This is a genomic window from Virgibacillus subterraneus (assembly GCF_900110695.1).
GTDB classification, from domain to species: Bacteria; Bacillota; Bacilli; order Bacillales; family Amphibacillaceae; genus Lentibacillus; species Lentibacillus subterraneus.
This window is the reverse complement of record NZ_FOEH01000008.1, coordinates 1-57,671: the sequence shown is the minus strand read 5'-3', so window position 1 is coordinate 57,671 and position 57,671 is coordinate 1. Positions and strand designations below refer to the sequence as shown.

The 57,671-nt window shown below is 36.6% G+C and carries 62 protein-coding genes, 2 pseudogenes and 2 other annotated features (1 of these 66 running past the window's edge); of the genes and pseudogenes, 18 read left to right on the top strand and 46 right to left on the bottom strand.

The annotated features are described in order from the left end of the window. Positions 1-185, bottom strand: the beginning of a protein-coding gene (locus tag BMY13_RS17650; protein WP_092493899.1) for a transporter substrate-binding domain-containing protein. 592 nt of this gene lie to the left of the window's left edge; only the first 185 of its 777 coding nucleotides appear in the window; the start codon lies at positions 183-185; its stop codon lies beyond the left edge, outside the window. A gap of 245 nt (positions 186-430) precedes the next feature. Further along, positions 431-1,507: a bifunctional 3-deoxy-7-phosphoheptulonate synthase/chorismate mutase gene (locus tag BMY13_RS17645; protein ID WP_092506259.1), complete on the bottom strand. Its 1,077-nt coding sequence runs from the start codon at positions 1,505-1,507 to the stop codon at positions 431-433. A gap of 121 nt (positions 1,508-1,628) precedes the next feature. Beyond that, positions 1,629-1,863 (bottom strand) — a binding site (T-box leader). Positions 1,864-1,911: 48 nt separating this feature from the next. Further along, positions 1,912-2,141 (bottom strand) — a binding site (T-box leader). Between the two features lie 328 nt (positions 2,142-2,469). Between BMY13_RS17645 and BMY13_RS17640 the strand changes: the two genes are divergently transcribed. The 4 genes from BMY13_RS17640 (at position 2,470) to BMY13_RS17625 (ending at position 4,407) form a co-directional block, all read left to right on the top strand. After that, a complete protein-coding gene (locus tag BMY13_RS17640) occupies positions 2,470-2,799 on the top strand; it encodes a GNAT family N-acetyltransferase (RefSeq protein ID WP_092506256.1) in 330 nt (109 codons plus the stop codon). 298 nt (positions 2,800-3,097) lie between these two features. After that, complete coding sequence (locus BMY13_RS17635) at positions 3,098-3,331, top strand: SPOR domain-containing protein (protein WP_092506254.1); 234 nt, start codon at positions 3,098-3,100, stop codon at positions 3,329-3,331. Between the two features lie 207 nt (positions 3,332-3,538). Then, complete coding sequence (locus BMY13_RS17630) at positions 3,539-3,919, top strand: cupredoxin domain-containing protein (protein WP_092506252.1); 381 nt, start codon at positions 3,539-3,541, stop codon at positions 3,917-3,919. A gap of 71 nt (positions 3,920-3,990) precedes the next feature. Then, a complete protein-coding gene (locus BMY13_RS17625; protein ID WP_092506250.1) occupies positions 3,991-4,407 on the top strand; it encodes a hypothetical protein in 417 nt (138 codons plus the stop codon). A gap of 83 nt (positions 4,408-4,490) precedes the next feature. Here the strand turns inward: BMY13_RS17625 and BMY13_RS17620 are convergent, their stop codons facing one another. From BMY13_RS17620 to BMY13_RS17545, 17 genes and pseudogenes are all read right to left on the bottom strand, one after another. Continuing rightward, positions 4,491-6,569, bottom strand: coding sequence for a heavy metal translocating P-type ATPase (locus tag BMY13_RS17620; RefSeq protein WP_092506248.1), 2,079 nt, complete (start codon positions 6,567-6,569; stop codon positions 4,491-4,493). Between the two features lie 560 nt (positions 6,570-7,129). Continuing rightward, complete coding sequence (locus BMY13_RS17615; RefSeq protein WP_092506246.1) at positions 7,130-7,375, bottom strand: hypothetical protein; 246 nt, start codon at positions 7,373-7,375, stop codon at positions 7,130-7,132. Positions 7,376-7,462: 87 nt separating this feature from the next. Next, positions 7,463-8,134 (bottom strand): response regulator transcription factor, encoded by a 672-nt coding sequence (locus BMY13_RS17610; RefSeq protein WP_092506244.1) that lies wholly within the window; start codon positions 8,132-8,134, stop codon positions 7,463-7,465. Then, positions 8,127-9,515 (bottom strand): sensor histidine kinase, encoded by a 1,389-nt coding sequence (locus BMY13_RS17605; RefSeq protein WP_092506242.1) that lies wholly within the window; start codon positions 9,513-9,515, stop codon positions 8,127-8,129. Before BMY13_RS17605 ends, BMY13_RS17610 begins: the two co-directional genes overlap by 8 nt. A 44-nt stretch (positions 9,516-9,559) precedes the next feature. Then, the gene (locus BMY13_RS17600) at positions 9,560-10,465 is read right to left on the bottom strand and encodes a F510_1955 family glycosylhydrolase (RefSeq protein WP_092506240.1); all 906 of its coding nucleotides are present in this window, start codon (positions 10,463-10,465) and stop codon (positions 9,560-9,562) included. 40 nt (positions 10,466-10,505) lie between these two features. Beyond that, a complete protein-coding gene (locus BMY13_RS17595) occupies positions 10,506-11,111 on the bottom strand; it encodes a class I SAM-dependent methyltransferase (protein WP_092506238.1) in 606 nt (201 codons plus the stop codon). 5 nt (positions 11,112-11,116) lie between these two features. Next, complete coding sequence (locus BMY13_RS17590; protein ID WP_092493887.1) at positions 11,117-11,335, bottom strand: SHOCT domain-containing protein; 219 nt, start codon at positions 11,333-11,335, stop codon at positions 11,117-11,119. Between the two features lie 249 nt (positions 11,336-11,584). Further along, complete coding sequence (locus BMY13_RS17585) at positions 11,585-11,857, bottom strand: hypothetical protein (protein ID WP_092506236.1); 273 nt, start codon at positions 11,855-11,857, stop codon at positions 11,585-11,587. 621 nt (positions 11,858-12,478) lie between these two features. Further along, positions 12,479-13,045 (bottom strand): NADPH-dependent FMN reductase, encoded by a 567-nt coding sequence (locus BMY13_RS17580; protein WP_092506234.1) that lies wholly within the window; start codon positions 13,043-13,045, stop codon positions 12,479-12,481. A 12-nt stretch (positions 13,046-13,057) separates the two neighbouring features. After that, on the bottom strand, positions 13,058-14,116 hold the full coding sequence (locus BMY13_RS17575) for an LLM class flavin-dependent oxidoreductase (protein ID WP_092506232.1): 1,059 nt from the start codon (positions 14,114-14,116) through the stop codon (positions 13,058-13,060). Positions 14,117-14,646: 530 nt separating this feature from the next. Further along, positions 14,647-15,108: pseudogene (locus BMY13_RS17570) on the bottom strand (N-acetyltransferase family protein). 85 nt (positions 15,109-15,193) lie between these two features. Continuing rightward, positions 15,194-15,340, bottom strand: a complete 147-nt coding sequence (locus tag BMY13_RS20095) for a hypothetical protein (RefSeq protein ID WP_368073027.1) — start codon at positions 15,338-15,340, stop codon at positions 15,194-15,196. A gap of 37 nt (positions 15,341-15,377) precedes the next feature. Continuing rightward, the gene (locus BMY13_RS17565) at positions 15,378-15,776 is read right to left on the bottom strand and encodes an acyl-CoA thioesterase (RefSeq protein WP_092506230.1); all 399 of its coding nucleotides are present in this window, start codon (positions 15,774-15,776) and stop codon (positions 15,378-15,380) included. An 18-nt stretch (positions 15,777-15,794) separates the two neighbouring features. Beyond that, positions 15,795-16,967 (bottom strand): iron-containing alcohol dehydrogenase, encoded by a 1,173-nt coding sequence (locus BMY13_RS17560; protein ID WP_092506228.1) that lies wholly within the window; start codon positions 16,965-16,967, stop codon positions 15,795-15,797. A gap of 174 nt (positions 16,968-17,141) precedes the next feature. Further along, positions 17,142-17,354 (bottom strand): hypothetical protein, encoded by a 213-nt coding sequence (locus BMY13_RS17555; protein ID WP_245736151.1) that lies wholly within the window; start codon positions 17,352-17,354, stop codon positions 17,142-17,144. A 110-nt stretch (positions 17,355-17,464) separates the two neighbouring features. Beyond that, a complete protein-coding gene (locus tag BMY13_RS17550; RefSeq protein ID WP_245736150.1) occupies positions 17,465-18,100 on the bottom strand; it encodes a hypothetical protein in 636 nt (211 codons plus the stop codon). A gap of 48 nt (positions 18,101-18,148) precedes the next feature. After that, a complete protein-coding gene (locus tag BMY13_RS17545; protein WP_092506226.1) occupies positions 18,149-18,880 on the bottom strand; it encodes a gamma-glutamyl-gamma-aminobutyrate hydrolase family protein in 732 nt (243 codons plus the stop codon). A 410-nt stretch (positions 18,881-19,290) separates the two neighbouring features. On the opposite strand from BMY13_RS17545, the gene helD reads away from it, so the two are divergent. After that, complete coding sequence (gene helD / locus BMY13_RS17540) at positions 19,291-21,576, top strand: RNA polymerase recycling motor HelD (RefSeq protein ID WP_092506224.1); 2,286 nt, start codon at positions 19,291-19,293, stop codon at positions 21,574-21,576. Between the two features lie 295 nt (positions 21,577-21,871). Here helD and BMY13_RS19605 read toward each other — a convergent pair whose 3' ends face one another. Both BMY13_RS19605 and BMY13_RS17535 read right to left on the bottom strand, forming a co-directional pair. Then, complete coding sequence (locus BMY13_RS19605) at positions 21,872-22,030, bottom strand: hypothetical protein (RefSeq protein ID WP_175476864.1); 159 nt, start codon at positions 22,028-22,030, stop codon at positions 21,872-21,874. Positions 22,031-22,317: 287 nt separating this feature from the next. Then, positions 22,318-22,725 (bottom strand): hypothetical protein, encoded by a 408-nt coding sequence (locus BMY13_RS17535; protein WP_092506222.1) that lies wholly within the window; start codon positions 22,723-22,725, stop codon positions 22,318-22,320. 101 nt (positions 22,726-22,826) lie between these two features. Between BMY13_RS17535 and BMY13_RS17530 the strand changes: the two genes are divergently transcribed. Continuing rightward, the gene (locus tag BMY13_RS17530) at positions 22,827-23,702 is read left to right on the top strand and encodes an AAA family ATPase (RefSeq protein ID WP_092493878.1); all 876 of its coding nucleotides are present in this window, start codon (positions 22,827-22,829) and stop codon (positions 23,700-23,702) included. A 44-nt stretch (positions 23,703-23,746) separates the two neighbouring features. Then, a complete protein-coding gene (locus tag BMY13_RS17525) occupies positions 23,747-25,672 on the top strand; it encodes a vWA domain-containing protein (protein ID WP_092506220.1) in 1,926 nt (641 codons plus the stop codon). A gap of 109 nt (positions 25,673-25,781) precedes the next feature. Here BMY13_RS17525 and BMY13_RS17520 read toward each other — a convergent pair whose 3' ends face one another. Continuing rightward, positions 25,782-27,557 (bottom strand): Xaa-Pro dipeptidyl-peptidase, encoded by a 1,776-nt coding sequence (locus tag BMY13_RS17520; protein ID WP_092506218.1) that lies wholly within the window; start codon positions 27,555-27,557, stop codon positions 25,782-25,784. 219 nt (positions 27,558-27,776) lie between these two features. Here BMY13_RS17520 and BMY13_RS19600 point away from each other — a divergent pair, with 219 nt between their 5' ends. From BMY13_RS19600 to BMY13_RS17510, 3 genes are all read left to right on the top strand, one after another. After that, the gene (locus BMY13_RS19600; protein ID WP_175476863.1) at positions 27,777-27,932 is read left to right on the top strand and encodes a hypothetical protein; all 156 of its coding nucleotides are present in this window, start codon (positions 27,777-27,779) and stop codon (positions 27,930-27,932) included. 58 nt (positions 27,933-27,990) lie between these two features. Then, complete coding sequence (locus BMY13_RS17515; RefSeq protein ID WP_092506216.1) at positions 27,991-28,356, top strand: DUF1360 domain-containing protein; 366 nt, start codon at positions 27,991-27,993, stop codon at positions 28,354-28,356. Between the two features lie 176 nt (positions 28,357-28,532). Further along, positions 28,533-29,579, top strand: a complete 1,047-nt coding sequence (locus BMY13_RS17510) for an FUSC family protein (RefSeq protein WP_092493874.1) — start codon at positions 28,533-28,535, stop codon at positions 29,577-29,579. A 51-nt stretch (positions 29,580-29,630) separates the two neighbouring features. On the opposite strand, the gene BMY13_RS19595 is transcribed toward BMY13_RS17510, so the two are convergent. The 8 genes from BMY13_RS19595 to sspO form a co-directional block, all read right to left on the bottom strand. Next, the gene (locus BMY13_RS19595) at positions 29,631-29,774 is read right to left on the bottom strand and encodes a hypothetical protein (RefSeq protein ID WP_175476862.1); all 144 of its coding nucleotides are present in this window, start codon (positions 29,772-29,774) and stop codon (positions 29,631-29,633) included. Between the two features lie 128 nt (positions 29,775-29,902). Continuing rightward, positions 29,903-30,811 carry a homoserine O-acetyltransferase MetA gene (gene metA, locus BMY13_RS17505; RefSeq protein ID WP_092506214.1) on the bottom strand — a complete coding sequence of 303 codons (909 nt, stop codon included), beginning with the start codon at positions 30,809-30,811 and terminating at the stop codon, positions 29,903-29,905. 453 nt (positions 30,812-31,264) lie between these two features. Beyond that, positions 31,265-31,567: a DUF3892 domain-containing protein gene (locus BMY13_RS17500; protein WP_092506212.1), complete on the bottom strand. Its 303-nt coding sequence runs from the start codon at positions 31,565-31,567 to the stop codon at positions 31,265-31,267. A 23-nt stretch (positions 31,568-31,590) separates the two neighbouring features. Beyond that, positions 31,591-32,775 (bottom strand): peptidase, encoded by a 1,185-nt coding sequence (locus BMY13_RS17495; RefSeq protein ID WP_092506210.1) that lies wholly within the window; start codon positions 32,773-32,775, stop codon positions 31,591-31,593. 169 nt (positions 32,776-32,944) lie between these two features. Continuing rightward, positions 32,945-34,135, bottom strand: coding sequence for an HD-GYP domain-containing protein (locus tag BMY13_RS17490; protein ID WP_092506208.1), 1,191 nt, complete (start codon positions 34,133-34,135; stop codon positions 32,945-32,947). A 247-nt stretch (positions 34,136-34,382) separates the two neighbouring features. Next, complete coding sequence (locus BMY13_RS17485; protein ID WP_092506206.1) at positions 34,383-35,597, bottom strand: EAL domain-containing protein; 1,215 nt, start codon at positions 35,595-35,597, stop codon at positions 34,383-34,385. Positions 35,598-35,835: 238 nt separating this feature from the next. Beyond that, positions 35,836-36,495 carry a reverse transcriptase-like protein gene (locus tag BMY13_RS17480; RefSeq protein ID WP_092493868.1) on the bottom strand — a complete coding sequence of 220 codons (660 nt, stop codon included), beginning with the start codon at positions 36,493-36,495 and terminating at the stop codon, positions 35,836-35,838. Between the two features lie 61 nt (positions 36,496-36,556). Then, positions 36,557-36,706, bottom strand: a complete 150-nt coding sequence (gene sspO / locus BMY13_RS17475; protein ID WP_092506204.1) for a small acid-soluble spore protein O — start codon at positions 36,704-36,706, stop codon at positions 36,557-36,559. Between the two features lie 198 nt (positions 36,707-36,904). Here sspO and BMY13_RS17470 point away from each other — a divergent pair, with 198 nt between their 5' ends. Next, positions 36,905-37,744, top strand: a complete 840-nt coding sequence (locus BMY13_RS17470; RefSeq protein ID WP_092506202.1) for a YitT family protein — start codon at positions 36,905-36,907, stop codon at positions 37,742-37,744. A gap of 45 nt (positions 37,745-37,789) precedes the next feature. Here the strand turns inward: BMY13_RS17470 and BMY13_RS17465 are convergent, their stop codons facing one another. Further along, positions 37,790-38,713, bottom strand: coding sequence for an MBL fold metallo-hydrolase (locus BMY13_RS17465; RefSeq protein ID WP_092506200.1), 924 nt, complete (start codon positions 38,711-38,713; stop codon positions 37,790-37,792). Between the two features lie 248 nt (positions 38,714-38,961). Here BMY13_RS17465 and BMY13_RS17460 point away from each other — a divergent pair, with 248 nt between their 5' ends. After that, positions 38,962-39,447: a ferritin-like domain-containing protein gene (locus BMY13_RS17460; RefSeq protein ID WP_092493864.1), complete on the top strand. Its 486-nt coding sequence runs from the start codon at positions 38,962-38,964 to the stop codon at positions 39,445-39,447. Between the two features lie 342 nt (positions 39,448-39,789). On the opposite strand, the gene BMY13_RS17455 is transcribed toward BMY13_RS17460, so the two are convergent. From BMY13_RS17455 to BMY13_RS17420, 8 genes are all read right to left on the bottom strand, one after another. After that, positions 39,790-40,230, bottom strand: a complete 441-nt coding sequence (locus tag BMY13_RS17455) for a GNAT family N-acetyltransferase (RefSeq protein ID WP_092506198.1) — start codon at positions 40,228-40,230, stop codon at positions 39,790-39,792. Between the two features lie 178 nt (positions 40,231-40,408). Then, on the bottom strand, positions 40,409-43,621 hold the full coding sequence (locus BMY13_RS17450; protein WP_092506196.1) for an ABC transporter permease: 3,213 nt from the start codon (positions 43,619-43,621) through the stop codon (positions 40,409-40,411). Next, on the bottom strand, positions 43,614-44,312 hold the full coding sequence (locus BMY13_RS17445; protein WP_092493861.1) for an ABC transporter ATP-binding protein: 699 nt from the start codon (positions 44,310-44,312) through the stop codon (positions 43,614-43,616). Before BMY13_RS17445 ends, BMY13_RS17450 begins: the two co-directional genes overlap by 8 nt. Before the next feature lie 703 nt (positions 44,313-45,015). After that, positions 45,016-45,552 carry a GNAT family N-acetyltransferase gene (locus BMY13_RS17440; protein ID WP_092493860.1) on the bottom strand — a complete coding sequence of 179 codons (537 nt, stop codon included), beginning with the start codon at positions 45,550-45,552 and terminating at the stop codon, positions 45,016-45,018. A 114-nt stretch (positions 45,553-45,666) separates the two neighbouring features. Beyond that, positions 45,667-45,867 carry a PspC domain-containing protein gene (locus BMY13_RS17435; protein WP_425445168.1) on the bottom strand — a complete coding sequence of 67 codons (201 nt, stop codon included), beginning with the start codon at positions 45,865-45,867 and terminating at the stop codon, positions 45,667-45,669. A gap of 51 nt (positions 45,868-45,918) precedes the next feature. Beyond that, complete coding sequence (locus BMY13_RS17430; protein ID WP_092493858.1) at positions 45,919-46,311, bottom strand: hypothetical protein; 393 nt, start codon at positions 46,309-46,311, stop codon at positions 45,919-45,921. An 83-nt stretch (positions 46,312-46,394) separates the two neighbouring features. Then, complete coding sequence (locus BMY13_RS17425; protein WP_092506194.1) at positions 46,395-47,039, bottom strand: hypothetical protein; 645 nt, start codon at positions 47,037-47,039, stop codon at positions 46,395-46,397. Next, positions 47,032-47,568: a sigma-70 family RNA polymerase sigma factor gene (locus tag BMY13_RS17420; protein ID WP_092506192.1), complete on the bottom strand. Its 537-nt coding sequence runs from the start codon at positions 47,566-47,568 to the stop codon at positions 47,032-47,034. Before BMY13_RS17420 ends, BMY13_RS17425 begins: the two co-directional genes overlap by 8 nt. Before the next feature lie 202 nt (positions 47,569-47,770). Between BMY13_RS17420 and BMY13_RS17415 the strand changes: the two genes are divergently transcribed. Beyond that, positions 47,771-48,763, top strand: coding sequence for a DUF3231 family protein (locus BMY13_RS17415; protein WP_175476861.1), 993 nt, complete (start codon positions 47,771-47,773; stop codon positions 48,761-48,763). A gap of 19 nt (positions 48,764-48,782) precedes the next feature. Here the strand turns inward: BMY13_RS17415 and BMY13_RS17410 are convergent. Both BMY13_RS17410 and BMY13_RS17405 read right to left on the bottom strand, forming a co-directional pair. Continuing rightward, positions 48,783-49,266 (bottom strand): annotated as a pseudogene (locus tag BMY13_RS17410) (DinB family protein). Between the two features lie 101 nt (positions 49,267-49,367). Then, the gene (locus BMY13_RS17405; protein ID WP_092493853.1) at positions 49,368-50,333 is read right to left on the bottom strand and encodes a helix-turn-helix transcriptional regulator; all 966 of its coding nucleotides are present in this window, start codon (positions 50,331-50,333) and stop codon (positions 49,368-49,370) included. A gap of 93 nt (positions 50,334-50,426) precedes the next feature. On the opposite strand from BMY13_RS17405, the gene BMY13_RS17400 reads away from it, so the two are divergent. The 5 genes from BMY13_RS17400 to BMY13_RS17380 all read left to right on the top strand — a co-directional run bounded on the left by BMY13_RS17400 (position 50,427) and on the right by BMY13_RS17380 (position 54,406). Continuing rightward, positions 50,427-51,296 (top strand): SDR family oxidoreductase, encoded by an 870-nt coding sequence (locus BMY13_RS17400; RefSeq protein ID WP_092506190.1) that lies wholly within the window; start codon positions 50,427-50,429, stop codon positions 51,294-51,296. A gap of 103 nt (positions 51,297-51,399) precedes the next feature. Continuing rightward, on the top strand, positions 51,400-52,236 hold the full coding sequence (locus BMY13_RS17395) for an aminoglycoside 6-adenylyltransferase (protein ID WP_092506188.1): 837 nt from the start codon (positions 51,400-51,402) through the stop codon (positions 52,234-52,236). 164 nt (positions 52,237-52,400) lie between these two features. Continuing rightward, on the top strand, positions 52,401-52,739 hold the full coding sequence (locus BMY13_RS17390; RefSeq protein WP_245736149.1) for a GNAT family N-acetyltransferase: 339 nt from the start codon (positions 52,401-52,403) through the stop codon (positions 52,737-52,739). A gap of 123 nt (positions 52,740-52,862) precedes the next feature. After that, positions 52,863-53,438: a histidine phosphatase family protein gene (locus BMY13_RS17385; RefSeq protein ID WP_092506184.1), complete on the top strand. Its 576-nt coding sequence runs from the start codon at positions 52,863-52,865 to the stop codon at positions 53,436-53,438. 107 nt (positions 53,439-53,545) lie between these two features. Further along, a complete protein-coding gene (locus BMY13_RS17380) occupies positions 53,546-54,406 on the top strand; it encodes an alpha/beta fold hydrolase (protein WP_092506182.1) in 861 nt (286 codons plus the stop codon). A gap of 262 nt (positions 54,407-54,668) precedes the next feature. Here the strand turns inward: BMY13_RS17380 and BMY13_RS19590 are convergent, their stop codons facing one another. The 5 genes from BMY13_RS19590 to BMY13_RS17360 form a co-directional block, all read right to left on the bottom strand. After that, positions 54,669-54,821: a hypothetical protein gene (locus BMY13_RS19590; RefSeq protein ID WP_175476860.1), complete on the bottom strand. Its 153-nt coding sequence runs from the start codon at positions 54,819-54,821 to the stop codon at positions 54,669-54,671. A gap of 91 nt (positions 54,822-54,912) precedes the next feature. Further along, positions 54,913-55,317, bottom strand: a complete 405-nt coding sequence (locus BMY13_RS17375; protein WP_092506180.1) for a DUF4440 domain-containing protein — start codon at positions 55,315-55,317, stop codon at positions 54,913-54,915. A gap of 198 nt (positions 55,318-55,515) precedes the next feature. Continuing rightward, on the bottom strand, positions 55,516-56,010 hold the full coding sequence (locus BMY13_RS17370; protein ID WP_092506178.1) for a hypothetical protein: 495 nt from the start codon (positions 56,008-56,010) through the stop codon (positions 55,516-55,518). 377 nt (positions 56,011-56,387) lie between these two features. Then, positions 56,388-56,882 (bottom strand): fasciclin domain-containing protein, encoded by a 495-nt coding sequence (locus BMY13_RS17365; RefSeq protein WP_092506176.1) that lies wholly within the window; start codon positions 56,880-56,882, stop codon positions 56,388-56,390. Between the two features lie 503 nt (positions 56,883-57,385). Next, positions 57,386-57,671, bottom strand: a 286-nt coding sequence (locus BMY13_RS17360; protein WP_139184844.1) for a GNAT family N-acetyltransferase, incomplete at its 5' end; no start/stop codon positions are given.

Sequence of the window (57,671 nt, the reverse complement as noted above, 5' to 3'; positions counted from 1 at the left end):
TCAATATCAAAGCCTTCCATTTCACCAGTATCAGGATTCTTATATTCAAAAGGCTGAAAGTTAGAATCCGTAGCGACCGAATAAGTCTTTCCTTCTCCATCGCCACTAGTCTCACTTGAGCCACAAGCAGCAAGTAAGCTGATTGAAATAATTGCAATAAATAATAACGTTAGTTTCTTTTTCACGTTAACTATTCCCCCTTATAAATTATAATTATAGTGTATTTTTATATATTCTCATAGTATTCACACTTTTCAAATTCCTGTTTAAGGCTATATACCTATGAAAATTGGTATATTTCAGACTCTTAGAAATTTAGTTTGTATTTGTGTACAATATCTCTGATATACACGATATAACTATAATACATGCAATAATTGGCAGATTATATTACATGCAATGGAAGAAAACTTAAAATCTATTATAAACCTTACGCTAGTTTCCCTTTAAAGACCTTTAACTCCTCGATAAACGCATTAAATTCAGGAATATTCATCTGTTGGGCAGCATCGGACAATGCAACTGCAGGATCTGGATGAACTTCCGCCATAATAGCATCTGCTCCAATCGCCAAAGCTGCTTTTGCCGCTGGAAATAGTAAATCTTTTCTTCCGGTAGAGTGCGTTACATCAACTACAACTGGTAAATGAGTTTCTTTTTTCAAAATAGGTACAGCAGAAATATCTAATGTATTTCTTGTTGCTTTTTCGTAAGTTCGAATTCCACGTTCACATAAAATGATTTGATCATTTCCTTGTGAAATAATATATTCTGCTGCATTAATAAATTCTTGAATTGTTGCAGATAGACCTCTTTTCAGCAATACAGGTTTCTTGACTCTCCCTACCGTCTTCAGTAATTCAAAATTTTGCATGTTGCGGGCGCCTACCTGAATAACATCAACATAATCCAAGGCTTCTTCAACGTCCTGTGGTGTAAGAATTTCACTAACAACTGACATTCCTACTTCGTCAGCAACTTTTCTTAAAATATGCAAACCTTCTATTCCTAAGCCCTGGAAGTCATATGGAGAAGTACGAGGCTTGAACGCTCCACCTCTCATTAAAGTAAGGCCTTGTTCCTTCATTGCTAGGGCAACTTCTTTCACTTGTTCATAGCTTTCAACAGCGCATGGTCCCATTATAAATCCTTGTTCACCATTACCAATTTTCTCGCCATTTATATCTACAATTGTATCTTCGGGACGTGCTTTTCGTGAGACTAATAATGCCTTCTTATGGTCGTCTTCCTGCAGTTCTAAACTTGCTTTAAAGATCTCCTTAAAAATATGTTGTATAGTTGATCTCTCAAAAGGCCCGTCGTGGTGCTCATCAATTAAATCAAGTGATTGACGTTCACGAACAGGATCAAACCGGACTGTACCTTGCTTTTCCTTTTGCTGACCAATCTCTTGCACAACTTCAGCTCGTTGGTTCAATAATGTTAAAATTTCCAAGTTGATTTCATCAATTTTATTGCGTAGTTCATTTAATTCATTTGTAGACATAAGTTAATTCCTCCTGATTCGTTTTATTTCTTTTCTTATCACATAAACCATCAACCTGCTTCCGCTTCTCCAGAAGCATCACCTCCCTAAAAAATAAAAATCGCCCACTGCCGTCATAAACGACAGGGACGATTTAACACGCGGTACCACCCATATTGTGAACAAACAAAATAGTTCACCACTTTAAGATTGTTAACGATCAATTTACCGTCTTTCCCTTCATAAAGAGAATCTCCTTACTACGAGAAAGAAGCTCAAGGATTGTAATTCATGCTTATCTGTGACTGATTTCCACCACCATCAGCTCTCTTAAACAGGGAGATAAGACACTACTTGATTCCTTTCATTGCCTATAGCGCATTATTAAATTATACTAAAAAGTCCCTACTGGTCAGTTAATAACCAATAGGGACGATTGATATCGCGGTACCACCCTAGTTGTGAAGAATCACGCTTCACCACTTAAAAATTGTTAACGCACAATTTACCGTCTTTCCCTTCATAAGAATTTCTCCTTACTACGAAAAAGAAGCTCAAGGATTGTAATTCATGTTTATCTTTGACTGATTCTCACCACCATCAGTTCTCTGGAACAGGGAAATATAACACTACTAAATCCTATCATTGCCGGATTATATTAATTTATTTTCTATAAATTATAGTTTCACAATTATATTCTAAAATTCAGTAATTTGTCAACTCTTTTTTGGATTGTAAAACTAAAAAAAATGAATTGTAAACTATTGTTGTCATGACACTTTTTGAGGTTGGCATTCGATTATATTTACAGGAGGGTACTATACTATATGCAAAACAAAAATTTAAGTGCCCAAATTAGAATACATGGTTTATCGCCAATCCTTAATGCCTTAGTTACACTTATGTATATATTCTTAACTACAAAAAAGGTTTATCATTAAATAAGTAAGGTGGTAAAATTATGTTTTGAGAGAAGGAAACATTTGAGGAGTGGAGTAAATGGACAAAACCGAGTTCTTAATAGTAATGATTTTAAACACTTAGAGAAGATGAACACAGGAATTGAGGATGATTATATAAAACGTATCTTTAATAGACTCATAACCGGAAAGAATCGTTTATATGGATTATTCCTGGATGACCAAATGGTTAGTTTGGGAGGATACTCTATTTATGCCAGCCGTTACGCAATGTTAGGCAGATTAAGGACAGATCGTCGATTTATGGGAAAAGGTTTTTCAACAGAACTGATGTACCATATGATGAACAAAGCTTTTCAAATTAACGGAATACAATGGAATATACGGCGTTAATCCGATTCTTTCCATTACACGTCTTGCGGGTGTATTATGCTCCTGTGTATATTGATATTTTGGAATAAAGTTCATGATCCGTTTTCTACATATTGAAAACGCTATCCTCCCTTAACTCCATAAACTTAGTATACTATAACTTTAGTATAATAATACTCGCATATTCAGAATAAACTACTTAATTACCACCACAATAATTCAATAGATTATTTAATCATTTTATAAAGATCCATGTTTAATGACCATTCCTTTACTTAACATTCGAGTATACTATTAAAATAAGTTAGGGAGGCTTTTGATGGGAAAGTATAAAATAGTAGTTGAAACTACAGGAATGAAAAAAAGTGCACAACAACGGTACAACTTAATTACTAGAAATAAAATAAATGCTGACATTAAGACATATAAAACTGATGGTGGAGAAATTTATAGTGTAGAAGTTGGACCATATTCAGGGAAAAAGCAAGTTCTTCAAGATGTTGATAAAATTAAGAGCTTAGGAATAACTAATGCCTTTATTACAAATGGATAGGATTTGACCTCCAAAATAGTACCCTCCTTTAAAAAGCAATCTTCTATTAATAGTAGAAAATTGCTTTTTTGCACTGTTATCTACATATAATATGAAAAATAAATAAGTTCACACATTTGACTCAGTTTCTCCATAAAAAATGGATATTTAGTAATTACAATTAACACTGTAGTAAACAAATAGACTTAAAGTTTGAGGAGGATTTATATGAAAAAAGGATTATTAGCAGTACTGGCTCTTGGACTTATTTTATTTCTTGCAGCGTGTGGTGGAAGTGACTCAGGTGACCCTGGCAATGAGGATGACAGTTCATCAGCATCAGCTGCCAGCAATGAACTAAATATAACAGCATCCAATTTTGATTTTGATCAAGATGAATATACCGTTACTGCGGGTGAGGAAGTTGCAGTTTCTCTTACAAATGAAGAAGGCATGCACGGTATTTCGATTGATGAATTTGATGTGAAGATTGAAGGTGAAGGCGAAGCAACCTTTACCCCTGAAGAACCAGGCGAATATACTATTTACTGCAACATCCCTTGTGGTGAAGGGCATGCTGACATGCAAACAACATTAGTTGTTGAATAAATGCAGGTACTAAGAAGCTGTTCTGATGGAATAGCTTCTTATTTTTGTACATAAAGTGAGGGAGAGCAAAAATGCATAAAAAGACAATTAGAATTGGTCTTATAGTAGTCATTGGACTAACGCTTGTATTATTCGTTACCTTAACATCAGGAAATGACGGTGCTGGAGATAGTCTGACACAGGAAGAAGTAGAAAGTGGACTGGACTTACAGAAGAACGGGGCCAACGGAACATATACTGTCAACCTTATTTCCGGAGACTTTGGTCAAGAATCAGAAGGAAAAGTACTTAATGATACTGACTGTACACCAGACGAAGAAGGCATCAGCCGCTGCCATAACGACATAGAACTAGTAGACTCAGACAAGGAAGTCACCATTGTTAACCCCCATAACATGAAAAACAACCGTTGCTTGAGACCTGGCGAAACAGTTCATTTATCACGAAGTCAAAATGGTAAGGTAACAGTTAAATTGATGGAATTCTAATGAAGTAAAAAAACGGTGCCAAAAGCAATTTTGCTTTTTAGGACACCGTTTTTCACTAAGCAGATAAGAAAGTATAAGAGGTTCTAAGCTTTTAATAACTTAGCGTTAATCGCAACAATAATCGTGCTCAAACTCATTAATACCGCACCAACTGCAGGACTCAATATAATGCCTATTGGTGCCAGAACACCAGCTGCCAATGGAATGGCGAAAATGTTATAGCCTGCAGCCCACCATAAGTTTTGTACCATTTTCTGATACGTTTTTTTCGATAAATTCATTAAAGAAACAACATCTTTTGGATTGCTCTTCACAAGTACAACATCGGCTGTTTCCATTGCTACATCTGTTCCTGCACCAATTGCAATTCCTAAGTCGGCTGTTGCCAGTGCAGGTGCATCGTTAACACCGTCACCAGTCATGGCAACCTTCCAGCCTTTTTCTTTAATTTTCTTCACTTGATTTGCTTTATCATCAGGCAACACTTCTGCATATACCTCATCGATGTCCAATTGCTTAGCGACCCAGTCAGCCACTTTTTGATTATCACCTGTCAGCATAATGGAATGGATGCCGTTTTCTTTTAAAGATGCAACTGCTTCTTTTGCTGTTTCGCGTACCATATCAGCAAGTGCAATCATTCCAATCAATTTATCTTCAACAAGTACAAATACAACTGTTTTTCCGTCTTCGGACAATTGATTGAATGTTTCATGATCATATTCCATATTCTGCTGATCGACATACCCTGGACTGACAACATTCACTTTTTTTCCATCTACTTTTCCCTCAATACCTTTTCCGGTAATCGATTCAAAGTCACTTATTTTTTTCAACGACAATTCCTTCTCTTTTGCCTCATTTACAATGCCTTCTGCAAGAGGATGCTCGGAATTTTGCTCCAGACTTGCAGCCCAAACTAGTATATCTTCTTTTTTTATATCAGCAGAAGGGATAATGTCTGTTACACCAAACTCTCCTTTTGTCAATGTACCAGTTTTATCAAAAACAACAGCATTTAGATTCCGTGCACCTTCAAAATTGGCACGATTACGAATTAACAGGCCTTGTTTTGCTGAAAGTGATGTGGAAACTGCTACAACAAGTGGTGCCGCAAGTCCCAGTGCATGTGGACAAGTAATAACCATAACAGTTACCATGCGTTCCAGTGCAATAACAAAAGAATATCCTAAAATAAGCCAAATAAACAAGGTAATGAACCCGGAAGCTAATGCAATATAAAATAACCATTTAGCAGCTCTATCCGTGAAGTCCTGTGTACGCGAGCGTGATGCTTGTGCCTCTCTAACCAATTTTATCACTTGCGATAAATAGGAATCATCACCTGTTTTCTCTACTTGAATTGTCAGGGATCCTTCATTGTTAACTGATCCACCTATTACTTCATCACCTTTATATTTCTCAACTGGAACAGACTCACCAGTAAGCATAGATTCATCAACTGCAGATTTGCCATCAAGAATTGTCCCATCTACGGGAATTTTTTCGCCCGGTTTAACGAGTACTCTATCTTCATTTTGTAAATCAGATATTGCTACATCTTCTATATTATCGTTCTCATCCAATTTATGCGCTTCACTTGGCATTAGTTTGACAAGTTCCTCCAGTGCATTTGATGCTCCCATTACTGATCGCATCTCAATCCAATGACCAAGCAGCATAATATCAATCAGCGTGGCCAGCTCCCAGAAGAAGTCTTTGCCTTCCCAACCAAAAACAGTAAGTGAACTATAGCCATAGGCAACTACTATTGCAAGGCCAATCAATGTCATCATACCAGGGTTCTTATCTTTCAGTTCACTAATACCGCCAGTAATAAACGGCCAGCCACCGTAGAAAAATACGAATGTCGCCAGTGCGAACAGGATGTATTGATCAGTCGGGAACCCCCAATCAACGCCAATAAAATCCTGTATCATCGGAGACAAAATCAGAATAGGGATCGTTACAATAAGGGATATATAAAACCTTTTTTTGAAATCATTGACCATATCACCATGATCATGATGACCATGACCGCCGTGTTCACCGTGATCATGGTGATTATGTTCATCATGTTGGTGTTGTTCATGATGATCATGATTCTGATGTTCATGTTGCTTATGGTCATGTCCAATAGATTTGCCATCTTTTCGTTCCATACATTGGCCTCCTCACATTTACTTACTATAATTATTATCTACTTGGAACTATACCCCTATACAGTATTTTTAATCATTATTTCCATAAGTCAATTTCATAAATACTTATATTCATCATTTATTCGAATTGCGCGAACTAATATTCTATCGTTCGTGAATTCAAAGTACTAATATCGTTGATTGGAACGGAGGGCGGCGATCCTGCAGGAATAGCATGAGTCTTGAGACCCCACAGTGCGATAGCACGAGGAGGCTCAAGCCATGCCCGGCGGCATAGAAGACACTGTGAAAGCTTCAGCTTGAACAGATGTCGCACTTGTACCCGGAGGGTGAAAGCGTCCGCCTGCAGTGGAGATCAACAGGCCTAGAACATTTATAAATAGTTTTGAATTTACTGCTTTATTTTTTGAATTATGAAATTGATTTCCATTTTTAAACTTAAAAAATGTGGCATTCGTTCTTATGAAAACGGATTTTGCTTTGCTTTCCTAACTGCTAAAAAATGGAACCATCTCTAAGTAAGATAGTTCCATTCATGTCGTTAGCTAATATAATAAACATTAAAATTGGTTATCCATGTGTCGATTAGGAAATTCATTACCATTGGAACCATGGCAGTCTTGATAGAATTGCTCCATCTCTTGTTGGTTCATGTTTGGGTGCATATCCTTCATAAAGGGAACCATCTCTTCAAAACTCCACCCATTTTCACCACCGTTATCAGCAGCACCATGTGCGAAAACAACATTACCTACACCTAATGCCACAAAAACAGCCAATGCAATTGCCAAAAGTTTCTTTTTCATTATGTGTTCCTCCCTTCATTCACTACTATAAAGAAGAGGTTTCGAGAACATATCAAGAAAATGTTACAACATATTGAACTTTTATAACTACATGTTAATCCACTTATACCCAACTCCCCAAACTGTTTTAAAATGATCATCAATCGGGAATCCTACTTGCCTGATTTTCTCTCTCATATTCCGTACATGTGAATCAACTGTTCTTCCTTCCGTATTTGTATCAAATCCCCAAATCAAATCAATTAGCTGCTCCCTGGAAAAAACTTGGTTTGGCTTTTTCAACAGATGACCAACCATAGCAAACTCCTTAGGGGTTACTTTAATAGGCTGGTTTTTATAAGAAAGCTCATACCTTTCCTCGTCCCATACCAGTCCATTCGTTTCTATGCGATTTGCTGGAGTTCTTCTGCGTAACAAAGCTTCCATTCTGGCCAATAATTCATTTTCATCAATAGGTTTTGCAATATAATCATCTGCACCTAACTTTAAGCCTTTAACAATGTCTTCTTTTTGGTCACGAGCTGTTACCATAATGATTGGAACATCAGATATACTCCTAATTTCCTGACAGAGCTCCCACCCATCCATTTCAGGCATCATAATGTCAAGTAAGACAATATCAAAGTCTTCCTCTTCTAAAAATAGTAATGCTTCATTAGCTCCTTGTGCTTTTTTACACGTATAATCATGCGGTCTTAAGTACAATGCTAATAAATCTAACATACGCTTTTCATCGTCAATTATAAGAACACTATACATCATTGCCACCTCTTATTAATCTTATGATAACGCTCGTACCTTCGCCTTGTTCGCTTTTAATTTCTATCTGACCACCATGTGCTTCTATTATTTCCTTGGCAATTGTTAGCCCTAAACCAGATCCGCCACTTTGCCTTGATCGCGACTTTTCAACACGATATAAGCGATCGAAAACATATGGCAAATCTTTATTAGGTATACCTTCTCCTTCATCGGTAATGGCAACGATTACTTCTTTTCCTATTTGACTTACTTCAAGCTGAACATTTGTACCTTCAGAAGAATGCTTTTTGGCATTATCCAGTATATTTACTAGAACTTGTTCAAATCTTTCAGGATCAACAAAGGCAACTGTATTTTCAGGACAGTTTATTGTAAAGTTGATATTTTTTTCAGCAAAAGCAGGCTTAATCCGATCAGCTATGGAATGAATAAGTTCATGCAAAGAGACTTCTTCACGCTGAATTGTAAATCTATTCCTATCCATCTTAGCTAATTCAAATAAATTCCTAATTAATATCGATAAGTGCTCTGACTCTTCACGAATGATTGTGGTATACTCTTTCACTTCAGATTCGGTTATGTCTTGACGATTAATAATGTCAGCATATCCCTTTATATAGGTTAAAGGAGTCCTAAGTTCATGTGAAATGCTGGCTAAAAACTCATTTCTGGCAGTTTTTAGCTGGTCAAGTTCGTTGGCTAATTTTGTAATAGACTTAGCCAACTCTCCTAACTCGTCCTTTCTATCCGTGTGTAACTCAACTTTGTTTCTTCCCAAACTTAATTGCTCTGTTGCTTCTTTCATTTTAATTAAGGGATAGGTAATAAACCTGGATAAAATAAAGATAGTAATAATCGTTAGACCAAATGTAAGTAGAGCTATTACAATAAACTGGTTGCTGAGCTGATTGACGTTTTTCTTTACATCGGCTGTATCTGCAAACATAAAGACATGACCTCTTTGGTCCCCACCAACATTCACAGGACTTTCTGCTGCGATATATTGTTTATCATCCCAACGATCTTCAACAACTCGTCCTTCCGTTTGGTTTGCATTGTAATTAACGGCTTCAAGCACTGGCCTCATTTCTTGCTGAATAGTATCAGAATGATTGATTACATTACCTAATTCATCTGTAATGACAACTACAAAATCAGAAGCTGATTCCATTATTCCAACATGTTCCAAGGTCGATTCGTTAAGATTCAGCTCCAATACTTCGCTATGTGTATTGGCACGTGCTAATAAATTGTCAAGCACATCTTCAATTCGTTCATTCGCTATATTCGTGTATAGTACAAAAAATAAAAGCGATTCAATAATTAAAATAAATACAAAAAATAGAAATCCAATTTTAAATGAAAGTTTAATAAACATAAACTACCTCTTTATTTCTAAATATAGATGACAGACTTATAACATTATTTTACTTTTCCATTTTCCAGAATCTGCAACCACGTTTCAGTTGAATCCTCAGATATATAAGCATTTCCTTTTGTAGTATATATAGCTAACTCTTGATTATTTTGTTGATTTTGGGCAATATTTACAGGACCATCTTCAGTTAACTCTGGAAGATTAATTGTCACTTGCTCGCCAGTTTTTATGTTAAATTTAGCAAGGGATGGTGTAGAGTCATAGCTTGCATAAATCAAATTTTCCTCATTAAAATAAACAGCTGTCCCCTGTACACCTTCTGTTATCATCTTAAAATTCTTTCCTCTGTCATTGGACAGATAAATACCAGTAGTTGTCGCTGCTGCTAAATAATCAGAATCAGACGGATGAATAGCTAATGCAAAAACCTCACCTTCTATACCTGAAGCAACTATGCCTTCCCACGACTCTCCATTGTCAGAACTTATATAAAAACCTACACCCAGCTTAGAATTTTCCTTATGATTTTTTAAAAAGATATCATGGCTTGTATAACCTACAGCCATTTCATGAAAGTCTGTTTCACCTACAAAATCGATACTTTTTAAAGTTTCTCCACCATCAAAGCTACGCTGAATACCTAGCGGGTTCGGTAAGTCTGAATCTTTACCAGGATGTCCTGATGTGTAGAAACCTTGATCAACTGGACTAAATCCCATATAATCGTTAAAATTCTTCGTCGTTTCAAACCATTCACCATCCCGATAAATTTTCAGGCCAGTATGAGATGCAAAATATAATCCGCCATCATTTCCAGCATAACCCATTCCATGAACATGCTCTAAACTCCCATCAAACGGCTCTTCAAATGCTTGATCGTCATTACTGTTACATCCGGTTATTAAAATTCCCGTTAAAATTATAATAAGAAATACTAACTTTTTTATCATTTGGTACTACCTCCATTCAGTTATTAATGTGCAGCGTTTATTAATTAGGAGTCAATACCAGCTTTCTCATAATGGATGTCATTAAATAGTTTTGCTCCTTAACTGTTAAGCCGGCCTTCTCTATGTTTTCGATCGTTTTACGATTTACATTAGCCCCTACAATTCTTACTGTTAGCGGGTTTACAGCATCAAGTATTCTGGCTGCAAACGGATGTTCACTCCGCATATGCTCAAGCATTACTATCTTACCGTTAGGTTTCACTACACGACGAATTTCTTTAAATCCGGCAACCGGGTCAGGCACTGAACAAAAAACACATGTCGAAACAACAACGTCAAAAGTATTATCAGGAAAATCCATTTGTTGTGCATCCATTTCTTTCAATGTAATATCAGCCTCAGTCTTGTCCGTTTTACCATACGCCTTTGCCAGCATTCTGGGACTAAAGTCAATTCCAGTGACATTTACATTTGAAGGATAGAATGGAAGGTTGGACCCAGTGCCCACCCCTACTTCCAAAATATCTCCATGCAAATTACCAAGTAACTCCTCACGCCATGATGACCTAATCATATGATCCATCACATCAAACACAGATGATATCCTATCATACCTTTTCTTAATGATGTCTGTATGTCGGTTCATGCTCATCACCCCCTCTTATCCCGTTCTAGTACAGATTTTAACTGTTCATACTCTGCCTCACTTATTTCTCCTTTCGCCAAACGTTCCTTTAGAATCTGTAATGGTGTTCTCTTGCGACCACCATTAAGATAATTTGTGATCAGGAGAATGCCTAAAATAAATAATCCAATCCAAAATATAATCATTATCCATCCAAAAAATCCATAACCATTCATCATGTGCATCGCATAACCACCTCCTAGCTTTTCTCAGTATATCCCAAAATTATCAAGAAAGTATGCAAATTTGCTAAGAGGTCCTATGATTTACCAACTATTTAATACCAATTATTTCAAACTCCTACGGTAAACTCAATATTATAGTTGTATTTAGAAAACTTGGGATATCACCAATCCTACTATGCAGTAGATACTTTCTTAGCTGCAAAAAAAGCGCCTTCCTTCATTAAGGATAAGCGCTTGACCTAAATAGCTTTATAACACATCACTATTATTTTGCTGTGCTTCCTGCACTTGCTGACGCGTATCATGCAGCTGTTCATATGCTTGCTGAAATTGTGGGTTCTCTGTAGCCTCAGTTCCCGCCTGCTGAGCCTTTTGCAATACCTGTTCTGCTTGCTGTAACTGCTTTTCAGCTTGCTCTAACAATTGAGGATCTGAGCCTTGGGCAAGCCTTGCAGCCTCTTGGGCATCCTGTATCTGATGACTCGCTTGCTGTAACTGTTGATGCAAGTTCTGTTGTACCATAGAAACATCCTCCATTAGTTTTAATGATCAATAAGATTCATTTATATTATTCCTTGTATTGGAGGTTTTATGCTAGTAAAGAAAGAGTCTGGGACATAACTAATACTTTCAACTTTAAAGACGAATAACAACAATATAGGATGTTTGATCGTTCATTTTCAAAAGTTCGACCTAATATGTAGTTGATATAAACTGCAAAGTAACTTAAGATAACCGATTTGTAGTATTTAGTGTGACCCTCTGACCACGAAGTTGGAATGGTTTAAAAGTTTAAAATCTTGTTTTATCCATTAATATAATTTTTGTTAACTATAGGATATAGAGAGCAATATCCAGCGCAGGAAATACACGTAGACTCCTGCGGGAGGAAAGGTATAGGCGAGACCCCGCAGTGCGCAGCACGAGGAGGCTTGCCAGCCGTCCTAGGTGCGCGAAGTGTATTTCCGGAGCGGTGTCATAGCTCTTAATTTTCTTTTAACTTGTGTCGCATTTTATATCTAATCAGCACAAAATAATCCGAACTAATTCAAATTCTATTTCAAGAATTTTGAATCCTAGTTCGGATTTTACCTTGACTAACACACTTTTGTCCCGGTCACTTTTCTAATAGCAATTACTCTACTAAAAGTCGTATTCCGCTTCTTTTGCCTCACGAATACTCGTATATGTTTCTGTTAATACGACTGTATCTTCCACTAAACGATCAATGCGGAATAACACATCATCATTGGTGATTTCTTTTCGATAGAAATCCTCTTCTTCGATAAATACATACGTCTGAACAATTTGTGCTTTCATATAACCTAAAATAGGCTTTAATTGATTTTCTGCAATCAAATAATGCTTGGGCGAACCTGCAGTCACAAGCATACCGACAACTTTATCGCGAAATGAATTCTCAGGAAGTAAATCAAATATGTTCTTTAATGTGGCTGGTATGGATGCCTGAAAAATTGGTGTACCAATAATGATTGCATCTGCTTCCATCATTGTTTGTGTGATATATTTTGTGTCGCCTTCATATTCCAAATAATTGCGTCCATCACTAAACTGAACGTTATATTCTGCTAAATCAATTAATGTCGCTTCCACATTCGGATATTTTTCAGCGATTGCTTTCATTGTGTAATCCATAGCTGTTCTAGTTTTTGAACCAACTATTGAACCAGATAACCCAACAATCTTCATGTTCTCTGCCCCCTATTTCTTTGCAGTATATTTTTTAATGGCTGGTAAAATTTCTGTACCAATCAGCTCAATATTTTTCATTAGCCGTTCAAAGGGAACACCACCAAAATCGATTTGTGCAATATAACGTTGGTGACCAAATACTTCATGCTGATAGAGAATCTTTTCAATGATTTCTTGCGGACTGCCGATGTTCATGACATTATGCGGATCTACACCCTGTGCAAAGTGCTGCTTAGGAAACCCTTGTCCGTTGGTTCGTTTCATTCCTTCATTGATGTGAGGATACATATCTTTTAAAGCTTGCTGTGAAGTCTCTGCTGCATAGAAAAAACCAGCCGTCGCAACAGGAAGTTCTGCTGGGTCAAATCCGCTACGCTGCGCAGCATCACGGTAGGCATCAACAGCTCGTTTAAAAGCAGTAACTGGACCACCTAAATGAGCTAAAAACATCCCTACTCCAGCATTACCAGCTTTTCTGGCACTGGCAGGTGAACCACCAACAGCACGCCAAATTGGCATTGATCCATTTTGCGGACGCGGAATAACCCTAGCATCCTTTAATGGTGGTCGATATTCTCCACTCCAATTGACTACTTCCTCTTCATTAAGTTTCAGCAGTAGATCAAACTTTTCTTCATATAATTCCTCGTAGTCACGGAGGCTATAGCCTAACAAATCAAAGTTCCCTACTCTGGATGCACGGCCAGCGATAATCTCCGCACGTCCCTTTGAAATTAAATCGATTGTTGCAAAATCCTCATATACACGCACAGGATCCAATGTACTGATAATCGTTGATGAACTGGATATTTTTATATTTTCTGTTGCCTGAGCAATAGCTGATAATACAACAGAATGTGCCTGCGTTGCAAAATAATCCTGATGACTTTCACCAACACTAAAGAAATCAATACCTGCCTGATCAGCAAGCTTCGCATATTCAATAATTTCATTAACGCGTTGTCCCGCAGGTATTCTCTCTCCCGTTGAAGGATCTGGTAAATGGTCACCTAATGTATATATACCTAACTCCATTCCTTTACTTTGATCGATTCGATAATTTTGCATTATTTTCCTACCCTTTCTTAATTGCCTATAGAGGAACAAGTTTGTACTTAAGGTTTACTATTTGTGCCGTTTAGAACCATCGCAAACGCCAAATAAACTCAAAGGCCCTTCACTTCTCCTTTGAAACAAAGTTATTTTTCATAAGTACAATTATTTCAAACTAAGTAAATTTAATCAATTACTTAGTCTGAGTATAAGCCATCGCTGAGATTGTAGCGGATGGAACTGCGCTTGCAGATTAAAAGCTACTGAAAACTGAATAAACATGAATGACGACTGAATAAGCTCCGTTGAAAACTGATTAATTGTACAAATGACAAATCAAAACTGAATAGGAGCCATTTTTCACCGTTTACCATACAAGCCATTAAAAAAGCAGCCCAATTAAGCGTACATAACGTCTTTGTACTCCGAAACCGAACTGCTTACAGCTAACTAACACACATTTTTATTTATTCTGCTGTAGATTTATCTTTCCTTACATTATTTAACCACGGGACAAGAGGGACAGGAACCTCGTCCCATATGCATCAGACGAATAAATGCATTAAAATTAGTTCCTGATAACCATTATCCAGTTTTACTCCCTTTACTTTTCTTCCCTCTTCATGAAATCCAAACTTCATATAATGTAATGGCACTTTCATTACATTCCATCACTTCTAGACACATTTTCTCAATAGTATTGTTAGCTTTTGCCCAGTTAACCACGTATGTAATAATGCCTTTCCAATACCATGATTACGATAGGTAGGTAGTACAGTCATCCCAATAGAACCTTGGTGACTTATCTTATCTTTTTCTCCATTTTTAAATTCTATTGCGCCCACCAAAGTATTGCCCGCTTCAGCAATAAACTGAATATGATTTGGGTTTTGGGTAAAAGCCTCGATTAGCTTTTGCATATCTGTTAATTTAACCTTTTTTGCGTCTTCCGCAGTACTTAGCATATATGACGCATCGACTAATACTTCTGAGGAAGCAGCCAACATTGCTTCCGCATCCTGTTGTTTCGCTTCACGAATCGTGATGGTTTTACCACTTTTGGACTTATATTTGAAATCATCTGCTGAAATATTATTTACCTCTATTTTTCCCCCGGTCATAACTAGTTAACCACATTTCTGCGTAGTCAACGGCATCTTTTACCGAAAACAATCGGGACTGCGCTGAACTTACATAACCTTTCGTTATCTCGTGACTTTTTTCAAAATCACTACTGATTTGCTGAAATGACTCCTCTAAGTTATCCTTCCATCCTTTAATTCTCTTGATATAAGTGTTGCTCCAGTTCTTTTTTAATAGGATCAGGTATTGGTTCAGACTTTTGCTTCTTTAAATCGTAATTCACATATGTAACGGTTGCTTTTACACATAAGCGTTCATCCTGCCAAATTTCCTCATATAACTGCAGACTGGAATTCCCTATCTTCTTCACCCATGTACAAACGATTACATCTATTCCAAAAAAAATCTGGCCAATGTAATCAACATTCATATTTAAAACAATCATTTTCCAATCCTCAAAAGAAAAATCAGGCGTAAATAATCGGAACAGATCATTCCGTGCGGCTTCCAACCAAACTGGAATCACCGTATTATTGATGTGTCCAACCCCATCCGTTTCAGAGACCCTTGGCTCGATAACTGTTTGGTACATCTGCTCTCAACCTCGCTATTATGAATTTTGCAATAGACCTTCATATGCATTCGTGTAAATCTGTTTAATGGAATTCTCATCTAACACTTTAGGACTTCTCGCAAGCAGTCTTGTTTGTTGTACTCCGTTTTCAGTCAAAACATCAATATCAGTTGATTTAATATTATAATCTCGTATTGTTGCCGGCAACCCGACATCCTTGATTAAATCCAGAAAACCTCTTACTACCTGTTGAGCCACTTCCCTGTCTGTCTTCCCATCTATTGGCAGCGATAAAGCCACAGCAATATTTTTCATTTTGTCCATACATGCCATCCAAATATGATCATACACATATGGCAAAAGAACGGCATTCGATTCACCATGCGAGATTTTAAATAATCCACCAAGCGGATATGCTAAGGCATGAACACCCGCGACCCCCGCATTATAAAAGCTTAATCCAGCAAGCAAACTACCTAAGGCCATCTGATCTCTGGCATGTTCGTCCTTGCCATTCCACACAGCTGTTCGAATATTACCGGCAATTCGTTTCATTGCATCAAGTGAAAGCGAATCAGTAAAAGGCGTTGAATTCACAGACGTATAAGCCTCAACTGCATGAGTAAGCGCATCAATCCCGCTTGCTGCAGTTACTCTAGGCGGTAACGTATAGGTTAATGCAGGATCAACGATTGCGTAGTCTGCCAGCAGATACTCATGTGTAATCACATCTTTGGTATTCTCGAGTGAAAATACAGCAATATCCGTGACTTCAGCACCAGTCCCAGATGTTGTTGGAATTAATACCTTTGGCAGCCCTTTGTTCACTAATTTCCTTGTTCCGCTCAAATTCAAGTAATCTTCCACACGGCCATTATTACCGGCAAGTACTGCAGCAATCTTTGCTAAGTCAAGCGCACTGCCACCACCAATTCCAATAACTAAATCCGGTTGTTTATCTCTTGCTTCTTCAACTACTTGATTACCACTTTCCAGAGGCGGATCCGGTACAACGTTTGTAACAACATCAACTCTTACATCAATTCTATCCATAATCTTCAATAAAGGGTCAATAACCCCAAGACTTTTCAAAATAGGATCTGTTAAAATAAAAATTCTCTCAACCTTTAACTCTTGCAAAATATCCTCTAACTTAGCTAGGGATCCCTCACCATGATAGATTTTCTTCGGAGATATAAACTGATCCATCAATTACCCAACTCCTATCCAAATAATTCTGATAATTATATTTTATCAGAATTGGAGCAGATTAGTTAGAAAACTTAGCTTTTCATAAAAGGAATATTAGTATTAACTGCCAAAAGGATGAATGTCAGACAAGGAGCTTTTTGCCTCCTTGTCTGACCACTTGCTTTGCTTAAATTAAGGAGAATCTTCCAATGAGGCTTTAGCTCCCATATTCTTTTTCTTTTTATTAAATCCTTTGTCAAGTTGCCCGGCATTTTCAATATCTCCAGACATTTCATAACCTTCAACTTCTACATTTCCTGTGGTTCCATACAGCCCCATACCACCAAGCTCGGTATTTACATTTTCCTTCGTTTTCTTCTTTTTTTGGTCAGCCAACTTTTTCACCTCCATAACTCCTAACTTTCCCAGCGAAAAAGATGTTATCCTGCTATTGCCTGAAAGGACAGACTGACGTACATCCAGCATAAATATTCAGCCATTCTGCCCAATTCTCACTACAATAGTTTTTCAAGTTCGTTTCTATTATAATTATCAGCTACACCTGGTTTTGAACTTAAATAATTTAATACCTCAGTATCTTCAAGCTCTAAAGTTGTTTTTAAACCATTAATGATCATACTTAGATATTCTTCAGATGGTTTATTATAAGGAACATCTAAATCCCAATCTGCTGTAAAAGTTAAGATTGGATATCCACCCTCTTCACCTAAATATAAAATAGTTCCATACCAAGAATCTCTTAATGTTTTAGATCCATCCTTTATAATTTCAATTAAATCTATATCTAATGCAGCACCGTTATTTTCCTGTTTTACCACATCCATAAATTGCTCTACTGTTATTAAATATTTCCTGCTGTATGTATGATGTTTTTCATCTTTATTTAATCCGATGAAAGCTACCCCTTTGTTTTGCCAACGCTCTGATGATTTTGCAAAATATAAAGGATAACGCATTATATATGTCGTTTCTTTTATAGGAAGAGACTTATCTTTACACCCAACCTCAACTTTTTCAGATCCTCTGGGTTTACCACCTTTTATGTAACATAAAAATCTATCTCTGCTTAAATTAGAACCATAGCTCGCATACCATACGTATTTTATATTTTCCAGCCTGGAATCAATCACAATCACATCCCAAAAATCTTTATAATATTAGAAAAGCTATTACCTTTACTATACTGTGTTTATACACTCACCGACAAACGCTTTAAATAAATTTTGCATGTTTGAATCCTCGCTAGCCATCTCTTCAGGGTGCCATTGAACCCCCAATAACAGTTTGGTGTATTCGCCTGTTCCTTCAACTGCTTCAATGACACCATCTGGAGCGACCGCAACAATTCTAAGGCCAGACGCGATTTTACCAATAGCTTGGTGATGAATGCTATTAACTCTGTAGGTTGTATTATTTAGAATTTCATAAAGCCAACTGTTATTCTCAATTTGAACTTCATGAGTGGGCTCCGGTCTTGCTGCTTGCTGATAATGATTAATAGCATTTGGATTATTGGATTCTATGTCTTGTATAACTGTTCCGCCTAACGCAACGTTTAGCATTGTAGCCCCTCTGCAGGTGGCAAGAATCGGCTTTTTCTGTTTTAGAGCATGTTCCACAAGCCCAATCTCCGTTTTATCACGTTTTTCATTGGTCATTTGTATTCTTGGATCAGGATTTGCTCGATACGAATTTGGATCGACATCTTCTCCACTGCTTAAAATAATTCCATCACAGTTGGAGACCCATAATTTTGGCATTTCTTCCGTACCAGTTGGAATTATAATTGGGATTCCACCTGCCTGTGTTACTGAACGAATAAACCTCTCGTGCAAATTAACACTCTTAATATTATTGTGATTGACAATAGAACTGGTAATTCCAATAACAGGATTTATTGAGTGTTTCATTTCATAATCTCCTTCTCCATGTCCCTCAAATTAGTTAGGAAAATAATTATTCACACTCATTTATGTTTTCCAATAGTCAAAAGACAATTCATAGGGACACAGAAACAGAATCTTCCATCTTTATTAAAATTAGTTAAAAGATGTTAGATAACTCATAGCTTAGATGTTTTTACATTAATTTGGGCATATATAAGAAAAGGGATTACGGGGGGTTCGCTACAATGATGGAAATAGCCTAATACAAAATAAAAAGACAACAACAGTAAAAACTATTGTTGCCCATAGCTAATTATGGTAAACTAATATAATGATCATTAATTGTATATATGAATATAAATATATCCAATTATATTGTATCATCAGTTATATTTAAAGTCAATGAAAAAGTTTTTAAGAATGGGGTTGGTGGCATGAGCCGGGAAGCTGAACAGCATCGAGTCAATGAAATTATCAATGAAATTAACAACAAAGAGGAAACGATTTATAAAAAATCTGCAGGATTAAAAGACACAATCATCAATCTGCGCGAGAATTTTTGGGATGATGTGACGGTTAACCTGGATGAACCTGATGACGTAATCGAAACGCAAGCAAGCGTTAAACAACAGGCCGAGTTGCTGATTGAACGGGAACAGCTCCACGGGAACATGGACAAGGAACTGAAAAAACTCAAGAAATTAAAGGACTCCCCTTATTTTGGACGAATTGATTTTATTGAAAATGAAAATGAAAATGAAAAAATATATATTGGTACCTCCTCCCTGATGGATCTGGAAGAAGAAAACTTCCTTATATACGATTGGCGTGCTCCCATTTCCAGCCTTTATTATGACTACGCTCCCGGGAAAGCGCAATATGAAACAATGGATGAAACAATAACCGGGGAAATCTCATTAAAAAGGCAGTTCATTATCAGACAAAGCAATATTATAAGCATGTTTGACACCGGACTTACAATTGGTGACCAGCTTCTCCAGCAAGCCCTGGGAGATAATGCAAGTACAACAATGAAAAGTATTGTCGCAACCATCCAAAAGGAACAAAATAAAATCATCCGAAATGAACGGAGTGATCTTTTAATTGTCCAAGGTGTTGCCGGGAGTGGAAAAACATCTGCAGTCCTGCAACGAATAGCGTACCTTATGTATCGATTTCGAAAAGAGCTTAACGCCAACAACTTACTGCTCTTTTCACCGAACCCGTTATTTTCAAGCTATGTCGCCAATGTACTTCCTGAATTAGGGGAAGAAAATATCCAGCAATCCACCTTTTATGATTTTTTGGAAAAGCGGATCGAAAAGGGTATTACAATTGAGTCCCCTTTTTCCCAAATGGAATATACATTAACGGAAATGGACGAGAAAGATTATGATAGTCGTCTTACTAACATGACATACAAATCAAGTTTGGATTTCAAGTCGCTATTGGATGAGTACATCTTCCAACTGAACTATCACGGTATTCGATTTAGGAATATTACGTTACATCACGAAGTCCTTATTTCAAAAGAGCAAATTTCTGACTACTTCTATTCACTGGAGGAGATTTCTCTTCCAAACAGAATGGAAGCTGTTGCTACGTGGCTGTTGCATGAATTACGAAAAAGCCAAAAGCAGGAAAAAGATAAGGACTGGGTAATGGAAAAGGTTGAACTGCTGGACAAGGACGAGTATTTAGAGGCATACCATTCCAGCCAGCAGGAAGATGAAGAAAATTCAAGTTTGGAAGAAGAATTCCTGCGTAAAGAAGTTGTGAAGCGCCACTTTGCCCAGATTAAAAAACGGGTGAAACGCTTTGACTTCGTTCATGTGCTGGCGACATACCAGGAAATGTTCTTGAATTGGGAAACCGACCAAACTCCTGCTGACTGGGGAAAAATCCGAGCACATACCGCTGCCAACTTGTCGCAGAAGTTTTTAACCTGGGAAGACGCAACACCATATCTTTATTTTAAAGGCAGACTACTTGGTGATGATTCAGAACGGTCAGTTCGTCACCTGTTCATCGATGAAGCACAGGATTATTCAGCATTCCAGTTTGCATATATCAGGCATATTTTCCCTTACACCAGGATGACATTACTTGGTGATATTAATCAGGCAATATACGCATACGCTACTGAGGATAATCCGCTAATACCTGCGAAACTAGAGCAGAACCATGAACAAATTACCCTTACAAAAAGTTATCGATCAACGAAACAAATCGTAGAATTCACAAAGGACTTTGCCCCTGGTGAAGCAGTAATCGAATCATTTGATCGATCCGGCAACAAACCTAAATTGATTAAGTTGGAGAATAAGGCGAATAGAACCGATAAGGTAATTGCCGAGATTGAAGAACTTCGCAGTGATGGAAATGAAACAATCGCAATTATTTGCAAAACACTAAAGGAATGCGATGAACTTTACCAAAAGCTTCAGGATAAAATAGTAATTAGACAAATAACAGAGCAGACTTATTCATTCGAAAAAGGATTGCTTATTCTGCCTATTTACTTGGCCAAAGGAATCGAATTTGATGCTGTTATTATCCCTGAGGTTTCTGCCGGGCACTATGCCAAAGAGTCAGATCGTGCACTCTTTTACACTGCCTGCACTAGAGCGATGCATGGACTTCATATGATCACTTCGGAAGAACCTTGTAAATTTATTAAAGAGGCAGAACCGGAAACATTTGAAGTTTTCCACATATAATACGAAAAGGCGTCGGCTGGATATTATATCCCCGGCACTTTTTTTGGCAGTTAAGAAAGTATAAATACTTTCTTACTGCATAAGTGCAACTAAGGCACTCGCCATTAAGGCTTGGCGAATGCCAAGTTTTCTAATTCCGATTATCTTTTCAGTTTGTGAACTTCGGCGGGGTAATGTGAACTTCGAGCAGCCTATTTGTGAACTTCAGCGAAATCAGTGTGAACTTCAGCATTGCGCGGCAAATGCACTTCAACACGAGTTAAAAGAGCATGCCACTATGGACATGCTCTCCCATTTATCGCTTTCTCTTGTTTCTTTTATTTTCCTGATTTAGAAATTCGGTGTCTTCTGCAATCTCTGTTTCATTCTTCTCGCGCTTCGGTTCTGTATCATACTTCAATACATTCTGCTGCTTACCTGTATCCCGATTGTGGTTTTTATTTTGTTCTGACATGTAATTAACCTCCTGCTGGTTATCTTGGCGGCCGGTTTTGCCGATATTTTTTATCATCCTTCATATCGTTTAACTCTTCCTTGCTCTTGTTCTTCTTCTTCTTGCCCTTACTCAAAATAAATCCCTCCTTTATTTGGCAGTTAAGAAAAGTATAAATACTTTTTTACTGCATAAGTGCAACTTAGGCTTTCGCCATAAAGACTTGGCGATAAGCCAAGTTTTCTAATTAGTTTTAACAAATCATTCGTTTTAATACTCCTGACAAAAGCTTACACTGGAATAGAAACTTAACTGTTATTATCCCTTTCCTCCAGAACATCCTTAATTATCTCAATATGTAACGCAGCCCATGCTTTTTCTTTAAAATGAAAAAAGGCGCTCACTGTTAGTAAGATCAAGTATATTGTAATGAAAATAGCCCAAATTAAAATACCATCCTTAAATAAAAAGTCTTGAATTTTGTCAGAAAATAGAAATAAAAGCCAGGGAATAGCCGTGACAAATATAGGAATAATACCTGTTCCGTTTTGCTCTTTTACCATGCGATAATAAATTAATCTGAGGGTTTCGCTTTCAAGGGATTCATAAAACGATTTTATTTCAGCAGCTTCTTTGAGATCCTTATTCGAATGTATATCCTTCAGTTTCTTTAAAGTCAGGAATAACTTATGCGCATCGCCACGAAAAGAAAACATACAAACCCTCCTCTATTGGGACATAGGGACAGGTCCCTCGTCCCGCAATCTTTGTCAACTCCTCCGATAAGGTTTAAACTATCCTTGAAAGGAGTTTATCAATGCACACAAACTACAATCTTCCCAAAGATATTACTAATATACTTAATACTAACCAACGAACGGATGATAATACATTTCAGGAATTAATCCGACAAGGCGGCTATGTGCCACCTCATACAGATTTACTAATTGATGCGATTTCAGCACTAAGCATGGGGAAAAATATTTTACTGAAAGGTCCTACTGGGGCTGGAAAAACAAAGTTCGCTGAAACGCTGTCAAACTTATTCCACCAGCCAATGTTTAATGTCAATTGCTCAGTCGATCTAGATGCAGAAAGCTTAATGGGTTTTAAAACCCTGGCATATGAGGACGGAAAACAAGTAATTGATTTCGTACCAGGTCCAGTAACGAGCGCAATGAATGGTGGAACCTTCCTCTACATTGATGAAGTCAATATGGCGAAACCCGAAACATTACCGCTAATTAATGGTGTACTTGACTATCGAAGAACCGTGACGAATCCATTCACTAACGAAATCATAACTGCCGAAGAAGGCTTTAATGTTATTGCTGCGATAAACGAAGGCTATGTTGGTACCGTCCCATTAAATGAAGCGTTGAAAAACCGATTTATTGTCATTGATGTTCCATATCTTGAAGGTGAACAATTAAAGGAATTGATTCAATCAAACACAAGGCTAACCAACAACACAATAATTGACTTATTTGTCACGTTGTCCAGCGATTTGATTCGTTCAGTTGCTCAAGGGAAATTATCCGAAGAAGCAGCGTCCATCCGTGCTTTGCTTGATGCCTGTGATCTGAGTTCGATTATCCCGCCGAAACGCGCTATTTTAAGGTCAATCGTGGATAAACTGGAAGAAGAACGTGAGAAAGAATTCGTGAAAAATTTAGCAGACACCCTATTTTAATAGGAAAATTAATTCCACAAACAGATGAGAAAGGAGGATACTAAATGAAATATAACCGTTGGGATGATTCCAAGATAGATACCGATCTTTATTTGCAATTACAGGACCTATCCACCATATTATCGGATAATCCGGACTTAAAATTCAACTATAAGTATGGTTCGTTTATTGACCTCACGAATGGTAATGTTACAGGCAGTCATTTGTGGGATATTAGCAATCAAGAAATTAAGGAACAGGGTTATAAAACGGATGTGTTTTTGCGGACAATTGGAACACTGCATTATTCACAAGTCCCCTTTATGAAAGAATATCTTGAAAAAATAAACGAATCAGGCATGCCGAATTTCGCTGCTCAACTTATTACATTACTGGAAGATATACGATTGGAAGAAATCATAACCAAAATAAGACCAGGCACAAAAAGAGACTTTGCCGTCCGAAGAAAACACCTGAAGCACTACTTTGAAACACAATTAGGAACCAACGTAACAAGAAATCATTCACTTGATGAATTATTTTGTCTTATCTACCTGTTGATTCAAACAGATCAGCCGGACCCAAATTTTCCTAAAGCGAATAAGCAGCAGCTTAGCAACCTGGATAAACTTAAACCGCATATCTATGCCTCGTTTGAAGCAAAAAATATGGAAGACATTACAGCTATTGCCGAACAAATGGTTTTGCAAATAGAAGATGATTATAAAGACATGATAAATGTCTATTTTTCTTTTCCGATTTCACATATTGAAAAGTATGAAAAGAATACATTATTCGATGAATTAACCCGGACAGATGACATACCAAACGATGAAAAAGAAGATATCGATGAAGAAAATAATGAGACTATGGATGAACAATTACCCTCCTGGCACCAGGAAAATGAAAACAGTGACAGGAAACAAAACTTCCTTCAATTTGAATTAGAATCTGGCACGAAGACAAGTATCATGGGCAGTGGAGCAAGAGAAACTGAGGATGCTGATCAAGCCATGGGTACAATTCAAGGTGCTTCAGGGACTAGTGATAATAACGACTACTCAAAAGTCGATTCACTTGAAAAACAAAGCTCCAACAAAGGAAAGCATTCGAATGACAACGATCTAAACTATGGCGAGGAAAATAAAAATGCAGTAGCAATTGTCGAAAAAGCTAACGCCCCATCGAAGGAAGAACATCTAGCCTACGAGAATGCTGTTGAAACGATTGAAGCTTACAAACGCAAGCTTGCGACCACCATTGAAAAAGTACTCGAACACAAAATGAATGCACCTCGGAAAGATTTAATCATTGGCCGATTATCAAAAAAACTGTTGCCCGTTATTATTGACGAAAACCCAAGGGTATTTTACAAAAAAAGCCAGGAATCCAAAGACATCGATGCTATTTTCACCCTGCTTGTCGACTGTTCCGCTTCCATGCATAATAAAATGGACGAAACAAAACGTGGCGTAGTTCTGTTTCACGAAGTATTAAAACAACTCAAGATCCCCCACTCCATCGTTGGATTCTGGGAGGATGCAAATGACGTAAAGGAAAACTATCAGCCAAATTATTTTCACGAGATTCATTCCTACACAGATTCCCTTTATCAAAACAACGGAGCAAGAATTATGCAGCTTGAGCCACAAGAAGATAACCGGGATGGTTTTAGCATACGTGTTATTACAAAGGAATTAGCAGCCAGAAGAGAAAAGAATAAATTTCTGCTCGTATTCTCAGACGGCGAACCAGCTGCAGCCAATTATGATCAGAATGGAATCATTGACACAAATCTGGCTGTGTCTGAAGCACGCAAAAAAGGAATAGATGTCATCGGAATGTTCTTAGCAGACGGAGAAATCGACGAAAGAGAAGATTTAACAATGAAGAATATCTATGGAAAAGAACGCCTAATGATCCCAAGCGTCGACGAACTCCCAGAACACTTCGCCCCACTCCTGAAAAAACTGCTATTGCGGACAATCTAACCGGGACAATGGGGTCAGGTCCCTTGTCCCAGCTCTCCCTTTAGTGGGCTTCCTACCCACTGAAATAGCAAAAGCGATCACCTGTTTAGGATGATCGCTTTTCCTCTTTTCATCGCAGCTCTTTTATATCACCTACTAATGGAAGCGTCACATGGCTGCGCTCGGGATCAATGGAAATTGTCGTTCCAGATTCAGGACGTATCGTATATCTATTATCACTGGAAATAATAACGATACCAATTTGATGCCCAGCTTCAAACTGGTAATCATCTGGTTGCATATCCCAGTCAAAAGTGTATTGACGGTTTGGAACGAGTGCCTTTGATTTAGACATCGTGTTGATATTTTGCGGATCCATCCATCCACGCGTAACAATTTTAGCACCATCTGGTCCATAATCAACAAGCAACCCTGTTAAATTAGCAGTCGGCTGATCGATGCTGGCACGAATAGATACATTTGGTGTACCGCTCATACGATAGGCCCCCGTTAATTCCTCGCTCAAATAAGCTTGGCGATTTGGTAATTCCATTAAAGGATTTTGAACTAATTCACTAGATTCTATTAGCGCATTATCTATTAAACTATCTACTTCTTTATTTTTATTTGGCACAGGTTGAACACTTAAACCACTTGCATCATTACTGCCAGCGGTAAAATGCAGTTTCGTATCAGTCGCATCAGCATTTGGCCATGCTTGTGTTGTCTCCCATGAATCATCTTCACGTTGGATATCAACAACTGGCTCATCCATTATTCCGTTATCTATATCGTATAACCAATGATCAAACCATTTATTTAGTGTTTTTAACCACTCTTCATTTCGGAAGTAGTATGGACTGGAGTGCCCGCCTTGATGCAGCCATAACTTTCTTGGAACATTATACTGCTTTAATTCATCCCACCATTGTGAGAACTGCTGTGTTTTTACATTCCAATCATTTAAGCCATGGACAACAAAAACACTAGCTTCAATATCTTTAACATCATTCAAATAATTCCGTGCGTCCCAGAATTCGTTATAATCCCCGGTTTCTCGTTCCTGATCATCCTCAATTTGATTCATTAAATCTGAACAGACTTCCGGATTATCACGAGTAAGTACTGCTTTTCCTAATACATCAGCGTCCTCACCTTGATAACCTCCTGGAGCAACAACAGCCCCATTGGAACGATAATAATCATACCAGCTGCTAATCGCACCAATTGGAACAATGGTTTTTAATCCTTCCACGCCAGTAGTTGCAACGCCGTTTGGCAATGTGCCGTTATAGGATACACCCGTCATACCAACATTCCCCGTTGACCAATCAGCAGATACTGCTTGTCCATCTTCCGTAAATGCATCTGCCCGGCCATTTAGCCAATCAATGACAGCCTCCGTAGCACGAATCTCCCGTTCATCCCCAACAGTAGGACAACCATCAGAAAGACCACTGCCAATACTCTCAGCAAGGACTACAGCATATCCTCGCGGGACAAAATAATCGTCATAATAGCCAGGTAAATCTGCAGCATAAGGTTTACCATGCCCATTTCTTTCTACTGGATTTAATTCGACATCTACGTCATGAAAATCCAGTGAAGAAAGTCCGGCGCGATAGGGACTCATTTCAAAAATAACTGGTACTTCCAACCCTTCCTCCGTTTCTTTCGGACGTATAATCTCAGCATGAACTCTGTCATTTTGTCCATCGCCATCACTATCAACTGTTGTTTCAATATAAACGGTTTCACGTACTGCATCCTCCTTGGAGAATACTTCTTGTGTAACCCCGTCTTCAACCTTAATTTGTGGTTCTGCGTCTGGATTCGCTGGTTCAGCAGCAACGTTCATGCCAAAAACACTTAGTAAACATACGGTGAAAAACAATATTTTTTTCATCTTCTGTTTCCTCCTCCTTAATATGACAATTAATTTAACACAATTCGCAGGAAAATTTTGTCGATTATTGGAGAAAGATTGAAAGATAAAACTATTATCCTATTATAGTGTTTATTACCCAGTCACTTCTGATTTTACTGTTATAAAAAGATATAAATTTGGAAAACTAAACTTGATATCCAGAAATAAAATACATTTCATTTAGGAGGATGTATCTCAATGAATGATAATAAATTAAACGATAAACCGGTAAAAGAACAATTTGGCAAAGTTAAACCATATCAGGAAACGAACGAGGAAATTGCAAAAAACGATAAGTTAAAACAGAAACAACCAACTCCCAAACCAGATGACTTTGAAGAAATTGAGTATTAAAATGGTCGCCTTTACAGGGTAAACGAATATAATGTACTAATGGAGAGGGTCTGGTTAAATGGAAATTTCTTGGATCTCATTTGTGATGATTATACTCGCCAGTTACCGCCTAACACACTTAATCGTATTTGATAAAATAACCGAATTTATCCGGAAACCTTTTTTAACGGAGAAAAAGATTTCCGCTAACGAATCAAAAGAGGTGCCAAAATCGAAAATTGGTTACCTATTAACCTGCTATTGGTGTGCCGGGATTTGGTGCGCCACATTCTTAGCGGTGATTTTTTTGTGGATTCCCTTTATTGCTAAATATCTCATCTTTATATTGGCTATTGCTGGTGGCCAGGCAATATTAGAATCGTTTGTTGGAGTAAACATAAAACAAACAGCCCTGTATACAGAAGAAACGAAAGAATTGAAATGAGAAATAAAGACTATATGCATTTCGTTTGGCAGGTCATTCCAGGACATAATCCTGGAATGACCCTTTCTTAGTTTAAAGAAGCTTCTTCTGTCATTACATACACTTATTCCATAGGTCTGTCCCTAAGTCCCCCGCATATAAATAACAATATACGTTATATTTCAGGGGTGCTAAACATGGAATTCAATATCGGCCCACGCATGGTGAAAACTGGCCTTGCAGTTGTATTAACTTTACTGATCACAGGTATGCTAGAACTTGACTTGGAAATTGTGGCGGCGATCGCTGCTGTTCTGGCTATGCAGCCCTCCATTATGCGGTCTTACAATTATATTAAAGAGGTTATTGTTTCCAATGGGGTTGGGCTTGCGTTTGCTTTGCTGGGGACTTTTCTGCTCGGACATCATCCACTTTCAGTTGGTTTAATCGTTATCATATCCATTGCAGTTAACGTTAGGCTTGGTTTGCATAAAACTGTAAGCTTAACGGTCTTAACCATCATCGCATTGATGCTCGGAAACGAAAATGGGTTAAGCATTATGTATGTTATAGATCGTTTATCACTGGTTACAATTGGGGTGTTTTCTGCCTTTATCATTAACATGATTGTTTTTCCACCGGATCATCAGAAGAATTTATTCAGCCTGATTAAAAGTGCCAGCGAAAAAACAAACTTCCTATTGAGAGTACTACCGAATAAGACAATGAACATTCCTGAAATGAAAAAGGAAGACAGAGAAATTGAACAATTAATTAATGATGCAACAGAATATTATGACATTATATCTGACGAGAGAGGCCGTCTGTTCATTAAAAATCGGCGAAACTTTTACAGAAACGTTATCATTTATAAACATATGATTCGGATGCTAAGCAAAAAACAGACATTAATTCGCCAGTTAGAGAAAAACATCAACGAAATTGAGGCAATTCCAGACAATAAATCTAACGTGATAAAAAAACTGGTAAAAGAAATGAACAGCTACAGCGAAAATATATTGCTTTTATACGAAAATAAAATCATCCCCAATATAGATCTGCAGAAGGAAACCAAGACAGCGATGCAAATTACAGTCAATTATCTTGTCGAGGAACTGAAAGGGGCTGAGCTTGATAAATGGAATTTTGTTTTCCCCATTGCAAACAGTATTATTGAACTCTTTATCGAGTTGGATAAACTGGAAAGATTGGTGCGCATAATAGAATTGAAGAGAGAAAATTAGCGTATGATACCATGGACTGCCACTCCAGGGTACCATGCGCAACTTATGGGCTTATTTATTTTTCCGATTCATCTGTTTGTTTCCAGCAACTTTGTTAGAAGTATCTGCACTGCCTTGATTTTCATAATACTTAGCTTCTGGATTATATAATTTATTTTCATCAGCAAAATCTTTTTTGCTTTTACCTTTTGCCATATGAATTCACCTCCATATATTAGGTTGTGTAATATATTTAACGTTATTCCAATCAAAAAAACTGCAATCCTCACGGTAAAATGAGATTGCAGTTTTAACTATTTATATGACCGCTTTACCGAATGAAGTTAATCCCATTTAAACGGTGTTTCCTGATAGACATAGTAATTCAGCCAATTTGAGAAAAGTAAATGGCTATGTGAACGCCATATATTTGGTGGCTGTTCGTTGACATTATTGTTTGGATAATAGTTGGCTGGTATATCGATTTCCAGCCCTTTGTCAATATCACGTTCATATTCCTCAGCAAGAGCTGTTGCATTATATTCCAAATGGCCAGTAATCATAATATTTTTGGCATCTTTGGACATGATGATAAACGGTGCATCCTCTTCAGAAACGGACAAAAGTGTTAAGTCCGCATTCTTTTCAATCTCCTCCCTTGGAACATTCGTATACCTTGAATGTGGCGCATGGAAAATATCATCAAAACCGCGCACAAGATTAACAGTAGGATCGGATATGCGATGCTTAAAAATACCAAAGCTTTTCTTCGGCATCATAAATTTTTCGATCCCATAATGATAATACAGACTTGCCTGAGCTCCCCAGCATATATGTAGAGTTGAAGTGACATTTCTGTTCGCCCAATCCATAATTTCCTTTAGTTCTTCCCAGTAGGTTACGTCTTCAAATTCCAATGTTTCGATAGGCGCACCTGTAATAATCATTCCATCATAACGGCGATTTTTGACATCCTCAAAGGTTGTATAGAAGTTTTCCAGGTGGTGCCTGCTAACATGTTTTGACCGATGTGTTGCAGTCCTGAGAAAACTGATATTTACCTGAAGCGGCGTATTCCCCAGCAGTCGTAACAGCTGAAGTTCCGTTTTTTCCTTTTCAGGCATTAAATTTAAGATTAATATATTAAGAGGACGGATATCCTGTGTTTTGGCACGTGCTACATCCATAACAAAGATTTTCTCCTGCTTTAAAGAATCACTGGCAGGCAATTCTTTTGGAATATTAATTGGCATTTGACATCACTCCCCTTAAAAGATTCAGACATTTCTTCCATTATAGAATTCAATTAAATTGTTGGCAATCATTTTGAGGAATAAATTATGAAGGATAACTGATTTTAGTTCGATAACAGTTAAAAAGAAGATATCAAATGACGGGGGAATTATTGTGGAAGAATTGTATTGTTAAGCGTAACTTTTACTTTGTTCTTATACATCTATCATTAACTGGGCGATAAAACATCGTGTTTCTTCAAAAGAAAAATGTTCACCTTTATAATGAACAGCCCTGTTTTCAGCAGATTCTGACTAATAACTCGCATTACTTTTTGAAATCCTCGTTATACATGGAGTCAATAATTTCACTAGTAGACTTATACTTACCTTCTTTGATTGGCCATCAAATCAAAAACCGCAACCTCAGCTATACATTAGATTGCAGTTTCATCTTGTTCCTGAAAAATTTAATTAAAACGTATCCAGGTTATCCAAGTTATTCTCTTTCACACCATCCGGTTCACTTCGGATAATATCCCTGCCATACTTATGGAATACATCTACATGAGCTAGCTTACCTTCTTTTGCTTCACTAAGTGCCATCACATAATCAAGCTCTCTTCCACTTTCCGTTTTAAATGCGATGATATCACCATCATCATTTTTGCGAACAGCAACTATTTGTTCCTGAAATGGATCTGCTTCAGGTTGTGCTGGGGCTTTCGTCTGATTCTTATAATCATTATATACGTTTTCTAAATCTTTGTTATCCATAAAAACACCTCCAAAACTTATACTTAGTATGTTCTGGAGGTATTGGATTTATGCCAGGAATAAATCAGTAAGCCAAACACCACTAATGTTTGCCCAAGAAAAACAACCGCATCCCAAAAGTATGGGTTTCCACCAGGATGCAATAATTCAGGTAACGTTTGTGAATACGCATAATATGCTTGTGGTATAAAATAAATGATAAATATAGTAAACGTTAAAAGAACCCCACCTAAATAGAAAAAACTATACATACGAACAAATTTCGCTTCATCTTCAAACGTTTCAGTAGTGGAATCCTGCTTAATAAATGGGAGCCATTTGCTTAAGTATTGTCTCCCATTTTCCATCAAATTGTAACACCCTGTCAGATTTTCGCAAAGATAATATACATCTGTTTTCATATAAAAACAGCATTGGTAAATAGTTTTAATAAAAATATCAAGCACAACAATTCCCAGAATACCAATGAAGAGTGAACTAGCCTCCGGAAAAGACAGTTTTAGAGTGAACGCAATAAGAATCATAAGTTGGTCAAAACATATCCCAGCAAGATACAAAACATTTCGTTGTCTCGGTGGCAGCTTCCATGCTGGTGATAAGTCTGTCTGGAACACAACAAATAATAATCGGTGACCAACATCCAGCTTAGCTGGTAAGCCATGAGAACGAACAGCCAAGATATGACCAAATTCATGAATAACAATTAACATTAAACTAATGCCCATAAACGTTAAAATGTTAAATGTCATGGCGTCGAAAATAAATAAATCACGATATGTAGGCAGTAACTGCGGGTTTATGATTACAAGAAGGAAATTTAAGATGGTGATAGCCATAAAAAATTTCATTGTCACTTTATTAAAAAAGAATTGACCTATCTTAGGTGAAAGCCACGTAAACCCTCGAGGAGAATCATTATTTTTCATAATATGAAGCGTTTCACCATCAATTTCCTTAACAAGGCCAAGCTCTACAAGTTGTTCAGCAAATTCAACTAAATCCACTTCCTCCTCTGGATAGTGTGGTTCCAGGTTTTGCTCGATTTGATCTAATGTGAAACTTTTATTTATCAAATGGATGGCATCAATACAGATTTTAGGCATCTCAAAAAAATCGCCTGAAAGACTTTCTTCAACAATATAATGCTTCTTATCCCGTCGAATCGTTAGAGGATATAAGGTTAGTTGGGATTTCAAGGTTATTTTCATGTTCACACCACCACTGTTGAAAAGGAAAAATAGGATGCTAGTTTTCTAGCACCCCTTGAAAAATAAATCTTTGAATTGTATAAGATACTAACGTACGAACCAAGGACACCACCAGCATGTCACTTTAATTTTGTTAAGTTTACGGATTTTCATAGTAAATTCCCCCCCTTCAGTTCGTAGTAGCAGTCTCTTCCAGACTATCATCTTTATTATTATAGTTATTGTGATAATCTGCCCAAGAAGGAAATACATGCTCAAATAAATCTACTAATTCAGGATCAAACTGAGTACCTCTTCCGGCAATAATTTGGTTATAAGCTTCCTCCAAAGGTAATGCTGACCGATATGATCTAGAGGAAGTCATTGCATCGAATGCATCAGCAATTGCTGTCACTCTCGGTAGTAGATGTGTCTCTTTACCCTTTAAACCATCAGGATATCCTTTCCCATCCCAACGTTCATGATGATGATAGATAACATCAATGTTGTCAGCAATTCCTTCCACTTGTTGAACTGCATTCGCACCAACACTTGGATGAGTTTTAATTAAATCGAATTCTTCAGCTGTTAGTTTTTCTGGTTTAGTTAATATATAATCCGGAATATGGACCTTACCAATATCATGTAACAGACATGCATAGTAAAAAGATTTTAATTCATCGTCTTTAATTTCACCTGTTGCTTTAGCTAATTCCATTGCGTATTCAGCAACTCGTTCACTATGTCCCCGGGTATAGGGATCTTTAAGCTCCAAGGTTGCAATAATTCCTTTTACGATACCTTCCAACTGTTTATCATAGGAACTCTCTACGGCCGAAACATAGCTTAAAAAACGATTAAGAAGAATATAGGCGATCATTGCCAAAATACCTACCATAAGTAATGGCAGTATAACCAGAGGATCTTGTATAGCAAGTCCAACAACTATAAATTTTAATATAGTACCTAAAAACACTAGATTAAAGAACTTCTTGTTTACAAAGATTGGAGAAAAAAGCACTATAACTATTTCAATTACATTACCACTGCCATAAGGTGCATCATTCCCTGAGTAAACCCAAATATCATTTACAATATTAAATAGTGTAAAAGTTATAAAGTATATATATTTAATTGACCCAGGTTTATTATTTTTTATTAAATAATAGGATATTGGTAAAAGAACAAACATAACTAAATACATAATATAATTAAAACCATATGTTGGTAAACCTAGTCCTTCACTCCAAGGATTATCAGGTAATATGTAAAAATAAAAGACATCATAAACAAAATATATAATATAAAACAACCATAAAAACCATATAGTGGTTCGCTTTTCCTCAATCAATAAGGTAGAGTTTCTTAGTTGGTTCTGCATTTCGTAATCCTCTCTGAATCTAGTATTCCATCATTTATCAATTTTTTAATCTTTATTGACTAGTTACTTAGTAGTATAAGCGAAGTGTCGATATATGTAAATAATGGTAAGATATTAAAGGAATTCCACACAATAAAACAATATTTGTAACTATATGCCTATATTAACATAAAATAGTAAATCAAATTACTCCTTTCGCAATTTACCTCAAAAGTTTGTTGAGGTGGGTTCATCTACCAAACATCCTTTAAATCAGTAAAAATTCATTTTCATAGATGAAAGTATAGCCTATATCAATAAACAAAAAATGTTGATTGGTCAATGGGTAACTAAACGTACGGACCATTTCCCTTGTTTCAATATCCGAATAAATGTCGGAAAGCATTCCTTTTCTCCATGTTTTCATTTGCATCACATTTTCCAGGAAATAAGGTCGAAACGCCCAGTTTGAACCTTTTTCGTGTGATTCCTGCTCCCAAATTTCGTCCCTTTTTCGAAAGTTTGAAGATACTTGATGGCCATTACCATTACAAATAAACATACGAAAGCTTTCTTCATTAAATTGATCCGTAACATCCTGAATAAACATGTCTGCCTTATCAGGACCCTCCCATTTGGAAAGCAACTTTTTAATCTTTTCTTCCCATAACAAGACTAAGGTTAACCGTTGCTCTACCAATGATTTCTCACGCTGAATATATACATCAACTTCTTTTTCAAGATTTAACGAAAGTGAATCACTCGATGCGAAATCAAATTCTGGTTGCGCAAGATAATGTCCTTGATAATACCGCCCTCCGTGTTTCCAGGCAAAGTGAAGCTGAGAATCAACTTCAATATTTTCAAACAGCATAGCTGCCCCTATTCGGCGGGCCAGCATGGATAGTGAATGCATAATATCCTGAAAGCCTTCCGTGTTATAAGTACGAATGATTTTAGTATTTATTTTTAGAATATGAGGCTCAAGCTGTCGGATTCGGTCAATATTAGAGCTCTTGGCCCCCACGCGATCTATAGCAATTTTTATACCATAGGTTTTGTAATATTGAAGCAAATGACTTAGGGAATCCGCCTCTTCATCAAAGTCATTCTCTGTCACTTCTATAACAACTCTCTCCATAGAAAATCCTCTTTGCTCGAAGGTAAGCAGCGTTTCCAACAAACGCTCGCCATTATCTATCATTAATTGTTTGGCATTTCGGTTGATAAATAAATAACCTTCCTTATTTAAATCCAGCATTTTTGAAATTGCTATTTCTAATATGTACTGGTCAACTTCTACTTTGAATTCTTCTGGGACTTCGGTATCGTGAAAAAATGCGCCAAGACTTCTCCACTCATGACCATCGTGAAACCGGCCCAATACTTCATAACCAATCACATCATACCGAACAGCACTGATGATTGGCTGATAAACAGGCTTTACGTTATGTAGATTATCAACAATATCTAATGGATCCATGAGTCTGCCTCCCCCAAGTTACCCTTTCCTTACTTAATTCTACTCTAATTATAGAACTTTTTTAATCATTTTGATAATTATCTGCTGACAGATAGTTTTTATGCATTACTACTGATTAAGATACAATACTACATAGAAAGATTATTTGGAGGTTACTACAGGAAAATCATTTTCTATATACTTAATTCGAGTATATTTTGGTTGTTAATGGAAGAAGAACAAAATATGTAGAAATTAATTAAGCCTTCACTTCACTCGTACTCGTTATTTCAATTTCTTTTAACGCCTGGGATGCTAACTGGTCTGCCTCTTTATTTCCTTTTCTGGAAACTAGTTTGTATTCGGCATCAATCCCTAGCTGGCTGACATGACTTTCAATTCGATCAGCCCACTTGGCCAGTTCCTCTTCATAACATGGCCAATCCTCTTTCAACTGGTTAATGACAACCTGAGAATCTCCAATGAATGTAACAGGTAAATGATGGACACCTAAAAGCTCCAGTTCTTGTAATCCAAGATGCAACGCTGCATATTCTGCTTCATTGTTCGTTTCAAGCTCCTCGACAATAGCATTCTTCCTAAGCCGATATGACTTATTATTTTGCTCATAATAAATCGCACAGCCCAAGCCAGATTTATTAGTTTTCAGATCAAATCCACCATCAAAATAAATCGTCACATTATGAGGCTCCGTTTTGATTTCCTCCATCTGTTTCCTGAGTTCCTTCAGATTCCACCTATTTTCATGATTGTCGATAAACATTATGTTTTTCATTCGTCCTGTTTTTTCCAAATCTTCAGCTAATAACAGTGCTTTTTTGGCACGCATCTCCTCTGAACTGAATGTTGTTTCCGTTCCTTTTGGAGTCTTATAAGTTAATTCAAGTCTCACATTCATACCAATATCCCCTTTTTTAAAGAAATGAGGAATGTAGATTTAATACATCCCCCAAAAACTGCTATTGTCGTTTTTTCGTTTTCTTATTATTTTGTCGCTCAGCTTCAGTTAGCGGCTCATTCGCAAATTCATGGTCAAAATCCTTCGATAAGTCTTTTCTAACAGCCTGCTCATCGCTGACACCACTATCATTTTTCCTTCTTTTACCCATATAATACACCTCCACACATGTAGTTTGGCAACAATAAAGGCTTTATATGCAGGGACGTAAGGGACAGGTTCCTTGTCCCAGTAGAATGCGATTTTCCTATCAGTGTGAAATATAGCCGTTTTACGTTCAGTGTTTGTGGGAACATTAATGCATAGCGACGAAAACGAATCTTAGCCTTTAAATTAAGGAGAAAAAACTATGTCAAAACTCATTAGTGACATTTTATTAATTATTATTGGCTCCATGATCTACGCATTGGCTCTAACATTGTTAGTGATACCAAACCAATTAGCGGAAGGCGGCATACCCGGAGCATCGATTATTTTACACTACGCATTCGACTGGTCTCCCGGAATTGTGAATTTTGTTTTAACTTCAGTGATTTTACTAGTTGGGTACCGTGTATTACCTAGACGGACGGTTTTTCTATCAGTCTTAACAGCACCGCTTATTTCTTTCTTTATTTTCATATCTGAGGGAAAAGCTGAACCATTAGGCGACCCACTTGTCTCGGCAATTTTCGCCGGTTTTATTATTGGGATCGGTGCCGGGTTAATCTTTCGTACCGGCAGCTCCATGGGTGGGTCAAGTATTATCGCCCGAATGTTCCATTATAATTTAGGATGGGATTTAACTAGAACAAATTTCGCACTAGACTCATGTATCGTATTATCCGGCCTACTAGTAATCGGTCCACTGAATACCATGTACACCATTGTTTCTCTATTTGTTGGAAAAAAATCAACAGATCTCATAATGGAAGGTTTAGACACAAGAAAGGCAGTCAGCGTAATCTCTACCCAAGCATCGGTTTTAGCCGACGAAGTAATCAAAGAAATGAAAACAAGTGCAACCGTATTTAAAGGATATGGTGGTTATTTAAAAGAAGATAAAGATATGACGTATATCATTATCAATAAATTTCAATTGATGAGATTGAAGCGCATCATAAATTCTGTCGATGATCGAGCTTTTGTGGTTATCCATGACGTTCGCGACGTTTTTGGCGGCAGTTTTTCCTGGCCAACCAAAAAATAAACAAGGACTGGAACATTACCCCGAACTGGGACAATGAACCTGACCCTATTTTCCCTGAAACACGGCTACTCCATCAGAGATTTCTCGTTTTATTTTCCCAGCTGCTTCCAAATAGATTAGGCGTGTTAATATTGCCATAAATGGTGCAATTAATAAACCTTTATCACCATATACCTCCTGGCATAATTGATAAGCTGTTTTACTTTCATATTTTATCGATTCAAATACTTCCTGCAAACGGTGATTATGTCTGGATTTTAATCGGCTTATACGTTCACTGAAATTATAGATTAAATTGCCGTGGCCAGGCAGAGCTACAACTGGTTGATATTTTTTTATATAATCTAACGAATTGTAATAATCCTTCAGAATATTACCTTCTTCACCAGCCCATAATCCGATTACGGGAGAGATATCTCTTAACATATGATCACCGACAAACATGATTCCTTTCTCTTCGTTATATAAACAGAAATGATCCGGCGCATGTCCTGGTGTCCAAATAGGTTTATAGTAATCTTCTCCTATTTTGATTTGCTCATCTTCTTTAATCAGACCATCCGGGTCGAAATCATAAATGGAAGTATCCTCTTCCCCCTTCACAGGAAAGCCTGGACCACCATGTGTATTAAGTAGAAAGTTCAGTTTTTCTCTGGTTCCAGGAACACGGCGCTTTTCGACTTCCTTCATTCCTAATTCGAATATGTAAACAGGAACACCAAGATCCTGTTGAAACCATTTAGCAAGTCCAATATGATCCTGGTGGGTGTGCGTCAATACCACTTTTTCAATTTCAATACTGGATTCCAGCACCTTTTTCCATTCGTTCTTTGCTTCTCTTGTGTTTATGCCGGTATCAATAACCGTGTAACCCTTATCCCCTTTTACTAGATAACAATTAACATCATTTTTTCCAGAATTAAAATGGATGACTAGTTTATATATATTTTCAGTTACTTTTTCCAACATGTTACATTTCCCTTCTCTCTTAGAAAAACCCAGTTTACCACCATTCTTACTTATGCAGTATACTTTCTTAACTATCAAAAAACTTATAATAGTAATTTTAACTTCAGTTTTTTGAAATGCAAGAAGGAGGCTTGGCTTATCACCAAACAATCCTCAGACTTTTTATCCTACCATGCAGCGGTCACCCAATTATTTCAAACACATATAATATGAATGACTTATTTTAAGAAAATTGGAGGCTAGCATCCATGAATCCCTATTATTTTGACACAAACCATCCTTATCACTCTTATCGTCAAACTGCCGAAAGTTATGGTGCTAAAGGAGCTTTAAATGCTGCATCACTAACATTACCTGAGATGCTAACTTTTGCATTGCAGGACGAATTCCTAGCACAACAGAGATATCAGAATGTACTTTTAAACTTTGGATATGTGCGTACCTTTGCTCAAATTCAGGAGGCGGAACTGAGACACATTAATGCATTACTACCTCTCTTTAATCGATATCAGGTACCAGTACCGCAAGATATTTCAAGTATGTTCATTACGACACTGGAAACGATTAAAAATGCTTTTGCAGAAGGTGTTCAAGGAGAAGTCGACAATATCAATATGTACGAGAAATTTCTCGCACAGAATATCCCCTCTGATGTACGCATGGTATTCACACAACTGCGCAATGCATCATTGAACCATCTGGCTGCTTTTGAAAGAGGTTTAGCACGAGATTGATAGAGGACAGGAACCTTGTCCCACCAACCTGTCAAATTGTAACTATTGTAGTCTACCTAAACAGAAGAAGTAATCGCCCCAGCACCAATTGGTAAGCGATTACTTCTTATGCTACAATTTTATATTGGTCAACCGCTCTTTATGCGGTCTGTAGTTGTAGGTATCGAGTAGTTGAAGCTAATCGATACCTTATTCTTATTAAATATTTATACTGTCAATATAGACGAGGATTCTCCTGGGGCAAGAAATCTCTGCTTCTAAGAAAAACATCGGCCTGGAATCTGTGATAATACATAGAATCCTAATAGAACTAAAGACCTGTCCGGGACGATGAACCTGTCCCTATTGTCCCACAACCCTCTTAAACACATAACTTACCTTATCATAGTCCATTTTCTCTTCATAAAAGCGATGTGCGTCCTCCCGTTTCAACCCGGATGATAATGCGACACTTTCATAGCCGTTGTCCTTTGCCCATTTATGTACATATGAAAGCAACTTCTCACCATATCCGTTTGAACGATTGTTTTCGCTGGTAACTAAATCACAAACCCAAACAAAACGGCCATAATAAAGCGTAATCATTGGTTTGAATCCAGTGACTGCAACAATTCCCTCCTGGTCATACAATGCAAATAATCTGTACATATCTTTTTCCTGGGCCTCAGTAACTAATTCCAAGTAAGTTTTTTCATCCAAGTGAGTACGAAGCTGATTCATAACTGGAAATGCTTGAACAATCTCTTTGCGTGATATAAGTTCTTTAATTTTTAATGTGTCCACTTTTAAAACTCCTCATCTAGTTTCCTGCTTTGATTCCGCCACCTAATAAATCCTTACTCCATATTATCAAAGCCTGCTATAAGAAGGAAGCCTACAAGATTGATAGATTCGCTAACTAAAACTCTGAATCCGAGAACGGATTCAGAGTTTTTTGTGTAAACATGATATTTTAAATGTTCTACTTAATTTCAACAACAATTTCCCCTGACCTAGGCATCCATGAATGATAGCCATACAAAATTAGTCTTTCAGCGTCTTTTGGAACTTCATAAGTCAGTAATATTTTTAGTTTCCCTGGTCTCCGAAGGGATATTTTGTTCCAATTTTCCGCCTCTACTACCTCATAATCAATCGCCTCATATTCATTACCTTGTTCATCGAATAGATGGTAACCAAGATGAGGCTGGTATTGGGTGCCGCCTGATTCACCACCTCTACGTATCCTCTCAGATGCTACAGTAATCAGGTCAGTATCATCACTTTCAGGTTGAATACCTTCAGGGTTTGAAACCAAATTAAAGGCAGTCACCTCATCTTCTCCATACTCAAAAGGCTCCCCTAGCACATAAACTCTGTAAGCATTATCTATTTTATCTTGAATAAAATCCCTTTCAGAGTCATCCTTTTCCAATTCTTCCTCTTGTGGTGATTCCTCTTCTATTTGCGAGAAGCTTTCCTGCACGTCCCCAGTTGTTCCTTCTGCCGCTAATGTATCAACGGGTTTAGAAGTAGCCGATTTCTGTACATCTGGAATCGCCTGTGTAAGTACAATTACAATGCCCAAAAACAAACATGTTCCAGTCACACCAAACGCATATTTAAAACTTTTTTCGGTTTTTTTAGAATTGAACAACCCGCCATTTAGTCCTTGATACGGTTGAATTTTTCCGGCTTTTTGGGCTGGCAGGATCGCGCCGATTATTCCCGTAACAACTGGGATTAGAATAGTCGCAAGGAAAAACGGAATTTGTTCAACCGGAAATTGCCCATACATACCATAAATCATACCAAACGCAATCCCTAATCCAATCCCTCCAGCGAATAATCCGTTTAATCCGCCTTCGATTAACACAAGCATTCGAATCGTATGATTTTGCCAGCCGACCGCTTTTAATACCGCTAATTCCGGTTGCCTCTCCGCTACATTTTGCCAAATAATTTCTGCTGTTGTAAGGATCGCAATTGCAATCGCAACGCCCATCGCAATATAATGCATGGTGCCTACTTCCATGGCGACATATTCCCCAAGCCATGTAGTAAACATCGTGCCCCGAAGCTGAAGGGTAATAAATAAAAAGAAAATCAGCAGACTTGTTGGCAGTGCAATTGAAATGATAGATAATATACTGCGTTTCCACTTCGAGAGTAGGTTTTTTAAACTCATACGGAAGATTGTCGTCGTCTTAAATAACCGACTGCCACGATTCGTCACTTCTCCAGCCTTCATCGTTTCGTACGGTGATATTTTACCTACCAATACACCTGGAATAAAGGTACCTAATACATATATAGTAATACCAAGAATCCCTATGAGAAACAGACGCAAAGCCGATGTCTGGATATCACTCATCACATAAATGGACCCCAGAATAAGCCAACTAATCAGTGATACAAACAGTCCAATGAGTGCGGCCTCAATAAATAAAAGTTTCGTTAATTGATTGGGTCGCCAGCCGACCGAAAGTAAGACAGCAAATTCCTTTTTCCTTGCGTACATCATGATGATGTTAGATGAAAAGACATAAACAACTGCTACTAGAATTACACTTCCAATTACACCGGACATCCCAATTTGTGATTCTTTGAAAATAGTAACCGATGAACCGAGTTTAATCCATGGCTGTTCTACCCATCCAAGGTTTTCTTTTTCTTCCACCCCAGGTATGTGGGCCAACGCCGGCTGGGGAGAGGATCCCAAGGTAACATCGGTAATCAGCCCAGTTGTATCTTCAATATCCTGAGCCACTGCCTGAAGAAGCTGTTCACTATCCTCTGTTAATTCTTCCACTCCATTCACCTTGAGACGAATTGCTGAAATCGGTGCATCTCCTAAGACTTCTGCCGCCGCATCTATCGTTGTCAGCATTAATGGCGGTTTGGTCAAAAATCCATATGGGTTGTTAAGTGGTTTCATTAGCTGTGGCGGGTTAACCGGCTGTTCATGTTTGTCCAGTACCCACTTTGCTTTGGAAGGGAAATAGGTTTCCATTGGCAATTCTGTTAATGGATCTTTAGAAACATCCAACTCCCGTGGATCAAATACTCCCTTAAAGTCTAATTGTAGCCTTGGCCATTTTGAGCTATCATCACTGAACATGGAAATTGGACGGTACGCATGATTTACAGCGAGTAAAGATTCCTCTGGGACAATATATGGTTCTACCTCATAGGCAAATGGCCATCGATCTCGGAAAGGACTTCTTACTTCCCGATAATTAACAGAGGACGGTCTGAATGGCATCCAATTAAAGCTCCCGGATAAATAACTTCCATCACTTATTTGATTGACAATTTTCTGGTGAGTATCTTCCGTGGTGTGTATAAACTGATCTACCCGTTTCCCTGGCTGTTTTTCCAAATAGTCTTCTCCACCATTTTCTTTCACTTTCTTCATCGTGGACGATGGATCTCCCTTAAAAGAAATGTTCAGTTTTTCAACGGTTGTCCTTCGTTTACCATCCACAAATTCCTTATTACTCATGATGACAGGAATCTTTGTATCAAGTTTAACCTGTTCCACTTTATCTTCGTCTGATAAGAACTGACTATTGCCACCTTTAATTATTGCTTCATCAATTCCTACAAGTGCCGACTCAGTCTCTGGGTCAATGCCAGCAATCAGGACTTCGGTTCCATATTCAAACATACCATCAAAATAGGTGACTCCATATTCACCTGCACTCTGCTCTTTTATCCCTCCCCATCCTTCTGTAAAATAATATGTGTACTCGTCTGTAATTTGTTCCACACCAGTATTAGTAGTATTTTCTATCGTCACTCGGTAAATACCTGGCTCAGTATAAGTAACACTGTCAAGTTGAATAGAGTTTCGCATATACCCCATCATCGCGATAGGAGCCGCAACCTCAACATCCGTCATGGTTTTAATTTTTTCATATTGATCGAGTGTAATACCGCCATCCAAACCACTGAGATAATTAGGCTCCAACAGATTCCGGTCCTCTGTGACACTGCGGGAATCAGGAGGACGAACGACAATATGATACGACGATTTCCAGCGTTTTTGTAATTCATCAACGACAGTTGCATTGCTTGCTTGCGTGATACCCACTAAATAACTAAGTCCGATACTAACAATTAGCGCACCAATAATTAGTAATATAAAACGTTCCTTATTGCGCCACCATGAATTCCATATAAATTTAAGCATGGACTTCACTCCTGGTATCGCTGATTATTTTCCCATTTTTCATTTCAACAATCCGATCTGCTCTTGATGCTAATTCATGATCGTGCGTCACATAAATAACACCACATCCTTTTTCTTTATTTAGCGTAGTTAACCGATTGAAAATAATTTCCCCTGTATCGGTGTCGAGGTTTCCAGTCGGTTCATCTGCAAGCAGCCAGCTAGGTTCATGGACTAAAGCACGGGCAATCGCAACACGTTGCTGCTCACCACCGGAAAGCTGAGCAGGTAAGGAATTAAATTTATCCTCCAGCCCCACTTGGATTAATAAGTTTTCTGCTCGCTCTTTTTTGTCATAAGATACTTTTCGCGAAAATAATGGAGACATGACGTTCTCTATTGCCGTCAAAGTAGGCAGAAGGTGGAACTGCTGAAAAATAAAACCGATGTTTTCAAACCGAAAATCAGCTAGGTTTTTCTGATTTAACTTTATGATTGAACTATCACCATAAAGAATTTCTCCATCTGTAGGTAAATCAAGTGCGCCGAGTAAACTAAGCAAAGTTGACTTCCCTGAGCCAGATGGTCCAACTATTGCAACTAATTCACCTTCTTCAAATCGAACATTAATATCCTGTAAAGCATATGTACTAATCCCATCACCTTGAAATACTTTGTTTACACCCTTACATTCCATTACATTTGTAACCATTGATATCCCCCATTCAAATAATACTTAGCTCGCTCTCTAATTATTTGACGACACACCAGGAAAAAGGTCCCATTATAACGGAATGGCATAAACTGTAGTGGTATTTGTAATTGATTAGATAAACTTGGCTTATCGCCAATCCCTAATGGCGAAAGCCTTAGTTGCACTTATGCAGTAAGAAAGGATTTATACTTTCTTATCTGCAAATAAAAAAATCTCAATTCAATGAGCTGAGATTTTCCTTCTATTTAATTCAATTACTTCTTCAACTAGGCACCCAGTAGTGTAATGAAGATTGTAATTCACCAAAAAGGGTAAAAATAATGAACTTAGAATACCTAAAAGAAAAATTAACAATACACCAACAACAATATATAAAGGACGAATAACAAAATGCCTCGAGCGTGAAGCTATTTCAAGCTTTGTTCCGCACACACTGCATTGTATTGCCCTATTAGAAAACCATAGTGAAGTATTGATTTTTCCCCTCCAAAATTGATGTTTACAGACATTACATTTTGGCAGCTTCATTAGTACTCCTTAAATCAAGTCATCTTTATCCAGTATAGTAGGCACTCTGGAACGAATGAAATTTTATCGTTTATATTATAATTTAGTATCAATACAGATTAATACTAAAATCCAGAATCATTCTTGAACAATCTCTCCAGTTACTTTAAGTAAAGAATGTCACATTTTTAAATTATTGTTTGCTCATGTATTCCCTTTTCAAAATTCCCATGGTGATTATGTCGTGCCATTTACCATTTCTATATAAACTCTCTCGCATTACTCCTTCTTTCTCAAATCCAAGTTTATTATAAATATGTATTGCTCTTTCGTTAAGAGAGAATACCCTAAGTGAAACACGATGTAGATTTAATTCTAAAAAAGCATATTCAAGTAACATCTGTAGAGCTTCAGTACCATATCCCTTACCCCAATATTCCTTTTCGCCAATATCAATAATACATTCAGCATTTCTATTTTTTGTATCGATATTAATTAGCGACGTTACACCAATTGCAGTATCGCTTTCCCTCTCCTCAATGATATAACTCTTAGAAGATATTGAATTAAGAATTATATTTTCTACAAAACTTCTTGTTTCATCAAGAGAATATAAATCTAATGATGTGCTTGTTGTTTTCATTACATCCAAATCATTTCTCCAAGAATGATACTTTTCAATGTCAATTTCCATCATTTTTCGAAACTGAAGTCTTTTTGAGCTTAACATATAAACTTATCTCCCTTATATTTTTTACTTACCTCTCACTTCAATCATTAAGCTATTTTCCTTCGCCCTCAATGATTGAAAAAAGATATTATTAATGCAAGATAATTTAGGCGTTTACAATGACGGAGGGCTATCAGACATTGTGTTAGCGAGAATTATATATATGAGTAAATTAGCAGGTAAAAAAATAAATATTAGTCTCACTGCAAATGAAGATATACCAAAAAACTCAGCTATACCCCCACAAACACCAGATAAAGACTTATCTGTTGATGATTTTCTTAATTTGTTTTGCAAACTAATTCCCCCTTTCATATTTCTCAAAAGACATATTCCTTGAATTAAAGATCCTGTTAATTATAATTCTTAAATTGGTTCTTCCATCTCCCTTTTTAACATCCATTCTCCATTAGTAAGTTGCCAGTTTTCAATAGTGAACAGTCTCGCCAATACTTTCTTTTCTCTTTCTATCAATTGTTCATAAAATACAACAGCATTATTAATATCCTTTAAACGAATAACCCTATTTTTGAATTTCTTTTTAGCTCCTGATAATTGCTTAACAGACTGTTGCATTCCACTTACCGCCTCTTTCCTATTGAAAATAATCGGTTTTTCGTTAACACCTTTGAAAAAAGCAACATAATAATCTTCAGCCATTCTTTCTAAAGATGATGTGTCACCTGAAATCATTGCTTCATTCCAATTCATGATAAATTCATCGTGCATTTTAGTAAATTCATTTAACTGGTTATCCATTTCAAACTTTTCCCCCTTTAATTTTTAATGTTTGTTTTAACGGAACCCATTGTAATTTTCTACTCGACATTTATAGGGCCGTTTTATTCATCAAACTTCACGATATAATATCTGTCAAAGGTTTCAACAAAGTACCAGTCCTCGAATTCGATATGCCAGCCTTCATTTTTGGGAAATACATAGGTGTTGGCAAATGTCACTGATCCTCCACCTCGAATGATACCGGATTTCCAGCCATCATTCTCTATTATCTTAGTGTCATATGGGTTCATTTCCTCACCATTCGAGGAAACCAAATCAAAAGCAAGCGGGTTAACATCGGAGACCCCAGTAAATGTTGATGTAAATGTTATAGGAATCGTAAGCACTTCCATACCTTCTTCAATCTTTGTGGTGTCGAGCGATGGGGGTGTTTGAATTGGATCACCAAAAAAAAGAGTTTTATACTGCCTATCCCATACTTTTTCACCTAGCTGAAAAGTAAAATACTCGTCTTCATTCGCATAATCCTGAGCAGTATTTTCAAAAAAAGGGTTTATTAACACAATTAATAAAGATAAGGCACATGCCAAAATGAAACCATTTCCAATACTTTTGTACATTATTCTATTTTTCTTTGGCTTATGACCTTCTGCAATTTTCATTTGAATCGCTCTTTTATCATCCTCGGTAAAAACATTTTCTTCTCCCATATATTTGTTTAAACTTTTCTTAACTCTCCTATTCAATGTCCACACCTCCCAGCAGTTTTTTTAGCTTTCCTCTTCCACGTTGCAACCTTGTTTTTACAGTGGATTCATTCAATCCAAGAGTATCCCTTATGTCAGCAATCTGCATCTCCTGGTAATAAAAAAGAATTATAATTTCCCGGTATTTAACAGGAAGTGAAAGAATAGATTTTGCTACTAACAATTCCTCATCATTTTGTATCATTTGGCTTTCAGGATTATCATCTATAGTAACTAAATATTTTTCTGGTAAGTTATTAATTAATTTCACTTTTCGAAAGTTCCAGGATTTAATAAAGTCTTTGCATTTATTGATTGCAATACTGCATATCCATGTCTTTAAACTTGATCTCTGTTCAAATGTCTCTAATTTTAAATAAACGATTACAAAAACATCTTGGGTAAGATCCTCGGCCACAGACCAGTCACGAACATATGTATATATTAACCTTTTTACTGACTCACCGTATGTTTCCATAATCTCGTTAAAAGAGATCATATCCCCACTGATCAAGTCCTCTTCTTCCATCAAGCAACCCCTCCCGCCTTTATATTTGACGACACACCATACATTAAGGTCCCACTATTAATACAAATGCAAAATTGGATATTACAAATTAACTCACGGGACGATGGACCTGTCCCTCCGTCCCAGTATAGAAATTGGATGTTTGCACATAATATTATTGTGTACTTACAACTACATAGAATCTTTTGGAGGTAATATTATTATGACTACACAAGCGAATTTAACAGCATCAGAAGTTGCAAATCTATGGTCTGCTTATAATGATAATGCTGCTACGATTATCAAGATGAAATATGTATTGGCTATTATGGAAGACAACGAAATACGCCCTATTGCAGAAAAAACACAGCAATTTGCTGAACAAAATATTGAACAGATTAAACAAATTTATGAAAATGAAGACCACGCAGTTCCTGTAGGTTTTACAGATGCAGACGTAGATTTAACGGCTCCACGTCTTTTTGCAGATACTTTCTTTTTAGTATTTTTACAAAACAAATTTACCATGAACTTAACTTCCTATACCATGGGACTGACTCATTCAACTCGTTCTGATATACGGGACTTTTTCACACAATGTATAGATACTTCTGAACAAATTTATAATGAAACAACAGACTTAATGCTCTCAAAAGGAATCTATGCAAGATCACCATTCATTCCAGTACCAAAAACGGTCGATACAATAGAAAGACAAAATTTCTTAACAGGTTGGCTGGGAAACCGTAGACCTTTAACCGCAATTGAAATTGACCAATTGTTTTTTAATATACAACGTAATGCTATTGGTCACGCATTGCTAATAGGTTTCAGTCAAGTTGCCAAGGCTAAAGAAGTGCGGGAATATATGCGTCGCGGTGCTGATATTGCAGAGAAGCACATAAAGGTTTTCAACTCTGTTTTAACGGAGGAAGATTTGCCTTCATCCATGATTTGGTCTTCTAATATTGAAGAAACAACAGTTTCTCCTTTTTCAGATAAATTATTGATGTATGAAGTTGCTGGAACTACACAAGCAGGTGTTGGTTATTATGGACAATCATTGGCTTCCGCTCAAAGGCGTGACCTGGGTTCCCACTACATGCGAGTGTTAGGTGAAAGCTTAGAATACGGTGAAGACGGCGCAAATATCACCATTAAACACGCTTGGCTGGAGGAACCACCACAGGCGGTAGATAGAAGAAGAAAAATATAAAAAATTTGCATAACCTGATCTACTTATTTTTACGTTTCCAGCTTTTTTGCAGCTTCCGTATATAAATAATTTGGCCAATGTGATAGGCGTTATGTGTTGTTGCATTTCCGAGTAACTCCCACCACTTTGCAGTGACTGGAAATCCTTTCACATTGTTTTCTACATTTTCTTCAGTCAGGAAATCTTGCCATTTTATAAAAAACCTCTATCAAACGGTTTCTAAGATTATCAAAGGTTTGATTTTCTGAGATGATAAAGCTTTTATCGTTTTCTATAGAAGGAACAGCTTTAACATCAGATTTATCAAACCTAGTTTGCCATGTTTCATTCCAGTAGATAATGTGTTGTACAATTTCAGCAATGCTATGACAATCTTCATTAGGCTTCCAAAATGCCTCTTCTTCTGTCAAACCTTCAACTGATTCTGTAAATGGGCGGTACCAGCTAGGGTCATTTACGTTTTCTAAAAACTGATTTAATAAAATATCTTTTACATGTGACATCCCTTTCACTCCTTCTGCAATTTTGGGTTAGAATATATAATTAGCCACCTTTATATTAATTCGGTTTATCTTTAGAAACTCCTTTATTAAATCTGCAGACCCTAACTATTGTAGAGCTCCAAAATGTCATTTGCTTTTTTTGCTAATATGCTCTGTAAATGCACCGGTGAATGAACCCTAATTTGATTGCCAAACCCCAGAATGAAATTAACAGCTTCTTCTTCAGTCGGAAATTCAAGACTTAACTGTACCCATTTACTGTTTGGCTGCTTCGTTGATTCGTGTAAGTGTCTAACAAAACGGCCCGTAAACATAATGCGGTTAATGATCTGTCGAGATACTTCTACCTCCACTTGATACGCAGGCAAATTTTGAATAAACGCTTTCTTGGATTCTTTCCAGTATTGTGACAAGATAAATCCACCGGGCCTAGTAAATGACTCTTCCAATACGGTGAAATTTATAATACGTGATAGCCTGAAATTTCGATATGAATTTTGAGAATTAATAGCTATTACATACCACGTACTTCCTTTTAAGACTAAACCAAGTGGATTTATCATGTAAGTTTTCATTTCATTATCCGCTTTTTTATATTCCATTGTTACTTTTTTATTTTCCATAACTGCTTGTTGGATAAACTTCATAGATCCTATACTTTGTTGTGAACCATGCCATGTATCTGTGTCGATATATATGCGTTCCCATAAGTTGGCAGCATTCTGCCTTACATGATTAGGTACAGATAACAATAATTTTTGTTTCATCTCTTCTGTTGATATATTCAGATTTAAGTCTGATAGAACTTTTTCAGAAGCTGGCAGGAATAAAGATATAATCTCTTTTTCTGTTAACCAGCTCAGTTTATTTTTCCACTCATCAATAAGTCGCCATCCACCTGCTTTTCCTCTTTCAGAAAATACTGGTATTCCTGCAACACTTAAAGATTCCATATCCCTATGAATAGTTCTTTCCGACACCTCTAATTCATTAGCTAACGTCCTTGTAGAAGTCGTTTCTCCGTGCTGCAGTAATATAAGTATTTTAATTAGCCGCTCAGCTTTCATAAGTCCACTCCTAAAATTATTTTTCAATCATGACAAAAGGTGTCATATTAAATAGTATATAATTCTAGTAACAGATTTGAAAGGAATGATTATATGAGTACGTTAAACGGAAAGATCGCTGTTGTTGCTGGTGGAACTAGAGGAGCCGGTCGGGGAATTGCTATTAAACTGGGGGAGGCAGGTGCAACTGTTTATGTAACAGGAAGATCCACCAGACAGGAAATGTCACCTATGCAAAGAAAAGAAACAATTGAAGATACAGCCAAATTCGTTACGGATGCCGGTGGACACGGTATCCCCATACAAGTCGATCACACTGAGGAAAAACAAGTCGAGGGCTTATTCAATCGTATTAATAAAGAGCAAAATGGACAGCTTGATATATTAATTAATGACATCTGGGGAGGTGATCCACTTACAAACTGGGAAAAGCCATTTGGCGAGCATGACTTGCAGGACGGATTGCAAATACAAAAACAAGCAGTCCAGTCACACATTATTACTTCTCATTATGCAGTCCCACTAATGAAGAAAAACAACAAAGGATTAATCATTGAAATTACAGATGGTACAGACAATACATACCGTGGAAACTTATACTACAGTCTCGCTAAAATTTCTAATATTCATTTGGCACAGGCCCTGGCTGCTGACCTTAAAAACTATAGAATAACGTCAGTTGCAGTAACACCTGGATTCCTTCGTTCTGAAGCGATGCTCGATTTATTTGGCGTAACAGAGGAAAACTGGCAGGAAGGCGCAAAAGTAGAAAAGCATTTTATTGCCTCTGAGACTCCTTTTTATATCGGAGAAGCAATAAAACACCTTGCCTTAGACACAGATGTTAACCGATTTACTGGGAGCGTTTTAAGTAGCTGGCAACTCTCCGAAATATATAACTTTACAGATATTGATGGAACTAAGCCTCATTGGGGTAATTACTTTGAGGAGAATGTGAATTAGAAAACTTAGCTTTTTGCCGTCGCAGAATTGTTGAAGAAGGATAAACGACTGTTTTTATAGAATAGTATCTGTATATGAATATATAGGGAGTGGTTTTTAATGTGTGGGATTTGTAATTAATCATGAAGAAAGAGACTTAGAATTACCTAATTATCGAAAAAAACTTATGAAAGCAATCGAAAATGATTTTCTAAACGATGATAATGTTTTAGCACTTTTTTATGGTGGTTCCATTGGAAATGAGAATGCGGATTTGTATTCAGATATTGACCTTAGAGTAGTTGTAAAACCTGAAAAAATTGAGGAATACATTTCAAACAAAAAAAAGCGTCCTCAAAGATGGGGAAATGTCCTCTATTTTGAAGACATGAACCCATTTTCGATTTATACTGTTGTTCACTATGAGTGTTTCATTAAAGTAGATACATTTTATTATAAGCCTGATGATATTCGTCCCTCTGTTTGGTTGAAAAATATAAAAATTATTAAAGATAAAGATGACATGATAGCTGGAATTCTAAAGAGGTCAATGACTCTAACCTATGAACCATCGTTTGATGAATTTGAGTTGTGGCGAACAAAGTTTTTTGCACATTTACATGAAGCATATAGAAGAGTTATGAGAAACGAGTATTATTATGCTTTGAATTGTATCGATAGTTTACGGTTATCAATGGCAACTGCCTGGTATATGAATGCAGGGGTTCAACCAAATGCTTTTGGTGACTGGGCTAAATATGAAGGAAACAGAAGTAAGTTGGAGAACTGGCAGAAAACTCTCCTTGAAAGCTGGGAATGCGGAAGAAATAAAAACGAAATAAAAAATGTTATGAAAAGTATAGTTCATGAGTTTAGAAAAGTTCATGGTTCTCTTTGTGATAAATTGGCTATTGAAGAAAATCCAATATGGGTAGAGAAAATTATTGGTAAAGTTATATGATTATTACCAACACACCTTGTTCAACTATTTGGTGCTTTAACACAATAAGATACCAGCATCCTTGCTAAACTATAGAAGCGGGTTAATTGAATAACAAATCTTTTAGAAAAAGTATTATATGTTAGTTTGTAATTAAAATAAATTATAACTTATGGAGGGATTTGGTGTCTTTAACTTATTTATTTCTATTTTTGGGAGGATTAGTTTTAGGATTGGTAGTATGGTATTTAGAAAAGAAAAATAAATGGTTCAAGAATGTGTCTAGACAGACTGTTAAGGCATATACTGGAAAAGGAATTGCTAACACAGCATTGAAACTTTTATTAGAAACTATAAGAAGTAAGCAAAGAATAAAACAGGTTTCCGCGAAGACAACAACCAATAATATAGCCTCTCAAAAAGTCTTAGAGAAAAACGGCTTTAAGTACATAGCAGCAAGTGATGAAGAAATTATAATGAATGGGCAAAAGGTAAAGTTTGTTTATTATCTGCTGACAAATTAAAATATTCTTCTACATAAGGGTGCAATAGCTGAAGAAGGATTTGAGACGAAATGTCTTTTTCTTATTGTACTAAAGGAGCAGTTTAGTTAAAGAAGAGTGCGTTTTTATAAAAGGGGAGTTTTGATGGAGTTAGTATTTATCAGACACGGACAAGGGGAACACACCTTAGATTTACCTGAAAGTTTACATACCTCAGACCCTGCATTGACTGATGAAGGGATAATTCAAGCCAAGACACTTAAAAGACAGTTTCCTTTATCGCAATCAGATGTCATTATAATTAGTCCAATTAGAAGAACCTTACAGACAGCACAAATTTGGAGTGAAGGTATAAAGTGTCAGAAAATAGTAAGCCCGTTAGTATCTCCAAGAATGTTTCCCCAAAAAACAGAAGGGCAGACACTACCTTGCGATGAAATTCTAACAAAAGGAGTAATAAAAGACCACTTCACTGATTTTCACCTCGAAGAAGAGCTATCAAATGAATGGTGGTCAAAAGGAATAAATAAATTACCCGAAAGAGAGTTTAAAATTATAGCGGAATTTTTTTTGAAATGGTGTAGGCATTTTGGAAACAAAAGAATATATATAGTTTCTCACGATGGAACAATAACGTCGTATAGACAGCTTATTACTGGTGTAGAACTCACTAGAAATGATTTTCCTAAAGAAACTGGGTTCTTAAAAGTTAATTGTTGATATTAAACTAAAGGATGTAAGGTTTGAAGATAGATTTTTGATATAGGCAGCTCTTTTTTTAAGTCAATTAGGGGGCAGTTTTGTTTAATTAAGAAAGGAAGATTTTAATGGGGAATTGGGAAAGGAATTTACTCAAAACATCACGTGGGGGATTCGAAGTATTTGTAAAGGGTGAAGGAGAATCACTTTGTGTTACCCATCATTATTCAGAATTTAATCAGACAGGAGATTACTTTGCAGAGACATTTACAAAAACCAATAAAGTGTTTTTGATAAATTTAAGAGAAGCAGGTAATTCAGAGAAAGCCATAAAATCTTATCAATTAAGTTTCTTGGAGACAATATTTGATATAGAAGCTATTCGAGAAGAACTAGGGTTTGATAAATGGGGATTTGCTGGGCACTCAACTGGAGGTATGTTAGGTATAATCTACGGAATATACTTTTCTAATTCCCTAAAATTTAATGTGATTGTCGGGGCTGCTGCAAGAGAATATATGACATTCTCAAAAGATTGTATTTATAATTCTAAACACAATAAATTTAACAGAATGCAAGAACTCAATGAAACATTGAAACGTTCAGATTTGCCATCAGAAAGAAGAAAAGAACTAAAAGTTGAAAGAACAAAACTGTCGTTGTTTGAGCCTGAAAAATATAATGAACTTTTTTCTCCAAACATAAGTAAAGGAATGTCTGCAATTCGTATGGACTTTTTCAGTCGAGAATTGCAAGTATATGATGTAACGAAAAAGTTGGAGTTAATATCAACACCCACTTTAATAATTTGTGGTAGATATGATGTACAGTGCCCAGTAATATACTCTATCGAAATGGAGGCAGGAATCCCCAACTCAAAATTAGTTATCTTTGAGAATAGTAATCATTACCCTTTCTTAGAAGAAGCAGAACAATTTACTGAAGAGTACAATTTATTTATAAAGGAACACCAATCCTTATTAAGCTAACGGGTGCGTTAGTTAAAAAAAATAGATTAAAACACAAGAGGATGATTAGCCTATTGTGTAGCTAATTGCCCCTTTTTTCTTATGCAAAATCCACATGTTTTTAGCAAGTTAATCAACAAAAAGAAATAGCGTAGATTTATTATATTATTAGACGGATCCTAATTTACCTACCAATTTTGATGTTAATTCACATTAAAAACCTACTTAATTACTTTTATAACAGTAAAAATAGAAAAGCTAATTATTTGCATATTTAAGCGAGTTATCGTTTTCTTTTTAAATAGCGAGTTATTGCCAGAACAATTGCTGAAATAATCAGTAGCGTGGAAATTAGTAGAACGTTTGCAGTACCAATAGGTGTAAAAAAACCTAAAAGTAGTATGATTAACCCAAAAATAATTAACCCTAAAATCATTCCAATTCCCCCTATTTTTCTGTAAAACCTTGTAAGTCCTTATTAAATAATCGCACCCTTTTGTTTAATTATTTGCTACGCCTCCCATTCCTTATACTCCTTTTTCCTGATACCAACGGATAATCCTCCATTTATCATCCGAACCCTTTTGCCAAACTTCAAGATTCAAGGCTCTTACCACTCTTTCATTTTTATCATCACTATATGTAATTTCATAAGAAGTTGTTGCCTGATTTTCGTGTTGTGGTAAGATTTTTAATCCTGAAAAAATGAACTGTATTTTTTTACCTTTAAAGTGATTAGCGGCCTCTTCATTGCCTTCTTTAATATCTTTAAGATTGAATTTTTCTACCTGCCCCAATGATGGCTTGTAAAGCCATCCCTGAAATTCATCAGAATATAAATCGTTCATCTCCTCATAATTCCCATTCTCAAATTCCTGATGCAACTCCATTAACCTATATACCTCATTTGATACTTCTTGTTCTAGTCCCATACGTTCCACTCCTAACGAATATTATCTACACATAATGTTATTCGACAATAAGCCCCTAATTCCCTTTCCTTTTTTACGCAAGATAAATCCAATATATTATTCAATTAATCCTTATTAGATACGAAAAGAGCGCCGAATCTTATTCAAGAATGGCGCCGATTCTTGAATAATGGTAGAACATCTATTAGTAACACTTCCTTATTTTCTCCACATAACTTTCTTTCTCGAAATTTTAGCAACTTCATATCTATTCCAAGTGGTATGAGTATCCAAATTACATCCTAATATATTCCTCAAACCTAATTTCCTAAACGTATTATCTTCTTCTTTTGTAATCACACATCCGAGTAGATGTCTATCAAAAAAATTATATAGCTGTTCTTCCGTACAATTGTTTGTCACCATTTTTAATATCTCTTGTCTAATTACATCACGAGGTACAACATGATCATGTATTAATCCTTTAGTTTTATTTTCTTCCCTTTTCACGTATTGTTCGTAAGCTTTCTCAGACCACCATTTACATCCTTTATATTTTCCATTATATTCCTTCCAAGCCCATAAAAAGTGATCAAGCAATATATGAAAATTAGGTAACTCGGATAAAGTATATAATTGATATACCTTTGAAACCGATCCTACTATGTCTGCTTTGCTTATATATTTTCTGTTTTTTTCTGATATCCTTGCCACTAAAATTATCTCCTTTCCCCAAACTTCTATTCTGCTATCTGGACAGATTCAGAAAGAGCTCACTTTTATTCCATAATTGCGCCCAACTGCAGAGTTTCATTATCTATTGAATAGTAGTTTTGTACTGTGCAACAAATGATCTGTTATGCTTTTGCTTTTCAATTTTTTACAATAGCAACCGTTAGCACGATAAGCATTTACTTAATGAAATAATCCTTATATCATCCCAGTTATAATACAGAAAATTATAATCAGGAACATCGATTTGGTATAAAATACTCTAACTACTAGTATTAACTCGATTGAGTTAATACTAGTAGTGACCAAATCAAAATAAGACTGAATCATGTATGATTCAGTCTTATCCACCAGCTTTTCTAAGGTAACAATACCTTATCAATAACATGAATCACGCCATTAGACGCTTCTATATCCGCTTTAACAACATTTGCTTTATTGATCATTACAGGATCTAGTGATATTTTCACTTTTTTATCTGCGAGCGTTTTGACCTTCATTCCATCTTTTAAATCTCCAGACATCACTTTATCTGGTACCACATGATACAGTAGAATTTTCTTCAAATCATCCCTTGCTAATAGTTCTTCAGCTGTTATATCTAGTTCCTTTAGTAGCATTTCAAATGCTTCATCTGTCGGTGCAAATACAGTAAAGGGTCCCTCTCCTTTTAATGTATCAACCAAACCAGCTTTTTCTAATGCTGCAAACAATGTATTGAAGTTACCTGCTTCTTTCGCAACATCGACAATATCTTTTTCAGTTTCAGAATTCTCCGCAGCAAATACACCACTTTCAAATGACAGAACCAGCATAACAGCAAACAGTATTATCGCTAACTTTTTCTTTAACATAAGTAAATTCCTCCTTTATTAATCTTTTATAGAGTTATACAACATGACTAATATATTCCTTTATCCTAAAATTCCACCTCCAAATACAAACGCTCTAAAAGGTAGTATTTTAATAATCAATGTATTTATCCTAATTTCAACAAAAAAATACTATAATTTTACGTCTTTTTATAAAAAGTTAAGTAGTTCCGATACGTGGAGAAAATCTAAAATAACATACTAAAACACACTATGTTTAGCACTCTAATAACAAAATAACAAACAAAAAAGGTACCTTATATCTTTTATATAGGGTACCTTACGAACTCATTAATTATACAAAAATTGTGATTCGTTATTACGCAGTAAGTGTCTACTACGCAACATAAGAGTTATTCCACAATCTGACCCGATTGTTGAACAAGAAGTGCAATTCCTTATTCAAGGAAAGCACCCGATAGTGAAATAAAATCCTGGTAGAAATCAACCCTTAAACACTAAAATTAAATCGGCTTTAAGTTCTCTTAAGTTTTTATTATATCAGTTTTAAGGATACTCATATAAATTCGGTTTACATATTTTCCGTTTTTAAAGACCTCATCCCGTAGTACACCATCTTTATAAAAACCTACCTTTTCATAACAACGAATTGCTCCTATATTGTCTGAGTCAACAGTAAGATAAACTTTGTGTAAATTTAAACGACTAAATGCAAAGTTAACAAGAATTTCGACTACCTCAGTTCCATAACCCTTTCCCCATTCTGATTTTTCTCCAATCCACAATCCTAGCTCAGCATTGCGATTCCAC

Coding starts and splice junctions, on each gene's coding strand:
- BMY13_RS17490 (WP_092506208.1), bottom strand. CDS start 34,135: ATGCAGAACCAACTAAGAAACTCTACCTTATTGATTGAGGAAAAGCGA.
- BMY13_RS17415 (WP_175476861.1), top strand. CDS start 47,771: ATGACTACACAAGCGAATTTAACAGCATCAGAAGTTGCAAATCTATGG.
- BMY13_RS17600 (WP_092506240.1), bottom strand. CDS start 10,465: ATGATAAAAAAGTTAGTATTTCTTATTATAATTTTAACGGGAATTTTA.
- metA (WP_092506214.1), bottom strand. CDS start 30,811: ATGCCAATTAATATTCCAAAAGAATTGCCTGCCAGTGATTCTTTAAAG.
- BMY13_RS17365 (WP_092506176.1), bottom strand. CDS start 56,882: ATGTTAAAGAAAAAGTTAGCGATAATACTGTTTGCTGTTATGCTGGTT.
- BMY13_RS17535 (WP_092506222.1), bottom strand. CDS start 22,725: ATGTTTTCTTTTCGTGGCGATGCGCATAAGTTATTCCTGACTTTAAAG.
- BMY13_RS17595 (WP_092506238.1), bottom strand. CDS start 11,111: ATGAACCGACATACAGACATCATTAAGAAAAGGTATGATAGGATATCA.
- BMY13_RS17400 (WP_092506190.1), top strand. CDS start 50,427: ATGAGTACGTTAAACGGAAAGATCGCTGTTGTTGCTGGTGGAACTAGA.
- BMY13_RS17440 (WP_092493860.1), bottom strand. CDS start 45,552: ATGTTAAGCTCAAAAAGACTTCAGTTTCGAAAAATGATGGAAATTGAC.
- BMY13_RS17625 (WP_092506250.1), top strand. CDS start 3,991: ATGCATAAAAAGACAATTAGAATTGGTCTTATAGTAGTCATTGGACTA.
- BMY13_RS19600 (WP_175476863.1), top strand. CDS start 27,777: ATGAATGATAATAAATTAAACGATAAACCGGTAAAAGAACAATTTGGC.
- BMY13_RS17420 (WP_092506192.1), bottom strand. CDS start 47,568: ATGGAAGAAGAGGACTTGATCAGTGGGGATATGATCTCTTTTAACGAG.
- BMY13_RS17585 (WP_092506236.1), bottom strand. CDS start 11,857: ATGGTACAACAGAACTTGCATCAACAGTTACAGCAAGCGAGTCATCAG.
- BMY13_RS17385 (WP_092506184.1), top strand. CDS start 52,863: ATGGAGTTAGTATTTATCAGACACGGACAAGGGGAACACACCTTAGAT.
- BMY13_RS17630 (WP_092506252.1), top strand. CDS start 3,539: ATGAAAAAAGGATTATTAGCAGTACTGGCTCTTGGACTTATTTTATTT.
- BMY13_RS17485 (WP_092506206.1), bottom strand. CDS start 35,597: ATGGATCCATTAGATATTGTTGATAATCTACATAACGTAAAGCCTGTT.
- BMY13_RS17635 (WP_092506254.1), top strand. CDS start 3,098: ATGGGAAAGTATAAAATAGTAGTTGAAACTACAGGAATGAAAAAAAGT.
- BMY13_RS17645 (WP_092506259.1), bottom strand. CDS start 1,507: ATGTCTACAAATGAATTAAATGAACTACGCAATAAAATTGATGAAATC.
- BMY13_RS17460 (WP_092493864.1), top strand. CDS start 38,962: ATGAATCCCTATTATTTTGACACAAACCATCCTTATCACTCTTATCGT.
- BMY13_RS19590 (WP_175476860.1), bottom strand. CDS start 54,821: ATGATTTTAGGGTTAATTATTTTTGGGTTAATCATACTACTTTTAGGT.
- BMY13_RS17495 (WP_092506210.1), bottom strand. CDS start 32,775: ATGAAAATAACCTTGAAATCCCAACTAACCTTATATCCTCTAACGATT.
- BMY13_RS17545 (WP_092506226.1), bottom strand. CDS start 18,880: ATGAAACACTCAATAAATCCTGTTATTGGAATTACCAGTTCTATTGTC.
- BMY13_RS17590 (WP_092493887.1), bottom strand. CDS start 11,335: ATGCACATGATGAATGGTTATGGATTTTTTGGATGGATAATGATTATA.
- BMY13_RS17435 (WP_425445168.1), bottom strand. CDS start 45,867: ATGAAAGGGGGAATTAGTTTGCAAAACAAATTAAGAAAATCATCAACA.
- BMY13_RS17580 (WP_092506234.1), bottom strand. CDS start 13,045: ATGAAGATTGTTGGGTTATCTGGTTCAATAGTTGGTTCAAAAACTAGA.
- BMY13_RS17525 (WP_092506220.1), top strand. CDS start 23,747: ATGAAATATAACCGTTGGGATGATTCCAAGATAGATACCGATCTTTAT.
- BMY13_RS17405 (WP_092493853.1), bottom strand. CDS start 50,333: ATGAAAGCTGAGCGGCTAATTAAAATACTTATATTACTGCAGCACGGA.
- BMY13_RS17575 (WP_092506232.1), bottom strand. CDS start 14,116: ATGCAAAATTATCGAATCGATCAAAGTAAAGGAATGGAGTTAGGTATA.
- BMY13_RS17565 (WP_092506230.1), bottom strand. CDS start 15,776: ATGTACCAAACAGTTATCGAGCCAAGGGTCTCTGAAACGGATGGGGTT.
- BMY13_RS17500 (WP_092506212.1), bottom strand. CDS start 31,567: ATGGATAACAAAGATTTAGAAAACGTATATAATGATTATAAGAATCAG.
- helD (WP_092506224.1), top strand. CDS start 19,291: ATGAGCCGGGAAGCTGAACAGCATCGAGTCAATGAAATTATCAATGAA.
- BMY13_RS17430 (WP_092493858.1), bottom strand. CDS start 46,311: ATGGATAACCAGTTAAATGAATTTACTAAAATGCACGATGAATTTATC.
- BMY13_RS17610 (WP_092506244.1), bottom strand. CDS start 8,134: ATGTATAGTGTTCTTATAATTGACGATGAAAAGCGTATGTTAGATTTA.
- BMY13_RS17615 (WP_092506246.1), bottom strand. CDS start 7,375: ATGAAAAAGAAACTTTTGGCAATTGCATTGGCTGTTTTTGTGGCATTA.
- BMY13_RS17375 (WP_092506180.1), bottom strand. CDS start 55,317: ATGGGACTAGAACAAGAAGTATCAAATGAGGTATATAGGTTAATGGAG.
- BMY13_RS17450 (WP_092506196.1), bottom strand. CDS start 43,621: ATGCTTAAATTTATATGGAATTCATGGTGGCGCAATAAGGAACGTTTT.
- BMY13_RS17620 (WP_092506248.1), bottom strand. CDS start 6,569: ATGGAACGAAAAGATGGCAAATCTATTGGACATGACCATAAGCAACAT.
- BMY13_RS17530 (WP_092493878.1), top strand. CDS start 22,827: ATGCACACAAACTACAATCTTCCCAAAGATATTACTAATATACTTAAT.
- BMY13_RS17445 (WP_092493861.1), bottom strand. CDS start 44,312: ATGGTTACAAATGTAATGGAATGTAAGGGTGTAAACAAAGTATTTCAA.
- BMY13_RS17510 (WP_092493874.1), top strand. CDS start 28,533: ATGGAATTCAATATCGGCCCACGCATGGTGAAAACTGGCCTTGCAGTT.
- sspO (WP_092506204.1), bottom strand. CDS start 36,706: ATGGGTAAAAGAAGGAAAAATGATAGTGGTGTCAGCGATGAGCAGGCT.
- BMY13_RS17605 (WP_092506242.1), bottom strand. CDS start 9,515: ATGTTTATTAAACTTTCATTTAAAATTGGATTTCTATTTTTTGTATTT.
- BMY13_RS17520 (WP_092506218.1), bottom strand. CDS start 27,557: ATGAAAAAAATATTGTTTTTCACCGTATGTTTACTAAGTGTTTTTGGC.
- BMY13_RS17380 (WP_092506182.1), top strand. CDS start 53,546: ATGGGGAATTGGGAAAGGAATTTACTCAAAACATCACGTGGGGGATTC.
- BMY13_RS19605 (WP_175476864.1), bottom strand. CDS start 22,030: ATGTCAGAACAAAATAAAAACCACAATCGGGATACAGGTAAGCAGCAG.
- BMY13_RS17480 (WP_092493868.1), bottom strand. CDS start 36,495: ATGAATGTGAGACTTGAATTAACTTATAAGACTCCAAAAGGAACGGAA.
- BMY13_RS17465 (WP_092506200.1), bottom strand. CDS start 38,713: ATGTTGGAAAAAGTAACTGAAAATATATATAAACTAGTCATCCATTTT.
- BMY13_RS17560 (WP_092506228.1), bottom strand. CDS start 16,967: ATGGATCAGTTTATATCTCCGAAGAAAATCTATCATGGTGAGGGATCC.
- BMY13_RS17470 (WP_092506202.1), top strand. CDS start 36,905: ATGTCAAAACTCATTAGTGACATTTTATTAATTATTATTGGCTCCATG.
- BMY13_RS19595 (WP_175476862.1), bottom strand. CDS start 29,774: ATGGCAAAAGGTAAAAGCAAAAAAGATTTTGCTGATGAAAATAAATTA.
- BMY13_RS17515 (WP_092506216.1), top strand. CDS start 27,991: ATGGAAATTTCTTGGATCTCATTTGTGATGATTATACTCGCCAGTTAC.